Source organism: Mesorhizobium sp. M5C.F.Cr.IN.023.01.1.1 (assembly GCF_003997585.1).
Lineage (GTDB): Bacteria > Pseudomonadota > Alphaproteobacteria > Rhizobiales > Rhizobiaceae > Mesorhizobium > Mesorhizobium wenxiniae.
On sequence record NZ_RZSU01000018.1, the window covers coordinates 1 to 57048 of the forward strand.

51 protein-coding genes and 1 pseudogene (1 of these 52 only partly in view) are annotated in these 57048 nt (G+C 61.5%); 29 read left to right on the plus strand and 23 right to left on the minus strand.

The features are described 5' to 3' along the window. The 4 genes from EOA78_RS09990 to EOA78_RS36420 form a co-directional block, all read left to right on the plus strand. The coding region (locus tag EOA78_RS09990; protein WP_245477446.1) for an asparagine synthase C-terminal domain-containing protein at positions 1–533 on the plus strand (533 nt) is incomplete at its 5' end. 1 nt (position 534) lies between these two features. After that, positions 535–2754: an exopolysaccharide transport family protein gene (locus tag EOA78_RS09995; RefSeq protein WP_127315019.1), complete on the plus strand. Its 2220-nt coding sequence runs from the start codon at positions 535–537 to the stop codon at positions 2752–2754. Between the two features lie 73 nt (positions 2755–2827). Then, entirely contained in the window at positions 2828–5041 is a 2214-nt protein-coding gene (locus tag EOA78_RS10000; RefSeq protein ID WP_127315020.1) for a lipopolysaccharide biosynthesis protein, read from the plus strand. Positions 5042–5332: 291 nt separating this feature from the next. Continuing rightward, on the plus strand, positions 5333–5587 hold the full coding sequence (locus EOA78_RS36420) for a hypothetical protein (protein WP_206533424.1): 255 nt from the start codon (positions 5333–5335) through the stop codon (positions 5585–5587). A 141-nt stretch (positions 5588–5728) separates the two neighbouring features. Here EOA78_RS36420 and EOA78_RS36425 read toward each other — a convergent pair whose 3' ends face one another. Together EOA78_RS36425 and EOA78_RS10015 are read right to left on the minus strand one after the other, a co-directional pair. Continuing rightward, entirely contained in the window at positions 5729–5860 is a 132-nt protein-coding gene (locus EOA78_RS36425; RefSeq protein WP_206533422.1) for an NAD-dependent epimerase/dehydratase family protein, read from the minus strand. Between the two features lie 330 nt (positions 5861–6190). Next, complete coding sequence (locus EOA78_RS10015; protein WP_127315021.1) at positions 6191–6901, minus strand: helix-turn-helix transcriptional regulator; 711 nt, start codon at positions 6899–6901, stop codon at positions 6191–6193. Between the two features lie 330 nt (positions 6902–7231). Here EOA78_RS10015 and EOA78_RS10020 point away from each other — a divergent pair, with 330 nt between their 5' ends. Continuing rightward, complete coding sequence (locus tag EOA78_RS10020; RefSeq protein WP_348628471.1) at positions 7232–8905, plus strand: PAS domain S-box protein; 1674 nt, start codon at positions 7232–7234, stop codon at positions 8903–8905. A gap of 95 nt (positions 8906–9000) precedes the next feature. Here the strand turns inward: EOA78_RS10020 and EOA78_RS10025 are convergent, their stop codons facing one another. Beyond that, positions 9001–9675 carry a response regulator transcription factor gene (locus tag EOA78_RS10025; RefSeq protein ID WP_127208686.1) on the minus strand — a complete coding sequence of 225 codons (675 nt, stop codon included), beginning with the start codon at positions 9673–9675 and terminating at the stop codon, positions 9001–9003. A 637-nt stretch (positions 9676–10312) separates the two neighbouring features. Here EOA78_RS10025 and EOA78_RS10030 point away from each other — a divergent pair. The 6 genes from EOA78_RS10030 to EOA78_RS10055 all read left to right on the plus strand — a co-directional run bounded on the left by EOA78_RS10030 (position 10313) and on the right by EOA78_RS10055 (position 16516). After that, a complete protein-coding gene (locus EOA78_RS10030) occupies positions 10313–11035 on the plus strand; it encodes a sugar phosphate nucleotidyltransferase (RefSeq protein WP_029352700.1) in 723 nt (240 codons plus the stop codon). A gap of 47 nt (positions 11036–11082) precedes the next feature. Next, the gene (locus EOA78_RS10035) at positions 11083–12219 is read left to right on the plus strand and encodes a DegT/DnrJ/EryC1/StrS family aminotransferase (protein ID WP_065009619.1); all 1137 of its coding nucleotides are present in this window, start codon (positions 11083–11085) and stop codon (positions 12217–12219) included. Beyond that, complete coding sequence (locus EOA78_RS10040) at positions 12216–12914, plus strand: sugar transferase (protein WP_127315023.1); 699 nt, start codon at positions 12216–12218, stop codon at positions 12912–12914. Before EOA78_RS10035 ends, EOA78_RS10040 begins: the two co-directional genes overlap by 4 nt. A 74-nt stretch (positions 12915–12988) precedes the next feature. Beyond that, positions 12989–13993 (plus strand): SDR family NAD(P)-dependent oxidoreductase, encoded by a 1005-nt coding sequence (locus tag EOA78_RS10045; RefSeq protein ID WP_127315074.1) that lies wholly within the window; start codon positions 12989–12991, stop codon positions 13991–13993. Continuing rightward, the gene (locus tag EOA78_RS10050) at positions 13990–15267 is read left to right on the plus strand and encodes a hypothetical protein (protein ID WP_127315024.1); all 1278 of its coding nucleotides are present in this window, start codon (positions 13990–13992) and stop codon (positions 15265–15267) included. The genes EOA78_RS10045 and EOA78_RS10050 overlap by 4 nt, the downstream gene beginning before the upstream one ends. Continuing rightward, on the plus strand, positions 15254–16516 hold the full coding sequence (locus EOA78_RS10055; RefSeq protein ID WP_127315025.1) for a polysaccharide biosynthesis/export family protein: 1263 nt from the start codon (positions 15254–15256) through the stop codon (positions 16514–16516). The genes EOA78_RS10050 and EOA78_RS10055 overlap by 14 nt, the downstream gene beginning before the upstream one ends. Before the next feature lie 37 nt (positions 16517–16553). On the opposite strand, the gene EOA78_RS10060 is transcribed toward EOA78_RS10055, so the two are convergent. Beyond that, positions 16554–18014, minus strand: coding sequence for an HlyD family type I secretion periplasmic adaptor subunit (locus tag EOA78_RS10060; protein ID WP_127315026.1), 1461 nt, complete (start codon positions 18012–18014; stop codon positions 16554–16556). Continuing rightward, positions 18007–19749 (minus strand): type I secretion system permease/ATPase, encoded by a 1743-nt coding sequence (locus EOA78_RS10065; RefSeq protein WP_164783699.1) that lies wholly within the window; start codon positions 19747–19749, stop codon positions 18007–18009. The genes EOA78_RS10060 and EOA78_RS10065 overlap by 8 nt, the downstream gene beginning before the upstream one ends. A gap of 430 nt (positions 19750–20179) precedes the next feature. Here EOA78_RS10065 and EOA78_RS10070 point away from each other — a divergent pair, with 430 nt between their 5' ends. Further along, positions 20180–20872, plus strand: coding sequence for a class I SAM-dependent methyltransferase (locus EOA78_RS10070; protein WP_127315028.1), 693 nt, complete (start codon positions 20180–20182; stop codon positions 20870–20872). Positions 20873–20944: 72 nt separating this feature from the next. On the opposite strand, the gene EOA78_RS10075 is transcribed toward EOA78_RS10070, so the two are convergent. The 7 genes from EOA78_RS10075 to EOA78_RS10105 form a co-directional block, all read right to left on the minus strand. Next, entirely contained in the window at positions 20945–21211 is a 267-nt protein-coding gene (locus EOA78_RS10075; protein ID WP_127315029.1) for an acyl carrier protein, read from the minus strand. A gap of 56 nt (positions 21212–21267) precedes the next feature. Then, entirely contained in the window at positions 21268–22824 is a 1557-nt protein-coding gene (locus tag EOA78_RS10080; protein WP_164783700.1) for a class I adenylate-forming enzyme family protein, read from the minus strand. Continuing rightward, positions 22821–24842 carry an asparagine synthase (glutamine-hydrolyzing) gene (gene asnB, locus EOA78_RS10085; RefSeq protein ID WP_127315030.1) on the minus strand — a complete coding sequence of 674 codons (2022 nt, stop codon included), beginning with the start codon at positions 24840–24842 and terminating at the stop codon, positions 22821–22823. Before asnB ends, EOA78_RS10080 begins: the two co-directional genes overlap by 4 nt. A 4-nt stretch (positions 24843–24846) precedes the next feature. After that, positions 24847–25812 (minus strand): NAD(+) synthase, encoded by a 966-nt coding sequence (nadE, locus tag EOA78_RS10090; protein WP_127315031.1) that lies wholly within the window; start codon positions 25810–25812, stop codon positions 24847–24849. A 14-nt stretch (positions 25813–25826) separates the two neighbouring features. Continuing rightward, a complete protein-coding gene (locus tag EOA78_RS10095) occupies positions 25827–28562 on the minus strand; it encodes an AMP-binding protein (RefSeq protein WP_127315032.1) in 2736 nt (911 codons plus the stop codon). Positions 28563–28895: 333 nt separating this feature from the next. Further along, the gene (locus EOA78_RS10100) at positions 28896–29177 is read right to left on the minus strand and encodes a hypothetical protein (protein ID WP_164783701.1); all 282 of its coding nucleotides are present in this window, start codon (positions 29175–29177) and stop codon (positions 28896–28898) included. Between the two features lie 123 nt (positions 29178–29300). Beyond that, positions 29301–30158 (minus strand): 3-keto-5-aminohexanoate cleavage protein, encoded by an 858-nt coding sequence (locus tag EOA78_RS10105; protein WP_127315033.1) that lies wholly within the window; start codon positions 30156–30158, stop codon positions 29301–29303. Between the two features lie 94 nt (positions 30159–30252). On the opposite strand from EOA78_RS10105, the gene EOA78_RS10110 reads away from it, so the two are divergent. Beyond that, on the plus strand, positions 30253–31575 hold the full coding sequence (locus EOA78_RS10110; protein WP_127315034.1) for an aspartate aminotransferase family protein: 1323 nt from the start codon (positions 30253–30255) through the stop codon (positions 31573–31575). Between the two features lie 12 nt (positions 31576–31587). On the opposite strand, the gene EOA78_RS10115 is transcribed toward EOA78_RS10110, so the two are convergent. Beyond that, entirely contained in the window at positions 31588–32460 is an 873-nt protein-coding gene (locus tag EOA78_RS10115; protein WP_164783702.1) for a MurR/RpiR family transcriptional regulator, read from the minus strand. 116 nt (positions 32461–32576) lie between these two features. Here EOA78_RS10115 and EOA78_RS10120 point away from each other — a divergent pair, with 116 nt between their 5' ends. Continuing rightward, positions 32577–33560: a TAXI family TRAP transporter solute-binding subunit gene (locus tag EOA78_RS10120; protein ID WP_127315036.1), complete on the plus strand. Its 984-nt coding sequence runs from the start codon at positions 32577–32579 to the stop codon at positions 33558–33560. Between the two features lie 181 nt (positions 33561–33741). Continuing rightward, positions 33742–36234, plus strand: a complete 2493-nt coding sequence (locus tag EOA78_RS10125) for a TRAP transporter permease (protein WP_127315076.1) — start codon at positions 33742–33744, stop codon at positions 36232–36234. A gap of 49 nt (positions 36235–36283) precedes the next feature. On the opposite strand, the gene EOA78_RS10130 is transcribed toward EOA78_RS10125, so the two are convergent. The 5 genes from EOA78_RS10130 to EOA78_RS10150 form a co-directional block, all read right to left on the minus strand. Then, positions 36284–37333: an L-idonate 5-dehydrogenase gene (locus tag EOA78_RS10130; protein ID WP_127315037.1), complete on the minus strand. Its 1050-nt coding sequence runs from the start codon at positions 37331–37333 to the stop codon at positions 36284–36286. Continuing rightward, positions 37330–38736 carry a TRAP transporter large permease gene (locus tag EOA78_RS10135; RefSeq protein ID WP_127315038.1) on the minus strand — a complete coding sequence of 469 codons (1407 nt, stop codon included), beginning with the start codon at positions 38734–38736 and terminating at the stop codon, positions 37330–37332. The genes EOA78_RS10130 and EOA78_RS10135 overlap by 4 nt, the downstream gene beginning before the upstream one ends. A 3-nt stretch (positions 38737–38739) precedes the next feature. Beyond that, a complete protein-coding gene (locus EOA78_RS10140; RefSeq protein ID WP_127315039.1) occupies positions 38740–39312 on the minus strand; it encodes a TRAP transporter small permease in 573 nt (190 codons plus the stop codon). Positions 39313–39392: 80 nt separating this feature from the next. Beyond that, positions 39393–40367: a sialic acid TRAP transporter substrate-binding protein SiaP gene (locus EOA78_RS10145; RefSeq protein WP_029352646.1), complete on the minus strand. Its 975-nt coding sequence runs from the start codon at positions 40365–40367 to the stop codon at positions 39393–39395. A 61-nt stretch (positions 40368–40428) separates the two neighbouring features. Further along, positions 40429–41148, minus strand: coding sequence for a FadR/GntR family transcriptional regulator (locus tag EOA78_RS10150; RefSeq protein ID WP_127315077.1), 720 nt, complete (start codon positions 41146–41148; stop codon positions 40429–40431). A gap of 338 nt (positions 41149–41486) precedes the next feature. Here EOA78_RS10150 and EOA78_RS10155 point away from each other — a divergent pair, with 338 nt between their 5' ends. The 4 genes and pseudogenes from EOA78_RS10155 to EOA78_RS10170 all read left to right on the plus strand — a co-directional run bounded on the left by EOA78_RS10155 (position 41487) and on the right by EOA78_RS10170 (position 45055). Further along, complete coding sequence (locus EOA78_RS10155) at positions 41487–43484, plus strand: DUF4396 domain-containing protein (RefSeq protein WP_127315040.1); 1998 nt, start codon at positions 41487–41489, stop codon at positions 43482–43484. A 26-nt stretch (positions 43485–43510) separates the two neighbouring features. Continuing rightward, a pseudogene (locus EOA78_RS10160) lies at positions 43511–43606 on the plus strand (DedA family protein); the annotation flags it as partial. Positions 43607–43690: 84 nt separating this feature from the next. After that, positions 43691–44551, plus strand: coding sequence for an exo-alpha-sialidase (locus EOA78_RS10165; RefSeq protein ID WP_127315041.1), 861 nt, complete (start codon positions 43691–43693; stop codon positions 44549–44551). 78 nt (positions 44552–44629) lie between these two features. Continuing rightward, complete coding sequence (locus EOA78_RS10170) at positions 44630–45055, plus strand: c-type cytochrome (RefSeq protein WP_245477448.1); 426 nt, start codon at positions 44630–44632, stop codon at positions 45053–45055. A gap of 19 nt (positions 45056–45074) precedes the next feature. Here the strand turns inward: EOA78_RS10170 and EOA78_RS10175 are convergent, their stop codons facing one another. Continuing rightward, positions 45075–45605: a Crp/Fnr family transcriptional regulator gene (locus tag EOA78_RS10175; protein ID WP_164783705.1), complete on the minus strand. Its 531-nt coding sequence runs from the start codon at positions 45603–45605 to the stop codon at positions 45075–45077. Between the two features lie 69 nt (positions 45606–45674). Between EOA78_RS10175 and EOA78_RS35910 the strand changes: the two genes are divergently transcribed. Beyond that, positions 45675–45863 (plus strand): hypothetical protein, encoded by a 189-nt coding sequence (locus EOA78_RS35910; protein WP_164783706.1) that lies wholly within the window; start codon positions 45675–45677, stop codon positions 45861–45863. Beyond that, positions 45832–46251: a periplasmic heavy metal sensor gene (locus EOA78_RS10180; protein WP_164783707.1), complete on the plus strand. Its 420-nt coding sequence runs from the start codon at positions 45832–45834 to the stop codon at positions 46249–46251. The genes EOA78_RS35910 and EOA78_RS10180 overlap by 32 nt, the downstream gene beginning before the upstream one ends. Positions 46252–46289: 38 nt before the next feature. Here EOA78_RS10180 and EOA78_RS10185 read toward each other — a convergent pair whose 3' ends face one another. The 3 genes from EOA78_RS10185 to EOA78_RS10195 form a co-directional block, all read right to left on the minus strand. Then, positions 46290–46616 carry a c-type cytochrome gene (locus EOA78_RS10185; protein ID WP_245477451.1) on the minus strand — a complete coding sequence of 109 codons (327 nt, stop codon included), beginning with the start codon at positions 46614–46616 and terminating at the stop codon, positions 46290–46292. A 334-nt stretch (positions 46617–46950) separates the two neighbouring features. Next, the gene (locus EOA78_RS10190; protein ID WP_127315045.1) at positions 46951–48432 is read right to left on the minus strand and encodes an ATP-binding protein; all 1482 of its coding nucleotides are present in this window, start codon (positions 48430–48432) and stop codon (positions 46951–46953) included. After that, positions 48429–49148 (minus strand): response regulator, encoded by a 720-nt coding sequence (locus EOA78_RS10195; RefSeq protein ID WP_065009610.1) that lies wholly within the window; start codon positions 49146–49148, stop codon positions 48429–48431. Before EOA78_RS10195 ends, EOA78_RS10190 begins: the two co-directional genes overlap by 4 nt. A gap of 320 nt (positions 49149–49468) precedes the next feature. Between EOA78_RS10195 and EOA78_RS10200 the strand changes: the two genes are divergently transcribed. From EOA78_RS10200 to soxA, 8 genes are read left to right on the plus strand one after another with little or no spacing between them, the layout of a single operon-like run. Next, positions 49469–49939, plus strand: coding sequence for a (2Fe-2S)-binding protein (locus EOA78_RS10200; RefSeq protein WP_127315046.1), 471 nt, complete (start codon positions 49469–49471; stop codon positions 49937–49939). A gap of 11 nt (positions 49940–49950) precedes the next feature. Continuing rightward, positions 49951–52125 (plus strand): molybdopterin cofactor-binding domain-containing protein, encoded by a 2175-nt coding sequence (locus EOA78_RS10205; RefSeq protein ID WP_127315047.1) that lies wholly within the window; start codon positions 49951–49953, stop codon positions 52123–52125. Further along, positions 52112–52456, plus strand: coding sequence for a c-type cytochrome (locus tag EOA78_RS10210; RefSeq protein ID WP_245477449.1), 345 nt, complete (start codon positions 52112–52114; stop codon positions 52454–52456). The genes EOA78_RS10205 and EOA78_RS10210 overlap by 14 nt, the downstream gene beginning before the upstream one ends. Further along, positions 52443–53705, plus strand: coding sequence for an NAD(P)/FAD-dependent oxidoreductase (locus EOA78_RS10215; protein ID WP_127315048.1), 1263 nt, complete (start codon positions 52443–52445; stop codon positions 53703–53705). The genes EOA78_RS10210 and EOA78_RS10215 overlap by 14 nt, the downstream gene beginning before the upstream one ends. Next, positions 53705–54154: a sulfur oxidation c-type cytochrome SoxX gene (gene soxX, locus EOA78_RS10220; protein WP_127315080.1), complete on the plus strand. Its 450-nt coding sequence runs from the start codon at positions 53705–53707 to the stop codon at positions 54152–54154. Before EOA78_RS10215 ends, soxX begins: the two co-directional genes overlap by 1 nt. Before the next feature lie 2 nt (positions 54155–54156). Next, positions 54157–54639, plus strand: coding sequence for a SoxY-related AACIE arm protein (locus tag EOA78_RS10225; protein ID WP_127315049.1), 483 nt, complete (start codon positions 54157–54159; stop codon positions 54637–54639). Then, positions 54639–54959: a thiosulfate oxidation carrier complex protein SoxZ gene (gene soxZ / locus EOA78_RS10230; protein WP_127315050.1), complete on the plus strand. Its 321-nt coding sequence runs from the start codon at positions 54639–54641 to the stop codon at positions 54957–54959. The genes EOA78_RS10225 and soxZ overlap by 1 nt, the downstream gene beginning before the upstream one ends. Further along, positions 54959–55738, plus strand: coding sequence for a sulfur oxidation c-type cytochrome SoxA (soxA, locus tag EOA78_RS10235; protein WP_127315051.1), 780 nt, complete (start codon positions 54959–54961; stop codon positions 55736–55738). The genes soxZ and soxA overlap by 1 nt, the downstream gene beginning before the upstream one ends. A 147-nt stretch (positions 55739–55885) precedes the next feature. Here the strand turns inward: soxA and EOA78_RS10240 are convergent, their stop codons facing one another. Further along, positions 55886–57048, minus strand: the 3' portion of a protein-coding gene (locus EOA78_RS10240; RefSeq protein ID WP_127315052.1) for a mandelate racemase/muconate lactonizing enzyme family protein. Its footprint extends 37 nt past the window's final position; the window shows 1163 of its 1200 coding nt (coding positions 38–1200); its start codon lies off the right edge, out of view; its stop codon occupies positions 55886–55888.

The following is a 57048-nucleotide window of genomic DNA, read 5'->3' on the forward strand; positions in this document are numbered from 1 at the left end:
GCGCACCGCCGCTTGATGGCCTGCTGTCCCGCCTCTTGTACGACGACATGGTCGGCTATCTGCCCGGCGACATACTGGTGAAGCTGGACCGCGCCAGCATGGCCGCCAGTCTCGAGGGGCGATGCCCGCTTCTCGACCATCGGGTTGTCGACTTCGCCTGGCGATTGCCGGCGGACGTAATGGTTCGCCACGGCAGAGGCAAGTGGATCCTTCGTCAGTTGCTGCATCGGTATGTTCCCAAGCGGCTGACCGATCGGCCGAAGCAGGGCTTCGACGTCCCTATAGCAGTCTGGCTGAGAGGGCCGCTGCGCATCTGGGCCAACGATCTGCTCGCCGATATGCGCCTCTCCGGAGACGGGATCTTCGACTTTGCAAAGGTGCAGACGTGCTGGCGAGATCACATTGATGGAAGGCAGGATCATTCTCGTGATTTGTGGGCGGCGTTGATGTTCCAGACCTGGCGCAACGAGGCCCATCGGCCCCCGGCGCCCGCAGCGGACCGGTATCCCGCGCTCGAATTGGCAGGAGTATAAAATGGAAGGTTCCATAATCAGCCGGAAGCAACTTCCGCGCGCCACTGAGATGCACGTAAACGCGCACGAGACCAAGCCGCGCATGAGGCGGCCGCTGCGCGAGCAGATGGACGCGCAGAGCTCCATCCATCAACTCCTCATCACCATCGCGAGGAGGAAACGGTTCCTGCTCGCCATGGTCATTCTGGGCGGTGTTTTGGCCGGGCTTGCGGGTTTTGCTGTCCCTGTGGGTTACGAGGCGACCACGCAAATTATCCTCGATGCTCCAACCAGGACTGGGCCTGCCGGCACAGAACCTGCCCCGGAGATGCTGGATGCCAGGATTGACGACAATATAACCATGCTCTTGTCGCAAGGACATCTGCGTCGCGTGATGGCAGCGCTGCGCAAGACGGAGGCCGGCGGCACTGCCGAACAAGGTGATGCCGGAACTGGAAGTTCTCGTCCCGACCCTGCTCGCGGCGGCCGGTCGATTTTGCGCTCATTTGCAGACGGCCTGCTGGGCGGAATATGGCCGCAGGGCAAGCCGGAAGCTGCGGATGCGGCTGAACTAAAGGCGTTGCGAAAGGGCACGAGGGTTGGACAGGAACTGCGGTCGAGAGTCATCAGCATAGGCTTTACCGACCACGATCCGACGCGAGCCGCTATGGTGGCCAATACGTTCGCCCGATTGTTCATCGACGATCTCGCAATGAGACGCCAGGCAGCGGATAGACTGGAACTCACCTCGATAGTCGCTGCCTTGCCGGGCGTACAACGCGATCTGGCAGAAGCGACCGATCGTCTGGAAAAGTATCGGCTGAGCCATGGTGCAGTCGACCAAGGTGCTGCGGACAACGCTGCCAAGGAGACGGCTGAACTCAGCCAGCAGATTTCCTTGTCGAAAGCGGATCTCTCCGCCACGGAATCTCGGCTTCAACATATTCAGGAGTTGCGAAAGGAGAGAGCATCGGTCGCCTCCCTCGCTCAAGCTATCGGATCACCGGCGCTGGCCGACCTGGCGGCTCGCCAGGCCAATGACACGGCACATAAAAATCTGAGCGATGCGATCAACCGCGAGATCGAACAAGGCACTGCTCGTATCGCTGCGGAAGCCAGCATCTACCGGGCCCAGATTGCAGCTCTGGAAAGTCGCAAGAATGTGCTCGACGCGGTTGTGGCCGATACGGCCGGCCGGCTGTCCGGGCTGCGTGCACTCGAGCCGCAGGTCAGTATCTTGACGGAACGATACAACCAGCTTCTGACCCAGCAACAGGACTTGATACGGCGCATCGCAACTCCTTCGGCCGGAGTGTCGGTCCTTTCGGCGGCATGGCCGCCGACGGTTCCTAAGACCCTGTCGCCGATTTTCCTTATTCCACCCGGTATGGTTGTGTTTGGGCTTCTTGGCGGGGTCTTCGTTGTCGTTCGCAACCGCCTCGATCAGACCTTGCGGGGCGAGGCCGAAGCTGAAGCAGCGCTCGGGGTTCCGTGCCTGGGGCTGATACCACAAGCTGCCACAATGCACGCCAGACGGCTGAAGCAGCTGGTGTTAGCCCAGCAGAGGTCCAGATACAGCCGCGCCGTGACATCCCTGCTTGTCACCGCAGCACCCAAGCAAGCGAGGGATCGCTCGTCGCACATCATTCTCGTAACGTCCAGCGTCCAGGATGATGGCAAGACCGAGCTTGCATGGAGCTTGGCCCTGGCAGCCACCCGACTGGGGGGGCGAGTGCTTTTCCTCGATCTTGACCGCACGGGCGCTCGCCTCACGAACGAATTCCTGGATGAATTCACGGCGCTCAAGCCACACAACTTTTTCGGGGACTATGTGAGTGAACGCTGTGCCTTGCACGAGGCAATCGCGGGAATGCCTGAAATCGGAATCGACTTCATGGCTCTCGCACCGTCGGAGGATCTGCTGGCGTTGCTGTCCACGGTCGACAGTTCCCTGTTCACGGATGAGCTGCACTCGATCTACAGCGTCGTCATCGTAAATGGACCGCTGGGACTTGGAGGGCCGGAGGCCGGGCTTCTGACGGGCTGGGCTGATGCGGTTCTTTTCGCCATTCGCTGGGGCAGGACGCGACGCAGCATCGCACGCGGTGTTTTGGAAACGCTTGCGAGCGATGCGTCAGTTTCGGTCCCTGTCGGGAGCGTTCTCACGCAGGTTAATCTCAAGAAGCACGCCGGTTATCAGTTCGGGGACAGCGCTGATCTTTTGCTCGAGGAAACATCATGAGCGTCACAAGCGGACTTCGAAGCAACGATGGTCGCGGAAATCGCGCGGGTATTGCCACGATCGGATTGGACCCATGATCATTGAACTCTTCGGACCGCCTGGATCCGGCAAGAGAACCTTTGCTCACGCCCTTGCCCGGCGACTGCGGGACGAGGGGTACCACGCCAAGGTTGCCCTCAGTCACCGGCCTCGCCAGAGGGGATCGAGCGTCGATCTTGGAATCTTTCTGGCTATTTTCAGGATCATATCGGCAATATTTTCAACATTAAAAATCCTGCTTTCTCCGAGAGGCAGGATCAAGGATCTTTCAACGTCCCTTTCCATGATAAGAGTGATGCCGCCAGAAAAAAGAATATGGCGGGCCCGGCTCTGGCAGCACATCTTGAAGCTTTCGCGCCGCTGGGATGAGGCCAATCAATCCAGAGAAGTAGTCATATTCGATCAGGGCTACGTCCAGGCGATTGCGTCGCTGGCAATGTTCAATGGAACCGCAGACAAGGTTGCGCTGGCAAAGGCACTCAGCCTGGCGCCCGCAGCTGATTTCACGCTCAGAGTTGTTGCACCACGCGCGATCGTGGAGACGCGCTTGCAGCAGCGGATGGAGCATGAAGCGCCTGCGGAGCGCATTTTTGAGGCAGATTTTGACACAAACATGCGCAGTTTTGGGGTATTTCAAAGCATAAACGACATTCTCGTCGAGTCTGACCGAAAAATTATTCCGATCCACACTCTCAACGATCAGTCCTCGTTAGAAGGCATTCAGTGTGCCGAGCGGAAGATAATCTCGAAAATTTTGCAAGCCGGCGGGGGACCTGCGGCCAAAGGCAGCCGAGGCCATGAGATACCCGACGCTGACCACGACTGTAATGATATGAAGACCGCACGAACTTCTGCGGCCTCTCTTGCCGCCGGGGATATAGTTTTGTCCCACAACAAAGACATGGGTCGGAGTCTCGGCTACGCCAGCATCTTCGCTCTTTTGATCTATATCGGTGGTGCGGGGTTGACCAGCTTGGCGCAATTGTTGATTGCGCGCCTCGTCGGTTCCACCAGCTATGGCATCTATTCCTATGCCCTGGCCTGGACCTCCGTGCTTGGCTATCTTGCAACGCTTGGTTTCAATGTCTCCCTACTACGCTTCGTGTCCGCCTACAGGGCAAACGGGCGGCTTGACCTGGCACATGGTGTCGTCAGGTTTGCTCTGCAAAGATCGCTGGCGGCGGCGACACTGTTCGGCATGATCGGCGCCGCTCTGATCTATTTCTTTTCAGATCCTTCTCACAAGGAACTTGAAATCAGCCAGCTCCTTGGCATGGCAGCAGTGCCTTTGGTCACCGCCTCCGCGCTGGGTGCAGCACTTATTCGTGCCTTCGGCGGTGGTGTCTCAGCCCTCCTGCCGGAACGCATCGTACGCGACGGCCTGTTGTTGATGTTGCTGGGAGTCGCGGCCTTTTCCGGATCATGGACCCTCAACGCACCCCTGGTGATGCAAGCGGTGCTGACAAGTTCGGGCATCACGGTCGGACTGGTGTTCATCATGGTGACAAGGTTTCAGCCGCCCGGTTTGCGGCAGACTCAACCCAGCGACGCGTCGCAAGAGTGGTGGGCGGCGGTTCCGCCGATTATGCTCATGGCCGGGCTCGATGTTTTCATCAGTCGGGCCGGGGTTATGGTGCTGGGCTGGACAGGTCATATTCGAGACGCAGGTATCTTCGCCTTGGGACTGAATGTTGCGTTGCTTGTGAGTCTTGCCCTCGTTGCCGTCGGGGTGATGTTTTCGCCAGCAGCTGCTGCCCTTCATACCCGAGGCGATCGGAAGGGCCTGCAGCAGTTATTTTCACGAGCCGCCATACTTTCCTCTGCCGGCGCCATAGCGATGGCCATCCCGCTGGTTGTGATCGTCAAACCTCTCATGAACTGGTTCGGTGAGGATTTCAGCACAGGAGCACCCATCGCGCGGGTACTGATGCTCGGATATGTCTTTGTCGCGCTGTGCGGACCCCAGCTGAATCTCTTGACCATGACCGGAAACGAATGGGCAGCAGCAGCCGCCATGATCGTTGGCGCAGTCGCCGGTATCATAGGTTGTGCGGCAGGAATCGAGCTTTACGGTCCGCTGGGTGCTGCAGTGGGCCTGGCGCTTGCATTGGCCGTTTGGAACCTGGCGATGGCGATCTATATCAGAAAACGACTGAAGATCATGCCTGCGCTGATCTTTGCGCTAACGTCGTTCAGAACAGGTGCAGTCGACGGCCAGCACCAGCAACGGTATTGGTTCTTGCGCTGACCTGAGATTTTCGGAGCTGGATTCCAAATTCGCTCATTGGGCCGCTCCAACACTGGGCCGCTCCAGAATCGATTTTGCGAATATCAGATCACACTGACAGCGCCGCCCGACAGGTGCGCGGCCGACACCTCGGGCTCTCAGACCCGCATGAACGCTTTGTGCTGGCTGCAGCATCCGTCCCATAAAATTGTCGACCTTTGCGCTCCGTCCTCGAGCGCTGTCGCGGGTGCGGAGCCGACGGCATTGTGAAGGTCGCTGACGTTACTCACTCGTTGACCCGCATGCCCCTGTGTGAAGTCGAACATCGTGGCGTTTCTCAATGTGCTTGAGGGCTGCTGGCACTTCGGCATTGATCACCTCGTTTACGCCTCGTCGAGCCGGCCATACCGTTTTCCGAGCACCATGGCGCCGCATCGCGTGTGCAATATCGGCAATGACCGGCCAGAAGAGATCAGCTGGCTGATTCAATCATCGGCTGGCCAGCGATGTACCTTTGCCGCCCCGGCGACGTTTCTGGACACTCGCGCCGGCGCACGCCGGCCCTAAGCGGCGAGGTGCACAAAGTGTGTCGGCTGAAAGTCTGATAACAGCAGCTGAAGGCGCGCCGAGTCCGCCAGATCCATTCGCAGCGGGGTGAACCCCCGGCTCGGCACAGAGGCGTGCAAAACCCGCTTCGTTAGTGTTGAATTATAAAAGGGGTGTGAAATTGTCGACGTTCACGACCTCGATTCCGTGCCGCCCAAGCCGCAAGGCCACGTGATAGCCAAGGAAGCCTGCGGCACCGGTGACGAGGATCGAACCTGCCCGAGCCAGTTCCACCGCGGAGCGGTCTGACCGCGATCAAACGGATTCCATCTTCAGCGCGCGGAAAGAGCAGACTGGTTGTGTGGATCATTGTCCAACCGGTGGTCCCCGCCGCGGACGCTGTACGCCGGCGCATCGGAGCCGGCCGTAGTTGGGCAACCTATGTAGGAACGGCTCCAAATTCCGGTCGCCTGAATCTTGGTGGATGCCGACGCCCGGCGCCTGGGAACCGGACCATGGTCCCGAAAATGCGCTAACCGGCTTTCAGGAAAGATCATGGTAAAATAACAAGTTAGAGTTCCATCCCGATTTTATCGGGATGGAACATGCTCTAGGCGGCGGCCCTTACGGCAACACCGAAATGCGCCCCAGAAGAGCCACCAGCTCCGCCTGACGTCTCGTTTCGGTCTTGGCGAATAGCGAGGCAAGCTGGGAGCGGATCGTGGTGCGGCTGAGGCGCCAACTGCGGGCGATCTCCAACGGCGCATCGCCCTGAGCCAAGCGCAGCGCAAGGTGCGTTTCCGCGCTCGTCAAGCCAAACATCCTTTGCAGTGTCTGGGGATTTGGCCCCGACCTGTTCTCACGGTCCAGCAATGCCACAATGCTCGTCCCGTCAGGAGCGATAAGGCCGTTCTCTTTCAATATCACCGGCCTGTCGCTTCTGCTGCGGATCACCACCCAAGACAGTGAACCCGGCAGGAAATGGGCCGGAACATTTGCGATCAGCCGCCTTAGGGCTATCGAAAGCTCACCGGCTGTATCAGCCGCTTCGCCCTGACGCTCCAATGTGGTTTGAGCGGCTGCGTTCCATTCGATTACTTTTCTTTCGCGGTTCAGTACGAGATAACCACAGCCGATGCGATCAAGCATGCCGGTGATGGATTCCAGACTGCGTCTCCTTGGTTCGTCGACCCCTGCGTCCGGTCGATCCGATGCACGAGCTAAAGGATAAGCATATGAGGGTCGCATCATCTGCGCGTCGGGGTTATACTTGGTCCCTATTGTAATGTATCGTTTGCCCGCAACGACATCGCTGTGTCTATCGATCAGAGCCATTATTCAACCTCCCCAAGTTTCACAGCCCGAAAATAAGTTGTTCGGGGTTTACAGACAGTCTTGTATGCATAGGGCTCGCAAAAACCGGGCCCTATTACGTTGAAACTCGATATATTCTGAGGAGTTCTGACCAAGTCATGCCTCCCCCCGTCTGTTAAAATGCGCGCTGTGATAGTGGTATGGCAATCCGGCAGTCGGACTAGGTTGTACGTTTTATGCTCTAGTCTCGACGGCCTAGTTAAAAGGTTGTAGTCTACGCCCATGAACTCGCAGTCGCGCAGGTCGGATTGGAACCCATCAGGCAGACTGCTAACTCATGTGGCCTCCGCATTGGTACTGGCTGCTACACTGATATTTGAAACAAAAGCGTCAGTATATATTGGGGAAGGGTCGAGTTTTCTGGAATTTATTCCAGCTATTATAATCATTTCCTACCTTGAAGACCGTGGGCCTGCGCTTGCGGCGACAATCCTGATGGTGGCTGTCGGCCTGTGGGCACGAAGCACCCTGCATGGTCAGATCTCCGGCGAAGATTGGGCGCGCGCCATTCTGCTTGTGATTTCAGGCGGCGTGATTGCCATGACGTTCCATCGGCTGCGGCAGGACTTGCGTGAGCTGCTGGAAGTCGCGGAAGCCAGACTCGCTGCCGTCGAAGCAACCGAAAACCGCTACCGTTGGGCTTTCGAGCGCGCCGCCATGGGATTCGCAAACACCAACGAGAGAGGTGAGCTGCTGCAATCCAACAGACGCCTCAGTGAGATGACTGGCTACGAGGAGGAGGAGCTTGCCCAATTGCGGCTCGAGACACTCGTTCATCCGGACGACCGTGATGCCTTGGCGCAGTTGCTGGCGGGCCTGGGTAACGACGCTGCTTCGTTCGCTTCGGAGGTGCGTCTGTTAAGAAAGAACGGTTCGGCATTCTGGGCGCGGCTAACCCTGTCTTCATCCGTGCCCGACGGGGTTCTCTCAGAGAGCATCTTCGTGGTGGTCGACGATATCTCGGAACGACGAGCCGTACACGAAGCGCTTCGGGCTCAGAAGGAGTGGCTGGATCTCGCTTTGTCTGCCGGACGCCTGGCCACGTGGCGGATCGACCTTAAAGACGGGATCGTCACCGGCTCCGGCACGTTCTGGGACATTCTCGGCCTGCCCCCGGCCGCTAGCCGCCGTTTGGACGAACTGTCAGCCGTCATTCATCCGGCGGACTGGCCAAAGCTGGTAGCATCGAGAAAGCTCGCATCAGTCACGAATTACGACGTCGAGATTCGCGTCCGACGACCGGACGGACATATCCGCTGGGTTGCCCTGCGCGGAAGGGAAGAGAAATACGATGATCGTCTACAGCGGCTCGGCGTGGCCGCCGACCTGACCGAGCGACGACAAACCACGCTGCTACGCGCCGCGGCAAAGAAGCGGGAGCGCATTATGCTCGAACAACGCCACAGGTTCAGCAACTTATTCCCTGTGATCACGGCGCTGGTGAACATGGTCGATGTTCACGAGAACAATGTCGCCAGGTACAAGGAGACGCTCGTCGACCGGATTCGTGCGCTCGAAGCAACGCATCTGCTGCTTTCACGCAACGGCAATGCGTCGGGGATGCTCCACGATCTCGTTGTCCAGGAGCTGCAGCCGTATATGGGAACACGCGACATATCGGTCAGCGGTCCTTCCGTTGTGATTTCAGGCGGCGCCGCCGAAAGCTTTGCGATGATTGTTCACGAGCTTGCGACCAATTCCTTGAAACATGGAGCGCTTGGCGATTCAAAAGGCCGGATCGAGGTAAATTGGACGTTCGCGTCTGAAGACGCAGGTAGTGACATCGTGTTCGAGTGGGTGGAATCGGGGCGACGGCGGACTTCAAAAGTTGTCCGTCATGGTTTCGGTTCCATGATACTCGGAGTGGATGGGGCGCCGCTTGTCGGTTACTCGCCCAAGTTGGAAATGTCGGATCACGGGCTGCGATATTCGCTGCGGCTGTCGCGCAAGGAAATCGGCCCATAACGCATTGGCGCAAAAATCGGCCTCGTTTCTAGAAGCCATAAAGCGTAGATTCAAGTTTTAGAGCGTCCCTTGCGCGCCCAACAGGAGGCGGCGCTCTAATTGATATCCCTGGTTAGCCAAGTCTTCAGCATAACGGCAGCTTCTGTCCGATTGCGCACCCCAAGCTCGCGCAGAACCGCAGCGGCATGAATTTTCGTCGTCGCTTCGGCGATTTCCAGATCGCGCGCAATTTCCTTATTCGAATACCCTTCCGCCATCAGCTTGAGGACCTCCTTTTGCCTCGAGGTCAGCCTGCCAAGATTGCCAGTGGTGGTTCGTCGATGTGGGATATGCTCGGAGGGAGTAGGTACGTGAGTTGCTTGTGCGGCTCCGGGGCGCGACAGAAGTGCAGGGACGTAGATGCGGCCCGAAAGGATTTCGTTGACGGCCATGACGACCTCCTCGTCTCTTTGCGACTTTACGATATAGCCGTGAAGGCCGATCGACAGAGCCGTGAGTATCTCCGAGCGTGAATCATTCCCGGAAACGATCGCAAAGCGTGTATCCGGATAAGCCGACAGAATCCCGCTGAGCACTTCCTGATTAAACAATCCCGGCATGTTCAGGTCCAGGATCGCAAGATCGACTGACGCCTGTTCCGCCAGCAGACTGAGTACGGCATCGAAACACGACGCCTCAAATATTTCCACACCTGGAATGCCTGCGGTCAGTGCCAATCGCAAGCCACGACGATACAAGCCGTGATCGTCGGCGATGACGATTCGATACATTGAACTACCCCAACGAATCCTGGAATGATTGAACGGTGAGGGCCTTAGAGTCGTGGCCGACCACTCGTCGATTCATCCAGTCAACACCTGCGATGCCCCAACACCGCAAGCGTCAGATTGCTAATATAATCCTAAATAACGGGAAACGCTCCTCTTATTTTTGAAACCCTCGAACGGAGCCGGCTGACCTGTCGAACATTCGTTCTCAGCCTCCAAGATCCGTGTCCCAACAGCTCGCTTCGATGCCGATACCGCGCAATCGCCGGGTTGTCCTAGGTCGTTCCGGCGATTGATGGATACTAGGCTCATTGTAAGCACTCGTTCGGGTTTTGTCGGTCTGGTGGCCCCCAAGCTGATCGGCCAAGAACTGATCGCTGAAGCGCGCTCCGAGCCTGCTCTGCGACAGGCGCCAGCCTTCGTCGATCGGCACGGTTATTGAATACCAGAATGTCCGAATCGCTACCATTCGAATGCACGACGACATCCCCCCCGACGGCCACATACCATCTAGCTACAATGTCCGGATCAGGGCCGGCGGGAAAACCTCACCGGTCCTTTAAGAGAACAAGAACGCGGCTTTCCGGATGCTGTGGCCGTAACGATGGCGTTCAGGTCGAGTGAACCATGGGAGGACCAGATGAAAGCAGTGATTCAATGTGGTGGAATGGGGACACGCCTTCGCCCCTTCACATCGGTCTTGCCGAAACCGCTCATGCCGATCGGTGCTCGACCGGTTCTTGAGATGCTTCTGAAATGGCTGCGACGCAATGGCATCCAAGAGGTCTACATCACAACCGGGTATCTCGGCCACTTGATCCGCACCGTATGCGGAGATGGCTCGCAGTGGAACCTGAAAATTCGATACACGCAAGAAATGGAGCCGCTCGGCACCATCGGACCGCTCTCCTTGATCCGAGATGAGCTGACAGAACCATTCATAGTCCTCAACGGCGATGTCCTTACCGATCTAAGCCTCAGTCGATTTGTGGCAGCGCACCGCAAGCACACCGATCCGGTGACGATCGCGACAGCCTGCCGCCTGATCAAAATGGACTTCGGCGTCATAGACGAAGTCGACAACACCGTGCAGATCTTTCGCGAGAAGCCGACGCTTTCGCACCTGGTCAGCATGGGAATCTATTGCATGAATCCAGACGTTCTGCAGTTTATTCCATCCGGCATTCCCTTCGGGTTTGACGACCTGATGCTGCAGATGATGCAGAACGGTACAACTGTCCACGTGTACAAGCATGATGGCCTCTGGCTCGATATTGGGCGCGTCGACGATTTCCAGAATGCACAAGCAATTTCCTGGGAAGACCAGTCGGCCTCGATCGAGGTCACTGCCACGGCCGCATGACGAGATCGCCAAGCCGATCCCACAGTCCAACAGTCTAGGAGGTTATGATGCTCTTGGTCAGTGCCCCAATTTTGGGTGTGCCGGAGAAGGCAGCTTTGTCCAAGGTCATCGATAGCGGCTGGCTGACCATGGGAGAGCAGGTGAGAGCCTTTGAAGAGGCTTTTGCCCACATGCATGGTGCAGAGGATTGCGTCGCGGTCAATTCTTGTACTGCAGCGCTTCATCTCATTCTACATGCACTCGGTATCGGACCAGGCGACGAAGTGCTGGTCCCGTCGATGACCTTCGTGGCGACCGCAAACGCGGTTCTCTACGTCGGTGCCACTCCGGTCTTTGTCGATATCGAGTCGGCCGACGTGCCGCTAATGTCGATCGTGGAAGCTGAAGCGCGATGCACCGCGCGCACCAAGGCGGTCATTCTCGTGCATTTCGCCGGCTATCTCGCCAATCGGGAAGAATGGCAGAAGTTCGCTCGTGCCCGAGGGCTGCAGATCATCGAGGATGCCGCGCATGCGCCGGGCCTGAAGGAGGTAGGTACATTTGGTGCCGCGGCCGCCTTCAGCTTCTATGGCAACAAGAACATGACCACGGCGGAAGGTGGGGCCGTGATTGCCCGAGATCCCAAGCTGCTTGAGACAATCCGCCAGGCTCGTGGGCACGGCATGACCACGGGGACACACCAGAGGCTGAACAGTCGCACGCCGCAGTACGATGTCACCATGCTCGGATTCAACTATCGCATGGATGAAATGCGCGCTGCAATCGGACTGGTCCAGCTGCAGAATTTGCAGGAGTGGAACGAGATCAGGCGCATTCTGGTCATGCTGTATCGACGTCTGATCGCAAAACATTGTCCGGCCGTGACAGTTCCGTTCCACGAGCCGCGGACGTCCGCCTATCATATCATGCCAGTCCTTTTGCCGCGTTACGCTGACAGGCAAGACGTCATCGATGAATTGCGCAGGCAAGGCATACAAACCACCATCCACTATCCGCCGGTGCACCAGATGACGCTCTATCGCGAGCTTTTCCCCGGCACATATTTGCCGCGGACAGAGGACTTTGCCCAGCGTGAGCTCACGGTGCCACTGCATCCCCAGATCACCGCGCCTGTCGTCGAATCAGTGGCCGCCGCTCTTGCCGCTGCAGTCCACAGTTGCGCCCAAGCAGGAACAGCAGCATGAATGCCTTGGATTTATCCATCCATCGATCTGTTGTCTCAAGCGCCGCCCATGGGATTGCGAGACGTGCAATTGATCTCGTGATCGCTACAGCAGCCGCCATAGTCTTCGCTCCGCTGATGCTGGTGATCGCCCTGGCGCTCTTACTGGAAGGCGGCCGGCCCATCTTCTTTACGCAGACCCGCGTGGGTGCCGGTGGGCGGCCGTTCCGCATGTATAAGTTTCGCAAATTCGCGGTGCGATGCGATCCCGGTGGCTTAGCGCTGACCATGGCCGGCGACAGCCGCATGACGAGAATAGGTCGGTTCCTCGCCCTCACCAAGTTCGACGAGCTCCCGCAATTGTGGAATGTCTTCAGAGGCGAGATGGCAATTGTCGGGCCGCGGCCGGAGAGCCTTGTCTTTGCCGATTGTTTCCACGGTGGCTTTGAGGCCGTTCTACAATACAAGCCGGGCTTGTTGGGTCCGGCCCAGGTTCTCTTCCGGCATGAGGCCAAATTCTATCCGCGATCCGCGGATCCGGTACTGTTCTACCGCGAGGTTCTGTTTCCTGCCAAGGCCAGGATCGACCTCTCCTACTATCCGCAGCGGACGATCGCCGCTGACATCATCTGGATGATGCGCGGCTTTCTGGCGGTTCTCGGCTTGGTCTCGCGGCCGCCGGTCGGCCTGGTCTCGCCGCCACCAATCGGCATGTGAGAACATGCTTGGCATGGCCACGCTCTGGTGAATTCGCAAGTCAGCGCTTTACGTCACAGGGGGAACGCTTAGTCATGAACTACAGGGGTAGGAAAGTTCTGGTTACGGGTGCCGATGGGTTCATCGGGTCGCATCTCACCGAAGCGCTCGTCCGTAGTGGGGCGGATGTCACGGCGCTCGCCCTCTACAATTCCTTCGACAGTCATGGTTGGCTGGATGATTTGCCGGACACCATTCGAAGCCAGCTGAACCTTGTCCGCGGCGACGTTCGCGACAGCGCGTTCCTGAGCCGGATCATGCGTGGCCAGGCCGTTGTGTTTCATCTCGCCGCACTCATCGCGATTCCATACTCGTACGCGGCCGCCCAATCCTATGTGGAGACCAACATCCTGGGCACAGTGAATGTCCTCGAAGCGGCGCGGCAATGGGAGACAGAGCGTGTGGTGCACACCTCGACCAGCGAGGTCTATGGCACTGCACAGACCATGCCTATCCGCGAATCTCATCCGCTGCAGGGCCAGTCACCCTATTCGGCATCCAAGATCGGCGCGGACATGATGGCAGAGTCCTACGCCAGGTCGTTCGACGTCCCCGTCGTGATTATGCGACCGTTCAATACCTACGGCCCACGTCAGAGTGAGCGGGCCATCGTGCCGACCATCATAAGGCAGGCTCTCGACAAAAATTGCCCGGCGATCATGGTCGGGGACACAAGTCCGGTCCGCGACCTTACTTTTGTGGAAGACACTGCGGCGGCGTTCCTGACCGCAGGTTCGGCCGAGCTCGAATTCGGCCATGCCTACAATGCCGGAAGCCAGCGCGCTGTGACGGTCTCGGACGTGTTGGATCTGGTGCTCGAGTTGAGCGGCTCCAAAAAACCGGTTCACCGCGACGAACGCCGTCTGCGGCCGCAGAATTCCGAAGTCCGTGCCTTGCTGGCCGATTCTTCGCAACTCGAGACGAAGACCGGATGGCGGGCGCAGACCAGCCTGCGGGAAGGATTGGAGCGAACCATCGGATGGTGGCAGGCGCGCCTCAGCGCAGGCCGCGTACGCCGCGAAATGGGTTATATGACATGACCTTCTACCAGCGTGCATCGGCTCTGCTGCTGATTGCCGTTGCCATGTCGTTGGGTCTGCCCGCGGCCGGAAGCCGGCAAAGCAGCGAGCAGACACGATTTGTCGCGCCGGTGATGATGGATCTGCCCGACTATCTGCGCCCAGTGACGGATCCGGCGTTTGGGACACTCTTTACGCGCATTACCAAGCCGGGAGTGCTTGGCAATGGGGTCGCATGCGGGAACAAGTATTGCAGCCACCGTTATTCCAGTGCCCAAGCCTGGAATTCAGACCAGAGCCTTCTCGTCATTACCAACGGCTGTAGCGGCGGCATGTGCTTTTTCGACGGGCACACATATGCTCCGCTCTTCCGCCGCGCTCGATCGACTGAATGCGAATGGCACCCTCAAAACGCCGATCTGATGATCTGCGTTCAGGGTCGGCAAGTGTCGACCTGGGCGCCACGGACCAATCGCGAAGATGTCCTGCTTGTTTCGACTGAGTATCACGATTTCCATTTCGGGCCGGGCAAGGGCAATCCAAGCCGTGACGGTGACCGCATAGCCGTGCGCGCAGTGCGTAAGGATGGCGATGCGGTTGTCTTTGCTTACGATCTCAAGCAACGGCGGAAATTCCCGGATATCGATCTTGAGCATATTGGCGGAACCAACGGCACCTGCTCGATTTCTCCGCTCGGAACCAACATTCTATGCCTTCAGGAGATAACAAGCGGCATCGAACAGGGCTTCATTTTTAATGTCGAGGGCACCTTGCTCCAGAGGTGGATGGAACATCACCGGCCCGGGCATGGCGATATGACAGTCGATGACGACGGCAGCGAAGTCTATGTCGGTATCAGCAAGTCCGATCCGGACAAGTATCAGGTGATCAAGAGAAGGCTGTCCGACGGCAGGGTCACCCCACTTATGAAATACGGCGAAGCCATGCATGCATCCCTGCGTGCGCTGGATAGGCCGGGGTGGGTGTTCCTGACCTATGGCGGCGATCCGGATGAGATATCGGCTCACCCGAACTGGGCGCCATATGCACAGGAAGTGATCGCGCTGCGCATCGACGGCAGCGGGGACGTCCGACGCATCGCACAAACGAGAAGCACTCAGTTAGACTATCGAAGCGAGAGTCATGCCTCACCGTCCCCTGACGGCTCGCAGGTAATCTGGTCGAGCAACTGGGGTGTGCCCGGCGGGCCAGTCTACGACTTCGTCTCCCGTGTCGATTGGCCGGAAGAGTCGACGTTGAACCGGAAGGAGATTGTCACCAATGGTCTTCACTAATCGCATCCTTCTTGCCGCGCTTGGTATGCTGGCTGCCGTGGGTATGGCCGCCGCAGCGGAGACGCGGGTCGCGTATCGAATTTCCGCCGGCGATACCGTCGAGATAGGAATTGCCTCCATCCCGGAACGAACGCAACGGGTCATGGTTCAAATGGACGGCACGATCGCGCTTCCCGAAGTCGGCATGGTTTCGGTCGGCGGCCTCACTCCGGCCGAATTGCAGACACGCATGGAGACGATCTTGACTACCAAGATATTTCACCAGCGTCTGCCCGATGGGCGGGAGCAAATGATCGTCGTCAAGCCGAGCGACGTCACCGCCGTGATCGCAGAGTATCGCCCGATCTACGTGACCGGCGACGTGCTCACTCCCGGACAGCAGGCTTACCGACCGCTCATGACCGTGCGGCAGGCGATCGCCGTGTCTGGCGGTTTCAGCCTTCTGCGGGCAAGGGCAAACCAGGTTGGCCCAGATCCGGTGGATCTGCGGCGCGACTATGAATCGGCCTGGGGGGAGTACACCAGAGACTATTTTCATAGCGCCCGCCTGCGCGCCGAACTTCAGAACCAGGCGAATTTCGACATGAAGCCACCACAAGGGTCACCCTTGTCGGCCGCTTTCGTGTCGGCAATCGCCCAGGCTGAAGCAGAAGGGCTCAAGATTTCCCTGGACAACTTCCAGCAGGAGCAAAGCTACCTTGAACAAAGTGCCAAGGCTGCTGCGGCGCAGATCGAGGTCCTGCTCAAGCGCGAGAAGGCCGAAGCCGAGGCAGTGAAAGCGGACGAGGAAGACCTGGCACGAATAACGAAAGTGCATAAAGCAGGCAATCTGACCAACGACAGACTTGCCGATGTCCGGCGCGGTGTGATTCTCTCTTCCAGCCGGGCGCTCGAAACGTCGGTTGAGCTCATGAGAACACGACGCCAGCAGGATGATTTTCTCAGGCAGCGCGAGCGCAATGACAACCTGAGAAGGATGGCTCTATTGACTGAGCTGAAGGACACCAACGTGCGTCTTGCCGACATCACCGCAAGACTTCGCGCCGCCAGCCAGAAGTTGCAGCCCACGGGGGCGTCCGCCCAGCCACTGCCAGTTGCCGGCGAAACCATCCAGGCTCAGGTCACGATCATCCGCAAGGTGGGTGAGGAATGGCGCAAACAGCCGGCCGGAGAAGACACCGAAGTATCACCGGGTGACACGATAGAGGTAAGGTTCAGCAGCGGTCTCGAGAATGCCGCGGTCCGATAGACTGCTTTACCTTGTTCTGTCGCGATTGCCGATTGCGTTACTGCCTGAAAGCTCTGGAAACCTGGTCGGTAAAGGGTTTCAGCAAGTAGGACCATACATTGCGCTCGTCAGTGCGTATGTGAACTTCGGCGGGCATGCCGGGTTTGAGTATTTTCGCTCCCGTCAGACAGGTCGTGGTATTTTCGACATTGATGCGTGCCGAGAAGTACGAAAGCTGACGTTGCTGATCTTTAATCAGATCTGCGGAGATGCGGTTGACCGAGCCTTGACAAACAGGTGTCGTCCCTGCGTCGAAAGCCGGAAAGCGGATTGAAACCCGCTGTCCAGGACGCACGTCATCGATACGCTCTGGAGAAACGAGCGCATCCACGACTAGGTTGTCGGTATCGGGCACAATCATCATGAGCACTTCTCCGGGGGCAATCACGCCTCCGATGGTGTGGATCGAGGATTCTTGTACCGTTCCCGACTGTGGGGCGCGGATATCTGTCCTGGCGAGTTCGTCTTCCGCCACGACCTTGCGCTCATTGAGTTCGGTCTGCTTGGCTTCCGTTTCACGAAGTTCGCTCGTTACCTCGCTTCGCATTTGCTCGTCGAGTTGAAGCACCTGCAGGTCAGTTTCACTGATGCGCGCTTGGACCTCCGCGATTGCTGCCACAAGGCGTCCTGACTCGCCGCGAGTCCGGCTCTTCTCCAAGCTGATAGTGCTCAGCCTCTCTTTAGAGACCAATTTCTTTGAGTAGAGAGACTCGACGTCAGCAAGGTTCAGCGTCAGCAGATCGAGTGACTCATCCATCGCCGCCTGCTGCGCTTTGAGGCCATCGATCTGACGTTCCAATTGCTTCGAGCGGCTTTGCAACTGTGCCTTCTGGCCAGCTAGCGCCGCGGCACGGCTTTCGAACACGGCGCGTTCGCCACGGACAAGTGCCGCCAGTTGCGGGTCGCCCATCCGGGCCCGAATGGTGGGTGGAAGTTGCATTTCCGGCAGGCCCTGTCGCTCGGCCTCCAGCCGCGCCAGACGAATGGTGGCGCGGTCGAGATCCTCGCTTACTATCTGCAGGTTTGCTCGTGTCAACGTGTCGTTCAGCCTGACCAACACATCGCCGGCACGCACATGGTCCCCGTCCTGGGCGAAGATGCCGCCGACGGTGCCGCCGGTCTGATGCTGGACTTTCTTTATGTTGCTTTCGACCACCACGGTGGCGGGCGCAATCACCGCGCCGGCAATCTTGGTCAACCCCAGCCAGAGTCCTCCGCCGAGGATCAACAGCAAGGTGGTCGCCAGGCCCAGGATCAGATTGGCCCTGATGCCATCCGGCTCTTCGATTGGATTCGTCCCGATCCCTTGGCTTGCGCCAGCGACCCGAGCAAATCCATTCGGCTCTTCGACTGGATTCGTCCCGATCCCTTGGCTTGCGCCAACGACCCGAGCAAATGATGACAGGGTCACATCAGACACGGAGCAAGACCTCAAGAAACGCAGCAACACATCACGCATGGCCGCTTGCACCTTGCTGCAGCGGGACGACACTATTTTGCCGCGGGAAGGGCCGGACCACATTTGCCAGAACGTCTTCGCGCGAGCCAAATGAATGGAGCATGCCATTCGCCAAGACGAGCACCTGATCGATGTTGACGAGAGCTGACGGACGATGCGCAACAACAATCGCGATGCCGCCACGCTCACGCACCGAGAGGATTGCCCCGGCCAAGGCAACATCGCCGTCGGCATCCAGATTGGAATTTGGTTCGTCGAGAACGACAAGGAATGGATCACCATAAAGCGCTCTGGCGAGCCCGACGAGTTGCCTCTGCCCAGCCGACAGGGCCGCTCCGCCTTCACCGATGCGCGTTTGGAAACCTTCCGGCAGACGCATGATCATCTTGTCCACGCCCGCAGCCTTGGCGGCTGCCAGCACGCCCTTTGCATCACTCTTGCCGCCGAACCTTGAGATGTTGTCTGCAATCGTTCCGTCGAACAGTTCAACGTCCTGCGGCAGGTAGCCAATATGGGTGCCGAGCAGTTCCGAATTCCACTGATCGAGCGAGGCGCCGTCCAACCTTACCGTTCCACGAAGCGGCTTCCATGCCCCGACCAAGGCACGCACGAGCGTCGTTTTGCCAGAGCCGCTCGGGCCGACGATCGCCAACCCCGCGCCCCTCGACAGGCGAAAGCTTACATTGACGAGCGTTGGTCTCTGCAGACTTGGTGGCGCGACCGTCAGTTCCTCGACCGCAAGCTGTGTCTGTGGGCGCGGCAGCTCCATAGGGTCTTTATGGCTACCGACAGCATCCAACGCTGCCGCCAGATCGGTATAGCTTCGCCGGGTGGCCAGAAACCCTCTCCAGTTTGCGATTGCCACATCGACCGGCGCCAATGAGCGGCCCAGCAATATGGACGATGCGATGATCACGCCGGGCGAAGCCTCGCCGCCGATCACAAGGTAGGCACCAAGCCCCAGTACCGAGGACTGCAGGGCCATTCGAAGCGTCTTCGACAATGAACTCGCTGCGCCGACGACGTCGGAGAGCTGTTCCTGGTTCTTGAGGTAAAGATGGCTGATCTCATTCCAGCGCCGACCGAGCTGAGCGGAAAGGCCCATCGCCTGGACAACCTCCGCATTGCGGCGGCCGGAATCGGCAAGAAGCCGCTGTGCCACGAGCGTCTCAGACGCACGCGCGGCGGGTTTGCGGGCAACGACTTCCGCGACTACCGTCAAAAGTACGACAGCAGCCGCGCCGAGGGTTGCCAACACACCAAGCGAAGGGTGCAGCAGATAGATGACCACCATATAAAAAGGAATCCAGGGAGCGTCGAAGACGACCGTCGGTCCCAGTCCGGAAAGAAATCCGCGCAACTGGTCCAGATCGCGAAGCGGCTGCACCCGGTTCGCATCCTGCCCAGCAGTAAGCGGCAGGGAAAGCGAGGCAGCGAACGCCTTTTGCTGCAGATCTCTGTGGAGGTGGCTGCCGATGCGGACCAACAGGCGAAGCCTGACGAAATCGAGGAGGCCATAGACAGCGTAGAGGCCAAGCATCCCGATCGTAAATCCGATGAGAGTCGGAATGCTCTGGGAAGGCAGCACGCGATCGTAGATCTGGAGCATATAGACGGAGCCGGTCAGGGCGAGAACGTTTATCACTGCCGAGAAAACGCCGACGCCAACCAGTCCATGCATTGAGCCGAACAGAGCGGAGCGTAGATCGGGCGAGCGCCCTTGCGTTGACTTCATGATCTGCGATCTTTCGTGCGAAATTGCCGCGCGAACGTGTTGGTCATGTCGATGATGGGTAAACCCTCTTGCCTTGCGGGAAGCGGCTGCTTTCCGTTAGCTACTGAAACATTACGCTTTGCTTACGTATGTGCCTTTTGATTAAAATGTAGCAAAATCGTGACGCAGGACCGAGAATTCGGGAATTGGCTTTGCAAGGCTGGGGATAACCGGGCTGGGAGCCCGGATATTTTCAATGATGAGACAATATTCCCAATCATGCGACAGAAGAGAGGCTCATGATCACCTTTTGTTGCATCGTGTCTTCAAACCTTAGGGCGGCGAGTGTTTTTCGATTTGCCCATCGAGAATTTAATGAATTTGAGATACACTTAATTGGGACGGAATTGTCGGACAACGGCACCGGCAATGTCAGGAAGGCGGGTCTGTCATGAGCGAAGAGATCAGTGTCGCCGAAGCCTACAGCAAAGGCCGCACCGTCTTCATGGGGCTGGAGTTGCTCATCGCGCCCGGTGCGCTCGTTCCCCGGCCGGAGACGGAGTTGCTTGGCACGACCGCTCTCGATGTTCTGAGTCAGATGAACCTGCCGGCGCCACGCGTCGTCGATATGTGCTGCGGGGCCGGCAATCTGGCGTGCGCCATCGCGCACTACGCTCCCACCGCGCGTGTCTGGGCGAGCGATCTTACCGATGGATGCGTCGGAGTCGCGCGCCGCAACGTCGCCCATCACGGTATGGCGGATCGCGTGTGCGTGCTTCAGGGCGACTTGTTCAGTGCTTTCTCGGGCTTGGAGCTTGATGGTACGATGGACGTGATCGTCTGCAATCCGCCTTACATTTCGGAAAAGCGGCTTGAGGGCGACCGCGCGCATCTGACGGAGCTCGAGCCGCGTGAAGCGTTTGCGGCCGGCCCCTACGGCCTGAGCATCCATATGCGGGTGATCAAGGACGCGCCGCGTTACTTGCGGCGCGGAGGCATCCTGCTCTTCGAGGTCGGCCTCGGCCAGGACAGGCAGGTGATCAGTCTGCTGGAGCGTTCCAAGGCTTACGAGAACATCCGCGCGGTCACGAACGAAGCCGGCGAGGGCAGGGTGGTTGTGGGACATACAACGTCACAAGCGTGAGCCGTGCCGCGACTGCGGCAGGCTCGGTGGCGCTGTCGGCGGCGTAAAACATCGCTAGGCAGATGTCGGCAATCAGTTTTGCTTGCGGAGAACATATTGCGCAATTCCTTGGATAGAATCGAGGTTCTCCGGCAGGAGCTCGCTGTCTTCCACGGTGATGCCGAAGGTCTCCTCGATAAAGCCGATAACCTCGAGTACCCCTGTCGAGTCGACGATGCCTTGGTCGAGAAGGGACGTGTTGCTCTCCAGAGAATCCGCGTCGGCTATGTAGAAATTCGACGCCAGGAAAGCGCGAATCTGGTCCTTGCAGGTCTCGGCTCTATCCTTGGTAGACAACATTGAATCCTCCTCCGATACAAATGATGAATGCTGATCAATTTCATCCAGAAACGGCCTCATGACAGGGCCGTTTTTTTGAGTTTGCCCGTGTCTGTCATCGGCAGGCTGGGTACGATCACGATGGACTTCGGAACCATGAAATTTTCCAATCGTCTCTGGCATTCTTTCTGCAACTGCTTTTCGCCGACGATTCTTCCTTGCTCGATCACAACGAAGGCTTTCACAGCTTGTCCGAGCAACTCGTCCGGAACGCCGATGACCGCGGCTTCCCGCACACCCGGAATATCCAGCAGCGCGTTTTCCACCTCCTTCGGCGCTATCTTCTCTCCTCGCGATTTTATGATCTCATCGCCGCGCCCGATGAAGTAGAGGTAGCCTTCCGCGTCCATCCGGCAGTAGTCGCCGGTGTACAAGACCTGCTCGCCCGGCAGCGGGCCGGGTTTGAGTTTTCTGGCCGTGGCTTCCGGCTTGCCCCAATAGCCCTTCATTACCGTCGCCCCGCGGATGACGAGTTGGCCAACGACATCAGGACCGACCGGCTTATCATGCTCGTCGACAATCCACATTTCCGTGTTCGGGATGGCGACCCCGACGCTCAATGGCTTTCGCTCAAGGTCTTCCGGCGGCAGATAGGTGCAGCGCTTGCATTCGGTGAGGCCATACATTGAATAGATGCGTGCATCCGGAAACAGGTCCTGCAGCATGAGAATGTGCTTGAGCGGCAGGGCAGCCGCAGTGTTCGTGACGTAGCGAATGCTCGAAAAATCGTGGTCTTTCAGGGACTTGAGATCCGAGAGTGCGGCGAAGATGGTCGGCACGCCGGGAAAACCTGTCACCCTCTCTTGCTTGATCAACCCGAGGATCTGCGCCGGGAAAGCGAACGAGCGTTCAAGCACCAGCCGAGCGCCAGTGCGAAACGCCATGATCATCTGGTACAGGCCGTAGTCGAAGGCGAGAGGCAAAACGTTGAGGATCACCTCGTCTTCGCACAGCTTCAGGTATGAAGCGATCGACGTGCACGCGGCAGTCATGTTCCTGTGCGTCAGCATCACGCCCTTGGGTTCGCCTGTCGATCCAGATGTGTAGATGATGGCAGCGAGATCGATATCGATGCAGCGGCGCGCCGGTGGTACGCTGCTGTCGGCGGCGACCATGCTGTCCCAGCGCACGGCGTGCGGCAATCCTGCCAGCTCGGCGTCGATGATCGGCCCGGAGACGATCACCCGGCGCAATGACGGGCAGTTGCGTGCCGGCTCGCTAAAGATCGAGTGCAGGTGCCTGTCCGTGATCAGTGCCGTCGGTCGGCAATCGTTGAGCAGGTAATCAAGCTTGTCGCTCTTGGTGAGCGGATTGACGATGCACACCACGGCGTTCGCCTTGAGCACCGCCCAGAAGGCGACGACCGTCTCGACAGTGTTGTCGGCGAAGATCATCACGCGATCGCCGCGTGCAACCCCAGCCGCGGCCAGATGTTGCGCGATGGCGTTTGAGCGCGCTTCGAGCTCGCCATAGGTGACGCGTTGCCCGCCGCACACCAGCGCCACCTTGTCGCAGACCCGGCTGGCGGTGTGGGTGAGGTAGTCATGCAGCAGTGGTACGGCGCCATGCATCATGCCAGCACCTCTTCGCGATGTTCGCTGTCAACGTCGACGCTGAGCTCGCCTAGGCGGACCCCCCCGGGACGGCTTGCGACAAACTGCTGGTGAAGGAGCTGCGTCGACAGCACGCCGACCAGCGCCATGTTGTCGGAGTTGGACAGATCGCCATCGCTCGCCCTGTCCCGACACTTGTCCAGCAGACGCGTGACCGACTTCGGATCGAAAACGTTTGCCTCGCGCAGCGCCGTCTCCGAAAGCGCTTCGCGGACATAGGCCGGAGCATCGTCGGCAACGAAGCAGAGCGCGTTGGGCGCTCGGTAGGGCTGCTTCTTGCGGGCCACGATTTCCGACGGCACGATCGGTTCCGCCACCCGCTTCAACACGTGCTTTTCGTCGAGGACGCGCAGCTTGTAGGCAGCCGGAAGCGAATTCGCGAGCGTCACGAGTTCATCGTCCAGGAACGGGAAGCGCCCCTCGACGGAGTGGGCCATGAGCATCCTGTCCCCTTGCGAAGAAAGCAGGTATCCCGACATCAGCGTCTGGATCTCGATATACTGGTCCTGCGCGAGCGAGCCCCATCGCGAAAACTCCGCGGGCAGGCGGGCGATCAGCTCGGGCACGGCATTGCGGCGCTCGGACTCGGCGCGCATGTCGGCGGAGAACAATCGCTTGATGGCGCTGGTGGTGCGCCAGCGTGTGTCATGCGCAAAGCCGGGCGTGTCATAGGCCTGGATATCGCGCCCGAAGAACTGGCGCGCCATTGCTTGCTGATGCACCGGCGAGCGGCTGAGATAGGGATACAGGCGCTCCAGCAGCCGTGAGCGTCCTGTCGATGCGGGCTGGCGTCCCCAAAAGCGGCGAACTTTGCCTTCGCGGAACAGGTCATAGCCAGCGAACATTTCGTCAGCTCCTTCGCCGGTCAGCACTACCTTGATGCCGTGTTCTCGCACCAGCCTAGAGAGCAGGAACAGCGGCGCAGGCGCCGTCCTCAGGATTGGACGCTCTGTGTGGTAGATCACCTCGGGAAAGATCTCGGCGATGTCGCTGCGCGAAACCACCACCTCATGGTGCTCGCTCCCGGTCGCGCCGGCGACCAGGCGCTGGAAACGGGTCTCGTCATACTCGGCGTCGGCAAAACGCAGGGAGAAGGTCTGGAACCGCTCGCCCGCGTAGCGCCTTCCCAGCGTGGCGACTAGCGAGCTGTCGAGCCCGCCCGACAGATAGCAGCCGACCGGCACGTCGGCCTGCACGATCCTGAGCGCCGTCGCAGCCTCCAGGGCGCCGCGCACCTCGTCCACCGCGTCGTCGAGCGAGCCGGTGAATTCTCCACGGCGGGGATCGGAAATCTCGGGATAGCAAGGCTTCCAGAAGGCCCGCTCGCGAACGGTGCCACTTTCGTAAATGCGGACATGCCCCGGGGTGAGTTCGCTGATCCCCTGAAATACGCCTTGCGGCGGGACGACTGTCCAGAGCGTGAAAGTCTGATCGATGCCGGCTGGATCGAAGGCACGGGGTATATTCATGTCGGCCGCGAAAATGGCTTTCACTTCGCTGGCAAAGTAAAGGCGCCCCCCATGCTCGCAGAAATGCAAGGGGCAGATGCCAAACCGATCGCGCGATAACACGAGACGACCCGCCACCGAGTCCCAGATTGCGACCGCCCATTGCCCGTTCATCCGCTCGAAGGCAGACTCGCCCCACGCGCGATAGGCATGGACGATGACCTCTGTGTCGCTATGGGTGCGGAAGCGGTGGCCGAGGGCGCTCAATTTTTCACGCAGCTCGAGATAGTTGAAGATCTCGCCGTTGAAGACGATCCACGTCGTGTCGCCCGCGTCCGCGAGTGGCTGCTGGCCATTGGACAGATCGACGACGGACAGGCGGGCATGCGCCAATCCCGCGCGTTTGTCGCGGTAAAGGCCGCGCTCGTCAGGGCCGCGATGCGCGAGTGCGCCCACCATGTGCATCAATGCCTCTCGCGAAGGCGGCGCCGCGTAGGCGCTTAGCGAGATGATTCCGGCGATGCCGCACATCCGGTCAGCCCTCGCCCATGGCAGTGGTCGGCAAAGGCCGTGCGTGAAGATAGCGTGCGGCACGCCGTTTGCTGTCGATGTCCTTGAAGACTTTTTGAACCTGGGCCGCGGTGAGGCCGGCAGCTGCGGCGACCTCGTCGACAGAAATTCCGTGGTTCAAGCCGTAGAGGCATAGATCCATCAGATGATAAGGCAGCGCGAAATAGAATTCCTCCTGACTCTGGGCCATGGAGAAGGTGTCCGTGGTCGGCGGCCGCCGCCGGACCTCTTCATCCACCCCAAGGTATTCAGCCAGCTGGTAGACCTGGGTCTTGTAGAGGTGGACGATTGGCATCAGATCGGCAATTCCGTCGCCCTGCTTGACGAAAAAGCCTTGGTCATGCTCCAGGCGGTTTGGCGTACCTGCAACGGCATAGTTGAGGCGGTCCGCATGGTAGTACTCAGTCATCTTGCGCAGGCGCTGCTTGTAGTTGGTTGCAGCAACGATCTGCAGATAGGCTGCCGGCGACAGACGCACCGTATCGGTCTTGCCCTCGGGATCCTGAACCGTGAGGCGTGTGATGTTGAGACCGTTGCTCTCGAGGACCGACGCGAGCACGAGCTTGCATTTCCAGCCGTCGCCATACTGGGGAACGACCGTCTGGATCGCTTCGATCTGTCGGCGATAGGCGCCGACGGCCTCAAGTGCTGGTGCTAGGTCTTCCAGGACCGTATCGATGCCAAGCTGGGCTGCGACGCTGCGGCCAAGCCTTAGCGAATCGCCGGAGGAATGGCGCTCCGGCATGAATATCCCCAAGACCTTGTCTTTCCCGAACGCGCGTGCGCACAACGATGCGACAACGGAACTGTCGACACCCCCGGAGAGGCCGACAACCACGCCACGACGCCGCAGCGTGCCAAAAACCTGCTCGCGCAGGATCTGAACGATGCGATCGACCTCCGCGCGAGCATCGAGCACCAGCGTGCCCATGCTGAATTGTGAGATCAAGTCGATGGTCCGTACTCCCGTTTGCGAAGCTCAGCCGCAGAATAGGTTTGCTTCAACGCATTCTCGATGAGTGGCCGGTTGGTCGCGAGATAGGGCTCTGTGACCATATCGAAGTGACTGCCAACGACCGGAATCACATCCAGACGCGCGAAAGCGCCATCCCACCCTATGGCCAGAGGCATATTGGGCCGAGCGCAGCGGAAGAGGATTGCAGTGATAGGCAGCGTCGGTCTGGGTATCGCCAACCACTGGTAGAAAGCTCGCCCCCGCAACTGCCCCTGCAGTTCCAGTTTGGTTCTGAAGCTCGTCGCGTTGAACTCGTCCTGGGCATAGCGATCGAGGATGCGGGCGAGCTGCGCCTCGAAGCCCGTTTTGACAGCGACTTTTGCAAGGAAGCGGCAGACCATCCGGTCAGCGGTCACCCGATTGGTCCGGATCCGCTGATATGTGCGGACAATCATCCCCCAATAGGTGCTCCGCTCGCCGAGGAGACTCGTGTCGAGGATTCCCAGGAACTTCACAGTTCGCCCCTCGGCCAGCAGCCGCGCCGCGACCTCGAACGCGACGGCGCCACCGAGTGAATGGCCGAGAAGTCGCACGTGACCCGCAGGCTGGGCGCGGCGGATCTGCTCGACGGCGGCGTCGGCCATGTTGGCGACGGTGTTTTGGCCGCGCAATATCATAGCCAGGGCAGGGTACCTGATGGGGGCTACTCGGGCGACCTTGCCCATCGCGGCTGCAAAGGCAGCGAGGCTCGGGCCATAGCCGACCGAGCCCGGGAACAGGAAAAGAATTGGCGCGTCGTGCGCCTGCGCGCGCGCGGGCTGGTCGCCTGCTTGTGCCGACACGACCGCCTTGACCATTTCGTCCGCGCTCATACCGACCGTGAAGCCCTCGAGACTGAGTTCCTGCCCGATGGCGCTTTCGATTTCCATGACGCATTGCAGCAGCTTCAGCGAATCTCCGCCTGCGTCATCCCAGCGGCCTGCGGCGACGCGTGTATTGAGGATATTGTTCCAGGCATGCTGCACTATCCGGTGAACGGTCGGTTCGCTCGTATTGGACGGCTGAGCGGCCGGGGCGATCTTCCTGGCTGAAAGATCGATCTCCGCAAGCGTAGCCATGTCGACCTTGCCGCCCGGCAGACGCGGAATCCCCGCGATCTTGTGGAGCCGCAAGGGACACAGCGGCGGCGGCAGCTTCGTTCTGACAAGCTGGCGAAGCTCGTCCGAAAAGGCTGGCCCCGCCCATGGCTGGGGAATGGCGAATGCAACAAGCTCATTTGCCGCCGTCACAATTGCAACGGCATCCTCCACGTCAGGCTCGTTACGCAACACCCGTTCGAGTTCGGCAGGCTCGATACACCGACCATTGATCTTTATCTGGCGCCCCTTACGTCCGACGATCCGCAGCAAGCCATGACTGTCAAGTTGGACGAGGTCACCCGTCGCGAAGATCCGAAGATCCGGGTCATCCGGATCCGATTCCGCCGGCACGACGGCGCCGTTCTCCCAATGGCCCAGCAGGACATACGGGCTTCTTATCAGGAGCTCTCCGCTCTTGCCCGGCTGAACGCGGCGGCCTTTTTCGTCGACAATCGCGAACGCCAGTCCTGGAAGCAGCCAGCCAACCGGAACCGAGGCGCCTTCCTCCGGCCAGTCCTGCGGCAAGAACCATTGCGACCCTGTGGTCTCGGTTGGCGAGTAACCAATCTGGATGAGGCAAGTGCTCGAAACGACCTTGCGCAGCAGGGCGATATCGCTCCATGACACCGTCTCTCCTCCGATCCGGGCCACTCGGAGCGAGCGGAAGGCGTCAGCAGGTGTGTCCGCCATGAGTGCGCGGAGCAAGGCCGGAACCAGATAGGTCACCGTCACGCCTTCGGATTCTACCAGGCGTTGGACCGCCCGCAGGCCGATGGCTTCGAGCTCGGCGAGATGCAAGGTGGCGCCGGTCAGAACGGCAGCGAGAACCTCCCGGCAACCGGCGATCGTGGCGGGCGCGGTCAAGGGCAGGAAAACATCATCCGAATTGATGTGGCATGCGTCGACATATTGCTGAACCCGCCACAGCAGGCTGCGCTGGCTGTTGACGACGCCTTTGGGATGGCCAGTGCTGCCTGAGGTGTAGAGTACTATCGCGGGCGCGTCGACCGAGACGGAACAGGACTGGGGTATCGGCTGCACTTGCGGCGTGATGCTGGTAGTCGCATCAATCCAGTGGACATCCTGAGCCAAACCGACAGGGCGAACATTGCCATCGCCTATGACCGCCGAGAGCCGCGCCGCAACGACAATCTCATTGGTTCGCGAGTAGGGATCTCTCGTGTTGAGTGGCACGGAAGGCCGCCCAACCGCCATGCTCGCCAAGATAGCCACCGGGTACCAGGCCGAGTTGGCCTGAAGGATCCCGATCGCCTGCCCGTTGGGAACGACGGCCCCAATACGGTGGGACAACATCTCGACGGCTTGGAAAAGCTGGGAATACGTCAGACGAGTGGTGCCGTCGCTGATCGCGAGTTTGTTGGGATATTGCTTGGCGACGTCTCTCAGGTGATCGAAGACGGTAACGTTCGCAAAATCGACGCCCATGCATTGATAAGGGCGCAGTACAGGACCGCCCTGATCAAGTGCGTAATCCGGGACGTTTGACCACCTGCGGGAGGCCGCTGGCTGACAATCCGCCCCTAGATCCAGACGTGCCTTTTCTGATCCCAAATATGCCGGAGACATGAGTGGCTCACGCTAAGATTAAGGTCACTTATCGCCCCCGGCCGAAATCTTTTCATCGATCATTCTGATGATGCCCCGATCTTCGCCAAACGGCCGCGGTTGCTCACTTTGGCGTCATCTCGTGCTGCGGACGCTTCGCGTCCACAGGAGGCTCACGGCGCGCAGGCGATCGCGCCTGACAAACCGGCCAGCGCCGCCGCTATTGGCTTAATTCGTACTGTCGCGGTCCTGCGCGATAATCGGCAATGTGGCAGTAGGCGCCCCGCTGTCAGTGGTCGCGAAGTCGTCAGGAAATTAGAGCGATACAGCTAGGAGCAGTTCCGTGGATTGAGCTTACCCGGCTCTCTGATCAGTTTTTTGGGCTTTTCTTGGTTTACCTGGTGCTTTCGTCGGGCCACGCTCGCTGGTGTCGGAGTCTCCGTCGGAGACAAAGCAGTATGCAAAGATATGTCCCCGGTTCTCGTCGGTTACTCGGATCCAATCCTTTTCCCACGTTCGGAGGGTAACATGTCGATCTGTCGACATGGCGGCGGCTTTGAAAGGGCTCGGCGCGTTGATGATACGCACCGCGATCACGTCATCGCCCTCCATTTGTTCGACGAGGTATGTCTGCATAAAGGCCTCCCCAGCGCCCATTGCAACCTTAACGTCAGCCAAAGATTTCGGTTGCAGCGTAGCAACGAGATTTTTGACAAATGTGACGAACCGACGAGGCTGTTCAAGGCGTGCGGGTAGGGGTTAACGCTGGATCGACCAAGCGGCGCGCAGGTCGTCGGCTTGGGCGGTCCTGACGCCGCAAGCAGTCAGCGCGCCTTTGGTCGCCGTTACGAGCGCAGCATTGTCCTTGGCGGTTGTACCGTCGGCCAGAGTAAAATTGTTCTCGAAGCCGACGCGGGCATGACCGCCCAGCAGCGCACCGGCCGTAACGCAAGCGGTTTCTTCCCGACCGAAGGCGCAGACCATCCAGTGCGCGAAGCGCGGGCGGTCATGCGCAAGGAACGGAAGCAAGTCGGCTGGTCGCGAAACCTGGCCTGGCGTGTAGCGGCCGAGCACATAGAGCACCGGGATGCCATCAAAAGGCACCAGCCCGCGCTGCTGCATGGCGGCTAGGGCCGACGTCTCTTCGGGCGCGTAGAGGATCATCTGAGGGGCGATCCGCTCGCACTTCAGCCACCACAGGAACTCCGCGAAAGCGGACTCATGGGCAGCGTCTGGCACCAGTTCGCGCAGCGCCAGCGAAACCGCCTCAGGGCGGGTAGCGCGCACCACCGCCATCTGCTCGGCCGGCTGGTATCGGCCGACCGCTTCGCTGGTGATCTGGATGATCAGCCGCTCGCCCACCGCATCGCGTATCGCTTTCGTCGTCTCGCGATAAGCGTGCGCGTCGAGCAAATGGCCGCCGTCGCGATCGCGGACATGCGCATGGATCATAGCGGCGCCCGCCTCGAGGCAGGCGGCGGCGGTCCGGGCCAGTTCCTGGGGGCCGATCGGCAGGGCAGGGTGGTCTTTCTTGTCACGCCGACCACCATTCGGCGCAACGGCGATTGCCGTCGGCGCGATAAGTCCGGGGCCGGTCACGTCCCTGTCGACGGTCATAGGTGCAGTCCAATTGTTTCAGTATTGCGCACTATGTAACATATGTTGCATGATAGGGTCGCTCCAAATCGCGCAATCGTCAATCGAGGAAAGCATGACACACATCCTGCATCGCCAGATCCACGCGACCCTGCCCGTCGCGATAGGCGGCAAGGGTATCGAACTGTTCGACCGCGATGGCCGCGCCTATATCGACGCTTCAGGCGGCGCGGCGGTTTCCTGCCTCGGCCACAGCCATCCCGACGTGACGGTCGCGCTCCACGCACAGGCCGACAAGCTCGCCTATGCCCACACCAGCTTTTTCACCAATGAGCCGGCCGAGACATTGGCCGACAAGCTCGTCTCCGGGGCGCCACAAGGTATTAGCCACGCCTATTTCGTGTCCGGCGGCTCCGAAGCGGTGGAGGCGGCGCTCAAGATGGCACGGCAGTTTTTCGTCGAAGGTGGCAAGCCCGAGCGGCGAAACGTCATCGCCCGCCGACAGAGCTATCACGGCAACACGCTCGGCGCTCTCGCTGCCGGGGGTAATGAGTGGCGCCGCGCCCAATTCCGCCCGTTGCTGATCGACACGCATCACATCGAGCCATGCTACGCCTATCGCTACCAGGAAGCCGGTGAGAGTGAGGAGGCCTACGGCCTGCGCGCCGCCCAGGCGCTCGAGGACAAAATTCTCGAACTCGGTCCGGACACCGTCATGGCCTTCGTCGCAGAACCTGTCGTCGGCGCGACGGCAGGAGCGGTGCCCGCCGTCCCCGGCTATTTCAGGCGCATCCGCGAAATCTGTGACCGCTACGGTGTGCTCCTCATTCTCGACGAGGTGATGTGCGGCATGGGCCGCACCGGGACGCTGCATGCGTGCGAGCAGGACGGTGTCGCGCCCGACCTGATGACAATAGCCAAAGGGCTCGGCGGAGGCTATCAGCCCATCGGTGCGGTGCTGCTGTCGCGCCGCATCTTCGACACTTTCGCCGAAGGTTCCGGCTTCTTCCAGCACGGCCACACCTATATGTGCCACCCGATGGCCTGCGCGGCGGCGCTTGCCGTCCAGGAGGTGATCGCTCGCGACGATCTGCTCGCCAATGTTCGGGCGATGGGAGCACATCTTTCGCAGCGACTGGGCGAGCGGTTCGGCAACCATGCCCATATCGGCGACATTCGCGGGCGCGGCCTTTTCATGGGTGTGGAACTGGTCGAGGATCGTTCGACCAAGACGCCCTTTGACCCGAAGCTGAAGCTCAATGCGAAGATCAAGCGCGAGGCAATGGCGCGCGGACTGCTGGTCTATCCCGCGGGAGGCACGATCGACGGCGTGCGCGGCGATCATGTGCTGCTTGCGCCGCCATTCATCGTAGACGCCGCAGCAATCGACGCGATTGTCGAACGACTCGGCGACGCGCTAGACGCTGCGGTGGCATAGCGCCAGCGCCCCTCATTCCGGCAGATAGGCCCCGAACGCCTGTAACTCCAGTTCCGTCTCCCTGACACGAGCCGCGGCGGCCGGCCCGCTGCGCGCCAGCATCGTTGCAGCCAGCGCTTCCACGATAGCCATAGCTGCGGCTACCGACGGGAAGAAGGACGGGCTGTCGGTAGAGAATCGCAAGGTAACGTCGGCATGCCGCGCGATCGGAGCAGCCATGCTGTCGACGATCGCGACAATCGGAACGCTGTGTCGTTGCGCAGCCTCCATCACCGGCCCGAGTTCACGCGAATAGGGCGAAAAACCGATCGCGACGACCGCTTCCCTCTTTCCAAGCGCTGCGAGTTCCGCCTCCATCGCACCGCCGTCGCCGCCGAGCAGCGTGACGTCGCGCCGAAACATCCGGCAGAGGTAGACGAGCGCGTGGGCGGGCGCGCGGCAGCTTCGGAACCCGGCAACACGTATGCGCTGTGCCTTCCCCAGTATCGCGCAAGCCGTTGCTATTTCTTCGCTGCCGTTGGCCGCTTCGGCCGCCGCCAGATTGGCAACGGTCGTCCTCAGCGATTCAGCGAAAATCGCGTCCGACCCGCGCTTGACAAGCGCATCGGCCCTTGCCGCGAAAGGCGCCTTTCCGGAGCGCAGCCGGTCCTCGAACGGCTTGCGCAGGGCCGCCCAGTCACCGAAGCCCAGCCGCCGCGCCAATCGCACGAAGGTCGTCGGTGTCACCTCTGATCGCGCGGCCAGAACCCGCATGGAAACCAGCGCCACCTCGTCGGGATGATCGACCAGGAATCGCGCCGCCTTGCGCAGTTCTGAGCTCAGTTCGGGGAGTTCGGTCAATATGCGCGCCAGAAGCGCATCGAAACCCATCTCCCGCGTATTCATTGTAACAAGCATTTCCCTTGATTGATAAAGCGCAACAATCGTAGCATGTATCGACGTGCCTTGACACTAAAACACCGGACGGCGCGATGGCACGCAAAGTACCAAGGGAGAACCAGATGAAACATGCCCGGACTGCACGCCACGGAGCGCAGATCGCCGCCTTGTCGGCCGCGCTGCTGTTTTCGGCCAGCGCAATGGCGCAGCAGAATTTCGTTACCATCGGGACCGGTGGCGTCACCGGCGTCTATTATGCCGCCGGCGGCGCTATCTGCCGCCTGCTCAACAAGGATCGTAAGACGCATGGCATCCGCTGCTCGGTGGAATCGACCGGCGGATCGGCATTCAACGTGAACACGATCAAGGAAGGCGAACTCGACTTCGGCATGGCGCAGTCCGACGTCCAGTACAACGCCTACAAGGGGCTGGAATCATTCAAGGACGGTGGCGCCCATACCGACCTGCGTGCGGTTTTCTCGATCCATCCGGAGCCGTTCACGGTCCTGGCGCATCCGAATGCCGGAGCGACGAAATTCGAGGACTTCAAGGGTAAACGTTTCAACGTCGGCAATCCCGGTTCCGGGACACGCGCTTCCATGGAACGTCTGCTCGGCGCGATGGGCTGGACGTTGGCCGACTTTTCGCTCGCATCGGAGTTGAAGGCTGACGAGCACGGCCCGGCGCTCTGCGACGGCAAGATCGACGGGTTCTTCTACGGCGTCGGCCATCCCTCCGCGAACATCCAGGATCCGACCACTACCTGCGCTGCCAAGCTGGTGCCGTTGACCGGAGAAGTCGTGGACAAGCTGGTCGCAGAAAATCCCTACTACGCCAAGGCGGTGATCCCGGGCGGGCTCTATGCCAACAATCCCGACGATACCGAGACTTTCGGGGTGCTCGCCACGCTGGTCACCTCGGCCAAGGTTCCTGACGAGAGCGTCTATCAGCTGACCAGGGCGGTGTTCGAAAATTTCGACGAGTTCAAGTCGCTGCATCCGGCCTTTGCCAATCTCGATCCGGCCAAGATGGTGTCGGAAGGAAATTCCGCGCCGCTGCATCCGGGCGCTGAAAAATACTTCAAGGAGAAGGGCTGGCTGAAGTAGGCTTCGTGATCTGACGACAGCCCGGCGGGTCCAGCGGACCCGCCGGACCCATCCGCAACAGGAGGCGTCATTGAGCGAAGTGAAGGCACAACCGGCCAGCGTCGATCTCCAAGAGCTCGAGCAACTGGTCGCGGAGGCCGATACGGGTGGCCGGCGTCCGAGCGGAACAGTCGCTCGAATCCTGCTTTGGGTTGCAGTTTCCTGGTCGCTTTTCCAGCTCTGGTACGCTTCGCCTTTGCCGTTCGTGTTCGGCTTCGGCATTCTTAATGATACGGAAGCGCGCGCCATTCACCTCGGCTTCGCGCTGTTCTTGACGTTCCTCGCCTATCCGGCGCTGAGATCCTCGCCCCGCGATCGTGTGCCGCTGCTCGACTGGGTGCTGGCCGCGGTCGGCGGGTTTGCCGGCGCCTACCTCTTTCTCTTTTACGTCCAGCTTTCCGGACGGCCGGGCCAGCCGACCACGCTCGATCTCGTTACCGGCACTGTTGGCATCCTGTTGCTTCTCGAGGCGACGCGCCGCGCGCTCGGCCTTCCGATGGTGGTCGTGGCATGTGTCTTCATCTTCTACACCTTTGCCGGCCAGTACATGCCGGACGTGATTCAGCATCGCGGCGCATCGCTCAACAAGTTTCTCAACCATCAATGGCTGACCACCGAAGGCGTCTTCGGGATTGCACTTGGCGTGTCGACGAGCTTCGTCTTTCTCTTCGTCCTTTTCGGTACCCTTCTGGAAAGGGCAGGCGCCGGCAACTGGATGATGCAGATTTCCATCGCGCTGCTCGGCCATCTGCGCGGCGGCCCGGCGAAAGTTGCCGTGGTCTCATCGGCTCTCAACGGCGTCGTGTCCGGCTCGTCCGTCTCCAATGTGGTTTCAGGCGGCATCTTCACCATCCCGCTGATGAAGCGCACCGGCCTTTCCGGCGTCAAAGCGGGCGCCATCGAGGCTTCAGCCTCGATCAACGGCCAGATCATGCCGCCGGTCATGGGTGCGGCCGCCTTCCTGATGGTTGAATATGTCGGCATTCCCTATTCGGAGATCGTCAAGCACGCGCTGTTGCCGGCGGTTTTCTCCTACCTCGCGCTGCTCTACATGGTTCATCTCGAAGCGATAAAGGTGGGCTTGAAGACGATCCCGCAGCGTCCGACGCCGGCACGAGAACGGATTTTACGGATGGGGCTGGGACTGTCCGGTAGCGTTCTCGCCGTCTGTATCGGCTATTACGGCATCGTTGCTATCCAGGCTGTCTTCGGTGGGGCCGCGCCGCCGGTGCTCGCAATCGCCGGCGTAGCCCTCTACGTCGCCTCGGTCTGGTATTCCTCGCGCTATCCGGACCTCGCACTTGACGATCCGAACGCGCCAATCCTGGAACTGCCGCGCGCCTGGGACGTCACGCGGACCGGGCTCGATTTCCTCATCCCGATCGCGGTGCTTCTGTGGTGCCTGATGGTAGAGCAGATGTCGCCAGGCCTCTCGGCGTTCTGGGCGACCCTGTCGATCCTCGGTATCGTCGCCACCCGCAAGCCGCTGATGGCGGTATTCCGTAACGAAAACCTCGCCGCCTCAGTGCGTGCTGCCTGGGACGACCTGATCGACGGGCTGGCGCTCGGCGCCCGCAACATGATCGGCATCGGTATCGCCACGGCCACCGCCGGCATCGTGGTCGGCACGATCACGCTGACCGGTCTCGGCCTGATGATGACGGAACTCGTCGAGTTCATCTCCGGCGGCAACGTCATCCTTATGCTGATCCTCATCGCTGCGATCAGCCTTGTGCTCGGCATGGGTATTCCGACCACCGCAAACTACATCCTCGTGGCCACGCTGATGGCGCCGGTGGTGGTCGATCTCGGTGCGCAGGCCGGACTGCCGATCCCGCTGATCGCGGTCCACCTGTTCGTGTTTTACTTCGGCATCATGGCCGACATCACCCCGCCCGTCGGGCTAGCGGCCTTCGCTGCGGCGGCGATTTCCAAGGAAGACCCGATCGCCACCGGTTTCCAGGGCGCGTTTTATTCGCTGCGCACGGCGATCCTGCCGTTCGTCTTCATCTTCAACCCGGCGATGCTGCTGATCGGAGTGGATACCTGGCCTCAAACGATCTGGGTGGCGACGGTTTCGTTGATCGCCATCCTGCTGTTTTCGGCCGCGACCATGAACTGGTTCGTGACGAAAAGCCGCCTGTGGGAAAGTGCGGCCCTGCTTCTCATCTGCTTCACACTGTTTCGACCGGACTGGTGGCTCAATCAGGTGTCGCCGCCTTACGAAGAACTGCCGGCGAGCGAGTTCCTGTCGGCGGTGGGGCAGACGCCGGCCGACGGCCGCATCAATTTCGTCGTCGAGGGGGTCGACCTCATGGGCGAAGATGTACGCAAAACGGTCAACGTGCCACTCGGTGAGCCGGGCGAACCGCTGAAGCGGCTGCGCGACATCGGTCTCACCATCACGCAAGCGGGCGACGCGCTGATGATCAGCAATGTCGCTTTCGGAACTTACGCCAAGCGCATCGGGCTGGAGGTTGGATATGACGTGGTGGCGGTGCTCAGAAAGGCCGACCAGCCCTCGAGCCTCATTCCGATCGGCCTGGCGCTCGCTGCGACCGCCGGCGTTGCCGGGCTGCAGTTTGCGCGGGCGCGTAAGCAGGCGGACAGGAAGGAAACCGGGCCGGCGCGCTGAGACTGCAACGGTTGACAACAGCTGGTGGGAGGCTCCGGGAAAAAACTCCTCAGTCGGCGGTCAGCACGACCTTGACACTCTGCGAGCGGTCGGCGGCCAGGCGAAAGGCATCGCGGGCCGAGGAGAGGGGGCGTTCGGCGGTCACCAGCTTCAGGACGTCTATATCCCCGCCGACGATGAGATCGACCGCCTGATCGAATTCCGCGTCGAAACGAAACGTGCCGTTCAGATTGATTTCCTTGGCCATCACCGCGTTGGCCGCCACCGGGATCTGACCACCCGGCAGATTGCCGACCTGAACGACCGTGCCGCCGCGCCGAACGCTGGCGATCGCCGCCGCGAGGCCCGCTGCCGTGCCTGAAATCTCGAACGCGACATCGATCGCCCCGTGGGACGCGAGCGCTTTGAGCTCCTCGTCGCCGCTGGACAGGTCGATCGTCCTGTTCGCTCCAAGCTTGCTGGCGAAGGCGAGTGGCGCCTCTGCTATGTCGACGACGGTGAGCTCGCCACATCCCTTGAGCCCGGCGGCGAGCATTGTCAGGAGCCCGATCGGGCCGGCGCCGAACAGTATGACGTTGCGGCCGGCAATGTCGCCGGCTCGCGCCACCGCGTGCAGGCTGACGGCGAGCGGTTCGGCGAGTGCCGCTGCCTGATAGGCGATAGCATGCGGAACCTTGACGCATTGCGCCGGCGTGGCATCGAACACGCTGGCAAAACCGCCCTGCATATGCGGCGTTTTCGAAGCCGAGCCCATGAAATAGATGTTTTCGCAGAGATTGGCGCGGCCCTCGGCGCATCGCGCGCAGTGTCCGCACCAGCGCGACGGGTTGACTGCCACGCGATCACCGACGGCAAGTCCCGGTGCGTCCGCGCTGATTTCGACGATTTCGCCGGCGACCTCGTGGCCAAGCACGAGCGGCGATCTGACGACAAAATCGCCGGTTCGCGCATGGCGGAAATAGTGCAGGTCGGAACCGCAGATGCCGCCTGCGCCGAAGCGCACGCGCACCATCCCCGGCGCGAGCGGGCCGAGCGGATCCTCGACGACGCGCAGATCCTCGGGGCCGAACAGCGTCGCGGCGACTGCGCTATCGATCATCGGATCAGTCCCATTTGCGTCGGCAACCACAGCGTGACGGCGGGGATGAAGGTGATCAGGATCAGCGCGACGATCAACGGAACGAGCCAGGGCAGAATTGCCATGGTCGTGCGCTCGACCGACAGCTTGGCGACCCGCGAGAGGACGAATAGCACCATGCCGAGCGGCGGATGGAGGAGACCGATCATCAGATTAAGCGTCATGATCAGACCGAAATGCACAGGATCGATCCCGTAGAGGACCACGATCGGCAGGAGGATCGGAACAAGGATCGTGATAGCGGCGATCGTGTCGAGGAAACAGCCGACTACCAGCATCAGGATGTTCACCAGGATCAGGAACACCCATTTGTTTTCGGTCAGCGATGTGATGAAGACCGAGAAGAGCTGCGCCGCCTGACTGACCGTGAGCAACCAGGCGAAGATCGACGCTGCTGTGACGATGAAGAGGACTGACGCGGTCGTCTCGATCGTGTCGAAACTGGCCTTGGCCAAGGCTGCGAGTGTCATCGTGCGATAGCGCACAAGCCCGAGAAACAACGACCAGATGACGGCGGCCATGGCCGCTTCGGTCGGCGTGAACCAGCCCATGGTCATGCCGCCGATCAGGATGATGGGTGTCATGAGCGCCATGACGGCGGAGAAATCGAAATACCAGTCGCAGGCGATCAGGACGACGAGCGCGATGCCAACGGCAATATTGAGCGACAGTCCCATCTCGACAAGGGCATAAACGGCCAGCGGAAAGCAGCATACGACGGCCACCTCGATCGAGGCGGCGGCGAGTCGATTCAATTTGAACGGCGTGTCCGAACCCCAGCCCCGGCGATGGGCGAAGATCGCGACCGTCACCATCATCAGCACCGTCATGACGACGCCGGGCAGGATGCCGGCCATGAACAGCGCACCGATCGAGACGTTGGCCATCATGCCGTAGATGACGAAGGGCAGCGACGGCGGGAAGATCGGACCGAGCGTCGAGGACGCCGCGGTGACGCCGACGGCCGCCTCCACGGGATAGCCGTGGTCGCGCATGGCCTTGATCTCGATGGTGCCGATACCGGCGGCATCGGCAAGGGCTGCGCCCGACATGCCGGCGAAGACCACCGATCCGACGATGTTCACCTGGGCGAGACCGCCCTTCATCCAGCCGACTAGCGCCAGCGCGAAGGAATAGATCCGCCCGGTGACGCCGGCGATGTTCATGAGATTGCCGGCGAAGATGAAGAACGGCACGGCAAGCAGCGGAAAGCTCTCGACACCGGCGATCATGCGCTGCGCGGCAATGATGTCGGGCGCCACGCCATAGAAGACGAGATAGAGCAGCGACGACACCGCCATCGACACAGCGACGGGCACGCCGACCAGCATCAGGACGAGAAAGGCCCCGATCAGAAGCAGCATGGCCTATTCCCCCAGTCCGTCGAACGCGGCGGGGCGCTCCAGCGCCGAGTAGCCACGGCGGATGTTGCCGATGAATACCTGTATGGCGCGCAGCATCATCAGCACGAAACCGGCGAAGACGGCGTAGAAGACGACGTTGCGCGGCAGGTTGATGGTGACCATCCGCTCGCGGTGGACGATCCCGACATAGCGCCAGAGGAGCCAGGACATATAGGCGAAGAAGCAAATGGTAATCAGATTGACCGCGAGCGCCAGGTAGCGCCCCACCCTAGCGGGGAGATAATGATAAAGCACATCGACGTGGATGTGGCGCGTGGTGCGTGTGCACATGACCGAGCCCAGGAAGACCACGACGACGAGGCAGTTGATGGCGATCTCCTCGGTCCAGGCAAAACTGTTGTTCATGACGTAGCGCGTGAAGAACTGCAGGAACACGCAGAACGACATGCCCGAGAACACGGCGAGCGTGACCCAGTCTTCCACCGCGTACCGCGACAGATCGACGGGCGCGGTTTCTTCCTCGAATGCATGCGCCAGTTCTTCGGGGGTAACCTGGGTGTGAACCTCTTGGGTCATCGGCAAGCTCCTGACACCGTTGGGACAGCGGGCTCAACAGACCCGGCGCGCATGTCGCGCCGGGCCCGGATTGATGCGGGTTACTTGACGGCGCGGATCGCTTCCCAGTCTTCCTTGCGGTAGCCGAACTCCTCGAACGTCACCTTCTCCATCACGTTCTTTTCGAAATCGGCGCGATCGACTTCGGTGACGGTGAGACCGCGCTCCTTGAAGGTCTCAACCAGGGCCTTCTCGCGATCGACGATGATCTTCGTCGCTCGTGCGGCGGCTTCCTGCATCACCTCGGTGAAGATCGCCTTGTCCTCGTCCGATAATTGCGACCAGCGCGATTGCGACACGATCGTGTTGAGATGGTCGACGATGTGTCCGGTCAGGATAATATGCTTTTGCACTTCGTAGAACTTCTTGGCGTCGATGGTCGTCAGCGGGTTTTCCTGCGCTTCCACCGTGCCCTGCTGCAAGGCGAGATAGACCTCGGCGAAGGCGATCGGCGCGGTGTTGGCGCCGCAGGCGCGCGGCATGGCGAGATAGGCCGGCACATCAGGCACGCGGATCTTCAGGCCCTGCATGTCGGCGCATTTTTCGATCGGCCGGTTGGAGGTCGTGTGACGGGTGCCGTAGTAGGTGGTCGCCGTGATGTGATGGCCGGACGCTTCTTCGTAGCCGCCGGTCAACTCCTTGTATTTGTCGCTCTTGGTGTAAGCGAGCAGATGATCGGCGTCGCGGAAAGTGAACGGGAAGTAAGTCACGCCGATCGGCGGGAATTCGCGGGCGGCGAAGCTCGATCCGGAGATGATGATGTCGACGGTGCCGAGGGTCAGCCCCTGGTTGATGTCGGCTTCCTTGCCGAGCTGCGAGGCCGGGAAGACGTCGATTGTATAGCGGCCGTCGGTGCGCTTCTTGATCTCTTCTGCCGCCCACACGGACTCGGTGTGGAAGGGTTCGGACGTTTCGTAGACGTGAGCCCATTTCAGCGCGGTTTGTGCAGAGGCCGAAGCCATGGGCAGAGCGATTGCGGCGATCGTGCCGAGCAGAACGGCGTACTTTCTCAACATCATATTCCTCCCTGTGATTGGATTTGACTGTGCCGACAGGATCCTCCCGGTCGGCCGACTCCTATCCCGCGACCTCCCTGGCCGCGGATTTCTCACCGAAATTGCGTGAGAATCTCAGTTGAGACTGACGCAGATGTTCCTGCATGGCGGCCTTGGCCCGTTCGGGCTCGCGCGCCGCGATCGCGTCGCGCACCGCGCGATGCTCCTCCGCGGCGGTCCGCCAGGAATCCCTGTTCTCGAAATAACTCGACAGTCGTTCGAAATATGGGTTCATGCGCTGGTCGAAAAGCTCGCCGATGCAGCGCACCAGGACGGCGTTTCCGAGAATGCCCGCCACCATCGTATGGAACTCGCGGTCGAGCGCGATCGTCATCTTGGTCGGGTGAGGTATGTCCTCCATGCGGCGCAGCACGTCGTCCATATGTTCGATGTCGATCGGCCGAACTTGGAGGGCGGCTTCGGCGGCGATCGCCCCTTCGAGGAACTCGCGCGCCCGCAACAACTCGAACGGGCCTTCATCCATCTCTGCGGTCAACACCTCGGCACGCGGCCGGTCGGTGACATAGATGCCGGAGCCGACGCGAATGCGTATCCGCCCCTCGACCTCGAGGGCGATCAGCGCTTCACGGACAGTCGGGCGGGAGATGCCAAGCTGATCGGCCAGTTCGCGCTCGGTCGGCAGGCGATCGCCGACTGCGAACTCGCCGGCGTCGATCAGCTGCCTGAGCTGATCGGCGATCTGTCGGTAAAGTCGACGCGGTTCAACGGCCTGGATCGGCATTGTCACCCAGTTCTACTTCAACAGAATCATCCGGCTGGATCTCGGATCGGTAAATTGGTCTGACCTATTGATGAAAGTGCCGCGAAAAAAGCGGAGAGTCAAGCAGCAGAGAACGCCCATGGAACTCATTCTCGGTGACTTTCTTGGAAACGACGGATCGGCCATGGCTGGACGGCAACTCTTGACCTTCCAGCAACGGGAAGGCTTATCGCGTGGTTTCGCCGGCAACACCATCTCCGGAAGTAGGGGGGTGGCCTATGACGCGGCGCGTTCAAGGAGGCGGCCGAAACAGTCCGTCGCTCTCAGTCAGTGGAGAGAAAACCGACAGGAGTTCTGCAGTGTTCGTACAGCCCGTCGACTACTTTCTTGCAGTCTGGTTCGTTCTAGCGGCCCTCAGCACGGCTTACGTGGCGTGGGATCAGTTCCGCAACAATCCCGAACCCGTGGTGATGAAATGGGGCTTCATCCTGGTCACGCTCTATATGGGGCCGCTGGGGCTGCTGATTTACGTGCTGGCCGACAAGGAGCCGCGGCCGGGCGAACACGAGGCGTTCACCAAGCCGCTCTGGAAGCAAGGCGTCGGCTCGACGATCCACTGCGTCGCCGGAGACGCCACCGGCATCATCCTCGCGGCGGCAATCACCGCCGCGCTTGGGCTGCCGATGTGGATCGATCTCATCGTTGAGTATGTTGCCGGATTCGCCTTCGGCCTGTTCATCTTCCAGTCGCTGTTCATGAAATCGATGATGGGCGGCACCTATTGGGAGAATGTCCGCAAGAGCTTCATGCCGGAGTTCATCAGCATGAATTTCATGATGGCGGGAATGGCGCCGGTCATGAGTTTCCTGATGATGGGCAGCGACATGCGGGCCATGGAACCGACCGAGCTGCTGTTCTGGGGCGTGATGTCGTTCGGTGTGATCGTTGGATTCATCACCGCATATCCTGCCAACGTGTGGATGGTGGTCCGTGGCCTGAAGCACGGGCTGATGACCGAACGCGAACCGGAATTCGACAAGGCAAGGGAAGGCAGGCGCGAGCACGCGCATGGCGGCGCGGAAGCCGAGGCAGCGGGGCTCCGTCACGCTCACGCGCGCCTCGACGAACATGCCAACCCCAGACATGGCAACGCAGGCGGTAACCCCGGGGCCGGCTATCATGGATCCGGCCATGGCCCCTCCCATGGCAATGGGGGAGCGCGTGGTTCGCATGTCGGTCACGGCATGGAACCGGATGCAACTGTGCCGCAGCTTGCGGCCGTCGGCGGCGTGTCCGTGCTCGCGCTGGCGCTGGGCATGGTCGCTCCGGCAAATTGGGTGAACCTCACCCTCAGCGCGCGAGACGTAGGCGGCGCCATCATGCCGCCCGGCATGATCATGGACCGCGACACGCCGGCTGCAGCGATGCTGGACATGGCCGCCGTGCATCCTCGCGAAGTTTCCGCGAACTATGGCCTAGACGTGCGTGGCGACCGGGAACTGGAACCCAGGATCGAGGCCGGCGTGAAGATATTCGACCTGGAGACGTCAGTCATCCGCTGGGCAATCCTGCCAGACGTCAACGTCGACGCCTATGCCATCAACAGTCAGGTGCCGGGTCCGCGGCTCCACCTCCGGCAGGGGGACCGGGTGCGTATCAATGTGACGAATCGTCTGCCGGAGAGCACGACCATCCACTGGCACGGGCTGATCCTGCCGAACGAAATGGATGGCCCGGCCGAGATCACGCAGGAGCCGATCCCGCCCGGCGGCAGCTACCGATATGAATTCACGGCGGGCCAGTCGGGGACCTACTTCTATCACTCGCATGATCATGTCGATCGCCAGCAGGCGCTCGGACTCTACGGCGCGCTCATCATCGATCCCGCCAATCCCCAGGATCAGATTGCGGCCGACCACGACTATGTTATCCAGCTTCAGGAATGGCTGATGCGGGAGGGCCTGACTTTTCCGTCGATGCCGATGGACGGCGGACAGCCGAATTATTTCACCATCAACGGCCGCGCCTATCCGTCAACGGACACGATCAGGATGAAGGTCGGCGAAACTCTGAAAGTCCGCTTCATCGGCACCAACAACGGCTTCATTCATCCCATGCACATCCATGGTGGTCCGTTCGAGGTTGTCGCGCGGGACGGCGAGACAATTCCGGAGTCCGCACGTTTCCTTGCCGACACCGTCAATGTCGGACCAGGGCAGCGCTATGATGTCGTCTGGCAGGCACGCCGGCCGGGCAAATGGCTGATCCACTGCCATATCGGGCATCATACGACCAACAACAATGTCGAAGAGAAGGGCGGTGGCGGGCTGATGGTCGTGATCGATGTGCAACCCTGAAGCTCGCTCCGCAAGGCGTAACATAGATGGACGTGTTTGCCGTATACGGCGGCCTGTTTCTTGTTGCCTTCACCGCGGCGACCATTCTTCCGGCGCATTCTGAGGCCGCCCTTGCAGGGCTAACTCGCGACGGGTTCCTTCTCGCGCAATCCCAGTCCTGATATCATGCCCGTCATGATGCTTAGGGCGAAGTTGGAGGCGACGAGATGAAACAACTCCTGGGAATTCTCGTAGCGAGTCTGATTGCGGCCACCTCGACCGGATCGGCTGCAGGAGCCGAGGCCGTCTCCGTTTCGCAACTGAAGGAGCATACGCACATCCACGGGCTGGCCGTAGATAGGGAGAATTCCGGCAAGCTCCTGATCGCGACCCACCATGGGCTGTTCCGCTCCGGGCCGGATGGAAAGGCAGAGCTCATTTCGCCGGTGCAGGATTTTATGGGCTTCACGCCGGACCCATCCGACCCGAGGTCGCTCTACGCCAGCGGGCACCCAGCGGGTGGGGGCAATCTCGGATTCATCGCCTCGACCGACAACGGCGCGACTTGGACGCAGGTCGCGCCGGGAGCAAACGGCCCGGTCGACTTTCACCAGATGACGGTCAGCTCGGCCGATCCTCAGGTTCTCTACGGCGCCTACGGCGGCCTACAGGTGAGCCGCGATGCAGGGAAGACATGGTCGGTGGTGGGACTGCTGCCCGAAAAGCTGATCGACCTCGCCGCATCGGCAAAGGACGCCGACACGATTTACGCCGCGACTGAAGGAGGTCTGTCGGTCAGTAGGAATGGAGGCCTGGTCTGGGAAACGGTCGTCGATGGCGCGCCCGTCAGTCTCGTTGAGGTGACGGCCGACGGTTCCGTCTACGCGTTCGTGGTGGGACGAGGACTTGTCCGATCCGCGGAGGCTGCTCTGAACTTCGCGCCTCTTTCCAGCGGCTTGAGTGACCGAATCCTGCTGCATCTCGCGGTCGATCCGGCCGACAAGGATCGGATATTCGTGGCGTCTCACCAAGGTGATATCCTGGCCAGCACCGACGGCGGCGTCAACTGGACCGAACTCGGTCGTTGATGCGGTGACACAGTGGATCGTAGGGTGACTGGAAAGCTGGCGCTGGCGCTTGCTCTCGCCGCCTTGGTGGCGGTCTGCGTGGTTCTTGTTTTCGGCGGCAAGTCGGGCGGGATCCTCAAGCCCGACGATGCGGGTGTCATCGCGCGCGGCGAGGCCGTTTACGTAGCGCATTGCGCCTCTTGCCATGGCAAGAACCTCGAAGGTCAACCGGGCTGGAAAGCGCAGGACAAGGATGGATTCCTTCCGGCCCCGCCCCACGACGAAAGCGGTCACACCTGGCATCACCCGGACACACTGCTGTTCAGGATAACGAAACTCGGCGTCGCCGAAGCCGCCAACCTCACGGATTACAAAACGCGGATGCCAGCTTTCGGGGGACTCCTGACCGACGCCGATATCGTCGCGGCCTTGTCCTATATCAAGTCGCGCTGGCCGGACGACATGCGCCGTCGCCACGACGAACTGAACCGCGTCTTTGCGCGGCGGGAATCGTCCGCACGATGAGCCGCATTGTGGCGGCACATCATCGCCGACGGGCAAGCTCCCGATAAAACGCCTCCGGCGTAACGGCGATCTCCGACGCAACGTGATGCCAGCGTCCCTTGGGCGGCAAGACGCCGCCGTTGCATGCCATCCAGGAACTAACTTTCGCCGCGACGGATTTCAGGGATAATATCTCGGCCCGCGTTCGGGTCCGGTGGACCTCGCCCGCCGAGTGTCGCAGCAGTGAGGAGGCCAGCGCGCGATCGCGTTCGAGCACCGCCTTGGCCCTGGTGATCGACACGGCGCGCACCGTCGATTCCTCGGTTGCCAAGGCGTCGCAATGATATCGATCCGTAAACAGCGAAGCCTCGGCCAGGATCGAAGCAGAGCTGGCACGCTGCAACGTCAGCTGGAACCCGTCAGGAAGTGCCCGGACAAGGCGCAGTTCTCCTGCGGTGACCAGGAAGAGCGACAAGACCGGGTCGTCCATACGAAACAGGACGCTGCCGGCAGGGAGAGATTGCTCGCGTTCCGCGAGTTCGAGGAATCGCTCGAAGAGGAGTTCAGACATGATCGCAATCATGTTTCAGTTCCCGCGGCCGTGTCAAACGTCGCAAGACGAAACGCCGGAGATCGCTCGATGAACCGCATCCCCATTGCCGTGCTGTCCCTCATGCTGACTTTTCTTGCCGTCCCTCACGGGCTGGCACAGCAGCATGGCGACGTCACCCATCGCAAGGCCGCTGAAGGAAAGGATCCAGCCACTTCCTCTTATTCCGGGATTGGAGAAACGCCGCGTGAAAGCGCTCTCGGGCGAGCAGATGGCTGATCTTTTGGTCGGGCGAGGGATGGGTCTGGCGCTGGCGGCCGAACTCAACTCCTATCCGGGTCCGTCACATGTCCTCGAACTGCGGGATGCCCTTGGCGTCACAGATGAACAGGCGTCGCGGACCAAGACGCTGCTGGATCAGATGAAGGCGGAAACCATCCCGCTCGGAAGACGCATCATCGAGAAAGAGACCGAACTGGACCGCTTGTTTTCCGAACGGAAAATAACGTCGGCGCACCTGGCTGAGATGACAAAAACCATCGCCGACCTGCAAGGTGCGCTACGGGCAGCGCACCTGCACTATCATCTCGAGATGGCCGAATTGCTTACCCCTGAGCAGATCCGCCGGTACTCACAGCTTCGCGGATACTCTGGGCAGGTCGATTGAACAGGGCTACGCACGCACCTTTGGTTCATCAGCGGTCACTATTGCGCGACCGCACCTTCCAGATAGCCGATGATCGCGGCGCGCTGGGCGGCGTTGGGAACTCCCACTGTCATCGACGTGCCCGGAACCATCTGGCGTGGCGCCTCGAGGAAGGTATCGAGGGTACCGCCGTCCCAGACGATGCCCGACTCTCGCAGCGCGGCCGAATTGCGGGCGCCCTCGACGCTGCCGGCCGTGCGGCCGATGACGCCCGACAGATGCGGACCGGCTCTGTTCTGGCCGGGCTCCAGGCCGTGGCAGGTCCCGCAGCGCTGCCGGAACAGCCGCTCGCCGTCCGCCTGCTGCGCGGAAGCGGCGTCCGGCATCAGCAGACCGGCGGCGGCCAAGAGCGCAGCCAGGAACGCACGCGCTCGCGTGATGGACGTCACCAGGAATGCGGTCGCAACTCCAGCGGAAACAACGTGGCTGCGTGTCGTGGCTTGTGAATGGCTCATCGGAGGACCTCTGCGGGGCGTTAAGGGAAGGGGCTTGCTGGTGGCCGGAAGATTCCGGCAGGACCGGCCTCTCACCGGCGAGGGCGGTGGCTGGGTTAAGGAAGGCGATCGGGAGGATGCGGGTGGCGACTTTCCCTTCGTTGCGACGACATTGATCGATCGTGGCGCGACAGCGCGGGAGTTCCGATCGCGGGATGGGTTTCGGTCAGACCGGCAAGGACTGCAGTCCGGTCGGAGGGTGCGTCTCAGGCACAGGCGCCGGGGCAAGCTGCTTGGCCATGTCGATCAGCGGCAGCCTGATGACCGCGCGAAGGCCGCTGCTCCGGTTTTCCAGAACGATGTCGCCGCCGTGGTGGCGGGCGATGGCGCGGGCAATTGACAGGCCGAGCCCGACGCCGCCGGTCTCCCGGTTGCGCGACTGCTCCAGGCGGAAGAAGGGGGCGAAAACCTGTTCCATATCGCCTGGCGGAATACCGGGTCCGGAGTCCTCGACCACGATGTCCAGGCTGTCGGCACTCCTGACCAGGCTCACGTTGGCCTGCTCGCCGTAGCGCACCGCATTTTCGACGAGGTTGCGGATGGCCCGGCGCAGGGAGTCCGGCCGGCAGCGATACAGCACCTTGGGCCCGTCGCTGACCGTGATGTTTTGGCCCAGCTCTGCCAGATCGTCGCAAAGGCTGCCGACCAGCGCCGAAAGATCGACGGTTCGCGTCTCCTCCACCGCGGCGTCCTCGCGCGCGAAGGCGAGCGCCGCTTCCGTCATCGTCTGGATTTCCTCGATGGTGTTCAGCATCTTTTCCTGGAGATCGTGATCCTGGACGAACTCCGCGCGCAGCCGGAGCGAGGTCAGCGGTGTACGCAGGTCGTGGCTGATTGCCGCCAGCATGCGCGTGCGGTCCTCGACGAAGCGCTGCAGGCGCTCCTGCATGCGGTTGAACGCCTCGGCGGTCTGGCGGATGTCGTCCGGCCCTGATTCCGGCAGCCGCGGCACGGCCTCGCCGCGGCCGAACAGTTCAGCGGCATTGGCGAGCCGTCGCAGCGGACGCGCGATTGCCTGCGCCCCGAAAATCGCTATGGCGGACAGGATGAGTGCGGTGAGCGCGAGCGATATCGCCGATTGCGTCGTCCAGAAGGCGTTGGGCATCGCCTTGGCGTAGGCGGCATTCAGCCAGGTGCTGTCATCGAGGCGGACGGAAAGGCCCATGCCGTTTGGGGCGGCGTCCATATAAAGAAACTTGGCCGGCCGAGAGAAAGGCCTGCCGTTGCCGGACAAATCCACCATGCGCGGCGGCACGGAAGGGTCGGCGGCATCGACTGCGCTCGAGGCCTGTCCGTTCACGTAGGCGGCATACTTCCCGGCAATCCCGGGCAGCGGCTTGGCGAGCTGGGTCAAGGCTTCCTGTTGCCAGGCGAGGGGATTGTTCGGTCCGCCGTCCGAGGTCCAGAAACGCGTATAGGCCGTGCCGCTGACGTTGAGGATATCGGGCCGAAGCGAGGGCGGCGTGGTGTCCAGCAGAAGCGCAAGCGAGGACGTGCGGCTGACGAACTCGCCCTTGGCCGCCGCGTGCAGGGCCTGTCCGCGCTCGTCCCACGATATCAGGAAAGTGATAGCCTGCGACAGGGCGAGCGCAAGCAGCACCAGCATGAGGAAGCGGGCCGCCAGGCTGCGTCTCCACAACAGCATCATGCCGGGGCCACCTCGGCGGTGAAGCAGTAGCCGCCGCCCCAGTGCGTCTTGATCAGCATCGGACTCTTCGGGTCCGCCTCGATTTTCTTGCGCAGCCGGCTCACCTGGTTGTCGACGGCCCGGTCGAAACCGTCGGCCGAGCGCCCAACCGTGAGGTCGAGCAGCTGATCCCGGCTGAGGACGATCCCGACATGCTCGATAAAGGCGGTGAGAAGGCGGAATTCCGCCGTGCTGAGCGCGACCGCCACGCCGTCGAGCCCGACCAGCTCGCGGCGGCCGACATTCAGCGTCCAGCGGTCGAACCGCAGCGCATTCGATTTGAGACGACCGCGCTGCGGCGGCAGGCTGTGGACGCGCCTGAGCACGGCCTTAATCCGCGCCAGCAGTTCCCGCGGATTGAACGGCTTCGTCAGGTAGTCGTCGGCCCCGATCTCGAGGCCGACGATCCGGTCGATCTCCTCGGCCATGGCGGTAAGAAAGATGATCGGAACGTCGACCGTCCCGCGCACGTGCCGGCAGGCGGCAATGCCGTCCTCGCCAGGCATCATGACGTCGAGGACGATAAGATCGGGCAGGCTGCGGTCGAGCAGCCGCTTGAGCGCGGCCGTGCTGTCGGCGACGCTGACGCGATAACCTTGCTGGGTGAGGTATTTCCCGACGAGGTCGCGGATGTCCCTGTGGTCGTCGACGACCGCGATGTGCTGCGCCGCTTCCATACAATGCTCCAAAGCCGCCGCTGAATAGTCGGCCAGTATCGACGATATCTGGTTTGCGTCTACACGGATGATCACCTTCTGCGCCACGGCGGCAATCTCGCGCGGCATCAACAAAGCGTGAGAAGTGTAACGAAATGTACCAGAGCGCAGCGCCTGCGACAGCTTGCGATGAACTGCCGGTGGTCGGGACAAGGTTCTGCGACAGCTTCCGCCTAACTTGGCCTCGTCGCTAGCCCGGACTTCCGGTCTTTGCCGCCAGGCCATGCCGCGCGGCATCCGGACGGCGGTCCTCGCCAGCCTTTGATCGAAAGGATTGCACAATGGCCAGATTGATCATCAACGGCACGCCCCGTGACATCGAGGTCGATCCGGATAAGCCGCTGCTGTGGGTGATCCGCGAGCAGATCGGGCTTACCGGGACGAAGTACGGTTGCGGCGTTGCCGCCTGCGGCGCCTGCACCGTCCATATAGACGGCGTCGCCACGCGCTCCTGCGTACTTCCGGTGAGCGCGGTCGAGCCGGACCAGCAAATCACCACTATCGAAGGGCTTTCGCCAGACAGTTCACATCCGGTCCAGCAGGCTTGGCTTGCGCTCGATGTGCCGCAATGCGGCTACTGCCAGGCCGGCATGATCATGGCTGCGGCGGGCCTGCTCATGCAGAACCCGAACCCCGCGGACGAGGACATCAACGCCGAGATCACAAATATCTGCCGCTGCGGCACCTACAACCGGGTGCGCGCCGCGATCAAGCTGGCCGCCAAAAGCGGCGAAGCCACGCAGCGCGGTTGAGGAGATCAGTCATGAACGCCATAATTTCCATCTCCCGCCGCAGCTTCGTCATCGGCGTGGCCTCCACGGCCGGCGGCATGTCTCTCGGATTCAGCGTACCGTTCATCAAGCCGGCACTTGCCGAGGGCGCCGAGACCGCGCCGGAGATCAATGCCTGGGTGGTGATCAGGCCCGACGATACGGTTGTCATCCGCATCGCCCGTTCCGAGATGGGGCAGGGGACGCTGACCGGCCTGGCGCAACTCGTCGCCGAGGAATTGAATTGCGACTGGTCCAAGGTCACGACCGAATATCCGTCGCCGGCCCAGAACCTCGCACGCGACCGCGTGTGGGGCAATTTCTCGACCGGGGGCAGCCGCGGTATCCGCGAGTCGCACGAGTATGTGCGCATTGGTGGCGCCGTTGCGCGCGAGATGCTGATTGCTGCAGCGGCCGCCGAATGGGGCGTGCCGGCCAGCGAATGCACCGCAAGGATGGGCATTGTCACGCATGCAGCATCGGATCGCGCCACCTTTTATGGACAGTTGGCCGCCGCCGCCGCGCGGATGACGCCGCCCGCCAACATCACGCTGAAGGACCCCAAGGATTGGACCATAGCCGGCAAGCCGCTGCCGCGGCTCGACACGGCCGACAAGCTCAACGGCAGCCAGGTCTACGGTGTTGATCTCAAGCTGCCGAACATGCTCAACGCGGCGATCCGGGCCTGTCCGTATTTCGGCGGCAAGGTGGAGAGCTTCGACGCGGCGGCGGTCGCAGGCATGCCCGGCGTGCGCACCGTCGTTCAGGTCGACGAAACCGCCGTTGCCGTTGTCGCCGACACGTGGTGGCGGGCGAAGACCGCTCTCGATGCCTTGCCGGTCGTCTGGGACGAAGGTCCCAACAGGCAGGTCACCAGCGCATCGATCGCGGCGATGCTCGAAGAGGGGCTTGGCGCAAATGACGCCTTCATTGGCGCCGAGAAAGGTGACGCCGGTGCTGCCCTGTCCGCGGCCGGCCGGACGGTCACGGCGACCTATGCCTTCCCCTACCAGAACCACGCGACCATGGAACCGATGAACGCGACGGCGCTCTACACGCCGGAGCGCTGCGAGGTATGGGTGCCGACCCAGAATGGCGAGGCGAGCCTTGCTGCAGCGGCCGAGGCCGCCGGCCTGCCGGTGCAGCAATGCGAGGTGCACAAGATCCATCTCGGCGGCGGCTTCGGCCGGCGCGGTAACTTCCAGGACTATGTGCGCCAGGCGGTCAGCATTGCCAAGCAGGTGTCGGGAACGCCTGTAAAGCTCATGTGGTCGCGCGAAGAGGATATGCTGCACGGCGCCTATCACCCGACCACCCGATGCCGGCTGACGGGCGCGCTCGACGCGGACGGCAACCTGACCGCTCTGCACATGCGCATATCCGGCCAGTCGATCCTTGCCGCAGTGCGGCCGGAAGGCATGCAGAACGGTATGGACCCGGTGGTCTTCCAGGGCCTCGTCCTCGCCGGCACGGAAGGCACGCTGGGATATTCGGTGGACAATCTGCTTGTCGACCATGCGATGCGCAACCCGCCGATCCCGCCAGGATTCTGGCGCGGCGTGAACCTCAACCAGAACGCGCTCTACGTCGAGTGCTTCATGGACGAACTCGCCCATGCGGCCGGCGTCGACCCGCTCGCCTTCCGCCGCAAGCTGATGGCCAAGCATCCGAAGCACCTCGCCGTGCTGGAGGGGGTTGCCGACCGGATCGGCTGGGACACCCCGCCCGCAGCTGGCGTTCACCGCGGCCTGGCGCAGATCATGGGCTTCGGCAGCTATGTCGCTGCGGCAGCGGAGGTTTCGGTCACCGACGGGCAGCTCCGTATCCACCGCATCGTGGCGGCCACCGACCCCGGTCATGTCGTCAATCCCGCACAGGTGGAACGGCAGGTCGAGGGCTCCTTCGTCTACGGCCTTTCCGCCTGCATTTACGGCGAGTGCACGGTCAATGGCGGCCGCATGGAGCAGGAGAACTTCGACAGCTACGAGGTTCTGCGCATGGCCGAGATGCCGGAGGTGGAGACGATCATACTGCCGTCCGGCGGCTTCTGGGGCGGCGTCGGCGAGCCGACCATAGCGGTCGCCGCGCCAGCCGTCCTCAATGCGATCTTCGCCGCCACCGGAAAGCGCATCCGCACGCTGCCGTTGAAAAACCATGACCTCGCATGACATGAGGCGCTCGAAGAACAGGCGCGGCAGACGATCGTTCGTGCCCGTTCTGCTTGCGGGGCTCGTGGCCAGCGCGTCGGCGTGGGCCGACGCGGCCCGTGGTGCGACGGCGTGCACCGGCTGTCACGGGCCGGCGGCGCTCGGCTCAGCCATCCCCTCGCTCGACGGCCATGCGGCCGACGACATCATTGCCCAGATGCAAGCCTTCCGCTCCAGTGAGCGCAAGGCGACGGTCATGGACCGCATCGCCAGGGGATTTACCGAGGAGGAGACGCGCGCCATCGCAGAATGGCTCGCCAAACCGGAGGCGGCACGCCATGCCCAGCCGTAGAGCCCTGATCGGCGGCGCGGCGGCCAGCGTCGCCGCGGCCGTCCTTGCCGCGCCGCAGGTGCGCGCACAGGCGCAGCCCCGCGTGATCGTGGTCGGCGGCGGCTTTGCCGGGGCAAGCTGCGCCCGCGCACTGAAGCAGCTGGATCGCGACCTTGCCGTGACGCTGATCGAGCCAGAGAGCGCCTATCTGGCCTGCCCGTTTAGCAATGCCGTGCTAGCAGGGCTGCGTGGCATCGAGGCGCAGACCTTCGGCTATGACCGGTTCGGCGACATCGGCCTCATCCGCAAGCGCGCTGTCGCCGTTGATGCCGAGCGCCGGCGCGTTCGGCTGGATGACGGTACTGACATCGGCTACGTCAGACTGGTGCTGGCGCCCGGCGTCGACCTGCGCTTCGACGCATTGCCGGGCTACGACGAAGCGGCGGCGGAGATCATGCCGCATGCCTGGAAGGCGGGGCCGCAGACGCTGCTGCTGCGCGACCAGCTCGCGGCGATGCCGGAGGGTGGGGTGGTCATTCTCTCCGCGCCAGCCAATCCGTTCCGTTGCCCGCCCGGGCCCTACGAGCGGGCAAGCCTGATCGCGCATTACCTCAAGACCAACAAGCCACGCTCCAAGCTGATCATTCTCGACGCCAAGGACGCCTTTTCGAAGCAGCGGCTGTTCGAAGCGGCCTGGGGAGAGCTCTATCCCGGCCTGATCGAATGGGTGCCGCTGTCCGCGGGCGGCAGGGTGACGGAAGTGGACACGGCGACAAGGACGCTGGTGACCGAGTTCGGCGATCACAAGGCCGATATCGCCAACGTCATCCCGCCACAGCGTGCGGGCAGGATCGCGCAGTTGGCCGGCGTTGCCGACCAGACGGGCTGGTGTCCGATCGACCCGGTCACCTTCGAGTCCCGCCTGCAGCCGGCGATCCACGTCATCGGCGACGCGGCGATCGGCGGGGCGATGCCGAAATCCGCCTTCAGCGCCAACGCCCAGGCAAAAGCCTGCGCCGCGGCGGTCAGCGCGCTGGTCAGGGAGCGGCAGCCGGGGCAGCCGAAGCTCATCAACACCTGCTACAGCCTGGTCGCGCCCGGCTACGGCATTTCGATCGCCGGCGTCTACCAGCCGCGCGACGGCCTGCTTGCCGAGGTGGAGGGTGCGGGCGGCACCAGTCCGCTCGAAGCACCGCCCTCCGTTCGCGAACTGGAAGCGGCCTATGCGGAGGACTGGTTCCGAACGATCACCAGTGAAGTGTTCGGATGATGAGGGTGGCTTGCCTCGCTCTTATGGGATTGCAGCTTGCGGCCTCGCCCGGTGCCGGCGAGGAGATGGGGTCTTATGTCGTGACCGGCGATGCGATCATGGAGCCTCTGGTCGGCGGCAAGGGTGATCCGGCGCGCGGCGCCACGCTGATCTCGGACCGGCAGCGCAGCCTCTGCACGCTCTGCCACAGCGGCCCGTTTCACGACGCGCATCTGCACGGCACGCTGGCGCCCGACCTGACCGGCGTCGGGGCAAGGCTTTCGGAAGGCCAGATCCGGCTGCGTGTGGTCGACATGAAGCGGCTCGTGCCGAACACGATCATGCCTTCCTACTATCGGGTCGCGGATGAGCAAGGCCGGCGTGTCGCCACAGTCTGGCGCAGCAAGCCGATCCTGAGCGGCGCCGACATCGAGGATATCGTCGCCTATCTCACCACGCTGAAGGGGTGATTATGCACAAAGACCCGCTTCGAGTTTATGGAGGCTTGGTCGGACGGCGGCAGTTTCTTCGGGCCGGCATGACCGGTCTGCTGGTGATCAGTCTGCCGCGCTGGGCTGTAGCCCGTCCGAGCCTTGAGGACGCGATCCGGACCTTCACCGGGGGAACCGACGTCCTCGACGGCCGCGTCCGGCTCGATCTGCCACCCCTGGTCGAGAACGGCAACGCGGTCGGGATCACAGTCGCCGCCGAGAGCCCGATGACCGCGGACGACCATGTCCGGCGCATCGCGGTCTTCAACGAGAAGAACCCGGAGGCGAATGTCGCGGTTTTCCACCTCGGGCCACGCACGGGCCGCGCCACCGTCTCGACGCGCATCCGGCTCGCGACCTCTCAGGTGGTGGTGGCCGTTGCGGAGATGAGCGACGGCAGCTTCTGGTCGAGCCGGGCGAGCGCCATCGTCACGCTGGCCGCCTGCATCGAGGATCTCTCATAATGGCACGCGCGCTCGTCAATGTGCCGAAAGTGGCCAGGCAGGGCGAGGTCGTCGAGATCAAGGCGATGATCGCCCATCCGATGGAAACCGGCTATCGTATCGGCCCGAACGGCTCCAACATCCCTCGCGACATCATCCGCCGCTTCGCCTGCACGTACAACGGCGAGGAGGTGTTTTCGGCCGATCTCTTTCCAGCGGTGTCGGCCAATCCGTTCATTGCTTTTACGCTCGTTGCCACGACGAGCGGCACGGTCGGGTTCACCTGGACCGACGACACAGGAAGGAGGCAAACGGCGTCCGCCATGATCACGGTGAACTGATGCATGCGCTCTGGCGGCTGGCAGCCCTCGGTGTCGCCGCTATTTGCGGCATCGTCTCTGCCGCCGGCACCGAAGACAGCGCGAAGCGCTCCGGTTTCGACTTTATGACGCCGGAGACGCAGGCGCTGCAGGCCGACGACACGAGCAACCCCGGCATGCTGTGGGTGCTGCAGGGCGAGCAGCTCTGGCAGCAGGCGGAGGGCAGGGCGGATGTCGCCTGCGCCGGCTGCCATGGCGATGCTTCCCAGACGATGCGCGGCGTTGCCACCCGCTACCCGGCCTTTGACGAGGCGATGGAACGGCCGATCGACCTTGCCGGGCGTATCAACTCCTGCCGAGCGGAGCGGCAGCAGGCCGAGCCGCTGACACCAGAATCTGACGCGTTGCTCGCCCTGACGGCCTATGTGGCGCATCAGTCGCGCGGCATGCCAATCATACCGGCGACCGACGCCCGGCTGGCGCCGTTTCGCGACAACGGCCGGCGCCTGTTCCAGAGCCGCATCGGCCAGCTCGACCTCTCCTGCGCCTCCTGCCACGACGACAATTGGGGCAAACGGCTCGGCGGCAGTGTCATCCCGCAGGCCCATCCGACGGGCTATCCGCTCTACCGACTGGAGTGGCAGACGATCGGTTCGCTGCAGCGGCGCCTGCGCAACTGCATGATCGGGGTGAGGGCCGAGCCCTTCGCCTTCAGCGCACCCGAACTCGTCGAGCTGGAGCTCCATCTGATGGAGCGGGCCCGCGGCCTGCTGGTCGAAACGCCGGCGGTCCGGCCGTGATGCCGGCCGGCGAGACGCTTCGAGAGGTCACTCGGTGGCTCGCGAGCGTCGAGATAGGCCGTTAGCCTGAGTTGTACACCCCCTAGCTCGTGTGCGTTCTGTGCTGTGGGTCTTCCGCGTGGTGCAGGGTGGCGCAAGAAGGATGGTTCAGTCAAAGAAGCCCGCATCGTCTTCCCTGAGATACCTCCTGGCTGCCTCTGCGTCGATATCGAGGCCCAGCCCCGGCGCTTCCAGCAGGTCCACCATGCTGTCCTTCACGATCTGCGACGGCAGGCCGATCACAAGGTCTTCCCACCAGGGATCGGAGGCGCTCGGGTATTCGAAGGCGATGTAGTTGGCGGGCAAGGTGGCGCAGACATTGATCAACGCGCCGAGACCGAGCAGGCCGTTCGCCGTGCCGTGCGGCGCCATCAGGATCGAGTGCATATGGGCGTGCTCGGCTACCCATTTCAGCTCGGCGATGCCACCGATATCGGCCGGGTCCGGACCGATGATACGGACCGCCTGCGTTTCGATCAGCTCCTTGAAATTATGGCGCAGGTAGATCTGCTCGCCGGTATGGATTGGCGTCGAGGTGGAGGTGGTCAGCTCCCGATAGGCCTGCGGATTGACCCACGGCACGTAGTCGCCAGTCAGCATGTCCTCGAGCCACATCAAATTGTACTTCTCGACCGCGCGAGCGAACTTGATCGCATCGGGCAGCATCCAGCCCGGGCCGCAGTCGAGCGCCAGGCTCACCTTGTCGCCCAGCACTTCCTTCATCGCGATCACGCAGTCGAGCATGTGATTGAAACCCCGCTCGCTGATCACGCCTTGATCCATGGCACCGTGATAGCCAGCCTTCTTCTGCGTCACGCCGTAGTGGAAGCCCTCAATGGTGTCCTTCATGTTGGAGTGGAACGAGATTCCTTGCTTGATCATGAAGAAGTTCTGCGGCTGCTCCATCATCCATTTGACGTCAGCGGCGTAATCCTCCGGCCGGTCGCCCGTGCGTTTCTGGCGGACCGAGCCGTTGTAGACGCGCACCTTGTCGCGCACCTTGCCGCCGAGCAGTTTGTAGGCTGGCACGCCTGCGGCCTTGCCGGCAATGTCCCATAGCGCATGCTCGATAGCGCTTACCGCCGCGCCATAGGGCTTGAAAGAGCCGCGTTGACGGATCTTCAGCATCACCCGCTCGACGTCGGTCGGGTCCTCGCCGATCAGCGCCTCGCGAAAATGCAGGACCCAGGGCTTGAGGTAAGGCTTGGTGTACTCGACCTCGCCCAGGCCATAGAGGCCCTCGTCGGTGACGACGCGAACGATGGGGTGCT

What these genes read in the sequence shown, in the direction of transcription:
- EOA78_RS10145 (WP_029352646.1), bottom strand. Translation starts at nt 40,367, where the DNA reads ATGTTGAGAAAGTACGCCGTTCTGCTCGGCACGATCGCCGCAATCGCT.
- EOA78_RS10015 (WP_127315021.1), bottom strand. Translation starts at nt 6,901, where the DNA reads ATGGCTCTGATCGATAGACACAGCGATGTCGTTGCGGGCAAACGATAC.
- EOA78_RS10195 (WP_065009610.1), bottom strand. Translation starts at nt 49,148, where the DNA reads ATGGAAGCGGCGCAGCACATCGCGGTCGTCGACGACCACAGGGACATC.
- nadE (WP_127315031.1), bottom strand. Translation starts at nt 25,812, where the DNA reads ATGGGCACGCTGGTGCTCGATGCTCGCGCGGAGGTCGATCGCATCGTT.
- EOA78_RS10035 (WP_065009619.1), top strand. Translation starts at nt 11,083, where the DNA reads ATGCTCTTGGTCAGTGCCCCAATTTTGGGTGTGCCGGAGAAGGCAGCT.
- EOA78_RS10000 (WP_127315020.1), top strand. Translation starts at nt 2,828, where the DNA reads ATGATCATTGAACTCTTCGGACCGCCTGGATCCGGCAAGAGAACCTTT.
- EOA78_RS10130 (WP_127315037.1), bottom strand. Translation starts at nt 37,333, where the DNA reads ATGATCGATAGCGCAGTCGCCGCGACGCTGTTCGGCCCCGAGGATCTG.
- soxZ (WP_127315050.1), top strand. Translation starts at nt 54,639, where the DNA reads ATGGCACGCGCGCTCGTCAATGTGCCGAAAGTGGCCAGGCAGGGCGAG.
- EOA78_RS10100 (WP_164783701.1), bottom strand. Translation starts at nt 29,177, where the DNA reads ATGCAGACATACCTCGTCGAACAAATGGAGGGCGATGACGTGATCGCG.
- EOA78_RS10120 (WP_127315036.1), top strand. Translation starts at nt 32,577, where the DNA reads ATGAAACATGCCCGGACTGCACGCCACGGAGCGCAGATCGCCGCCTTG.
- EOA78_RS10095 (WP_127315032.1), bottom strand. Translation starts at nt 28,562, where the DNA reads ATGTCTCCGGCATATTTGGGATCAGAAAAGGCACGTCTGGATCTAGGG.
- EOA78_RS10045 (WP_127315074.1), top strand. Translation starts at nt 12,989, where the DNA reads ATGAACTACAGGGGTAGGAAAGTTCTGGTTACGGGTGCCGATGGGTTC.
- EOA78_RS10150 (WP_127315077.1), bottom strand. Translation starts at nt 41,148, where the DNA reads ATGCCGATCCAGGCCGTTGAACCGCGTCGACTTTACCGACAGATCGCC.
- EOA78_RS10190 (WP_127315045.1), bottom strand. Translation starts at nt 48,432, where the DNA reads ATGATGCTGTTGTGGAGACGCAGCCTGGCGGCCCGCTTCCTCATGCTG.
- EOA78_RS10105 (WP_127315033.1), bottom strand. Translation starts at nt 30,158, where the DNA reads ATGACCGTCGACAGGGACGTGACCGGCCCCGGACTTATCGCGCCGACG.
- EOA78_RS10115 (WP_164783702.1), bottom strand. Translation starts at nt 32,460, where the DNA reads ATGAATACGCGGGAGATGGGTTTCGATGCGCTTCTGGCGCGCATATTG.
- EOA78_RS10075 (WP_127315029.1), bottom strand. Translation starts at nt 21,211, where the DNA reads ATGTTGTCTACCAAGGATAGAGCCGAGACCTGCAAGGACCAGATTCGC.
- asnB (WP_127315030.1), bottom strand. Translation starts at nt 24,842, where the DNA reads ATGTGCGGCATCGCCGGAATCATCTCGCTAAGCGCCTACGCGGCGCCG.
- EOA78_RS10110 (WP_127315034.1), top strand. Translation starts at nt 30,253, where the DNA reads ATGACACACATCCTGCATCGCCAGATCCACGCGACCCTGCCCGTCGCG.
- EOA78_RS10080 (WP_164783700.1), bottom strand. Translation starts at nt 22,824, where the DNA reads ATGATGCATGGCGCCGTACCACTGCTGCATGACTACCTCACCCACACC.
- EOA78_RS10070 (WP_127315028.1), top strand. Translation starts at nt 20,180, where the DNA reads ATGAGCGAAGAGATCAGTGTCGCCGAAGCCTACAGCAAAGGCCGCACC.
- EOA78_RS10135 (WP_127315038.1), bottom strand. Translation starts at nt 38,736, where the DNA reads ATGCTGCTTCTGATCGGGGCCTTTCTCGTCCTGATGCTGGTCGGCGTG.
- EOA78_RS10215 (WP_127315048.1), top strand. Translation starts at nt 52,443, where the DNA reads ATGCCCAGCCGTAGAGCCCTGATCGGCGGCGCGGCGGCCAGCGTCGCC.
- EOA78_RS10025 (WP_127208686.1), bottom strand. Translation starts at nt 9,675, where the DNA reads ATGTATCGAATCGTCATCGCCGACGATCACGGCTTGTATCGTCGTGGC.
- EOA78_RS10185 (WP_245477451.1), bottom strand. Translation starts at nt 46,616, where the DNA reads ATGCCGGACGCCGCTTCCGCGCAGCAGGCGGACGGCGAGCGGCTGTTC.
- EOA78_RS10050 (WP_127315024.1), top strand. Translation starts at nt 13,990, where the DNA reads ATGACCTTCTACCAGCGTGCATCGGCTCTGCTGCTGATTGCCGTTGCC.
- EOA78_RS10205 (WP_127315047.1), top strand. Translation starts at nt 49,951, where the DNA reads ATGAACGCCATAATTTCCATCTCCCGCCGCAGCTTCGTCATCGGCGTG.
- soxA (WP_127315051.1), top strand. Translation starts at nt 54,959, where the DNA reads ATGCATGCGCTCTGGCGGCTGGCAGCCCTCGGTGTCGCCGCTATTTGC.
- EOA78_RS09995 (WP_127315019.1), top strand. Translation starts at nt 535, where the DNA reads ATGGAAGGTTCCATAATCAGCCGGAAGCAACTTCCGCGCGCCACTGAG.
- EOA78_RS10060 (WP_127315026.1), bottom strand. Translation starts at nt 18,014, where the DNA reads ATGCGTGATGTGTTGCTGCGTTTCTTGAGGTCTTGCTCCGTGTCTGAT.
- EOA78_RS10175 (WP_164783705.1), bottom strand. Translation starts at nt 45,605, where the DNA reads ATGTCTGAACTCCTCTTCGAGCGATTCCTCGAACTCGCGGAACGCGAG.
- EOA78_RS10055 (WP_127315025.1), top strand. Translation starts at nt 15,254, where the DNA reads ATGGTCTTCACTAATCGCATCCTTCTTGCCGCGCTTGGTATGCTGGCT.
- EOA78_RS10140 (WP_127315039.1), bottom strand. Translation starts at nt 39,312, where the DNA reads ATGACCCAAGAGGTTCACACCCAGGTTACCCCCGAAGAACTGGCGCAT.
- EOA78_RS10065 (WP_164783699.1), bottom strand. Translation starts at nt 19,749, where the DNA reads ATGAAGTCAACGCAAGGGCGCTCGCCCGATCTACGCTCCGCTCTGTTC.
- EOA78_RS10225 (WP_127315049.1), top strand. Translation starts at nt 54,157, where the DNA reads ATGCACAAAGACCCGCTTCGAGTTTATGGAGGCTTGGTCGGACGGCGG.
- EOA78_RS35910 (WP_164783706.1), top strand. Translation starts at nt 45,675, where the DNA reads ATGAACCGCATCCCCATTGCCGTGCTGTCCCTCATGCTGACTTTTCTT.
- EOA78_RS10200 (WP_127315046.1), top strand. Translation starts at nt 49,469, where the DNA reads ATGGCCAGATTGATCATCAACGGCACGCCCCGTGACATCGAGGTCGAT.
- soxX (WP_127315080.1), top strand. Translation starts at nt 53,705, where the DNA reads ATGAGGGTGGCTTGCCTCGCTCTTATGGGATTGCAGCTTGCGGCCTCG.
- EOA78_RS10040 (WP_127315023.1), top strand. Translation starts at nt 12,216, where the DNA reads ATGAATGCCTTGGATTTATCCATCCATCGATCTGTTGTCTCAAGCGCC.
- EOA78_RS10210 (WP_245477449.1), top strand. Translation starts at nt 52,112, where the DNA reads ATGACCTCGCATGACATGAGGCGCTCGAAGAACAGGCGCGGCAGACGA.
- EOA78_RS10165 (WP_127315041.1), top strand. Translation starts at nt 43,691, where the DNA reads ATGAAACAACTCCTGGGAATTCTCGTAGCGAGTCTGATTGCGGCCACC.
- EOA78_RS10030 (WP_029352700.1), top strand. Translation starts at nt 10,313, where the DNA reads ATGAAAGCAGTGATTCAATGTGGTGGAATGGGGACACGCCTTCGCCCC.